At 61.6% G+C, this 55,221-nt stretch carries 56 protein-coding genes and 6 pseudogenes (1 of these 62 only partly in view); 27 read left to right on the top strand and 35 right to left on the bottom strand.

The annotated features are described in order from the left end of the window. Nucleotides 1-41 precede the first annotated feature (41 nt). Nucleotides 42-1,016, top strand: a complete 975-nt coding sequence (locus AC1D3B_RS26050; RefSeq protein ID WP_478193554.1) for a Bug family tripartite tricarboxylate transporter substrate binding protein — start codon at nucleotides 42-44, stop codon at nucleotides 1,014-1,016. 182 nt (nucleotides 1,017-1,198) lie between these two features. Here the strand turns inward: AC1D3B_RS26050 and AC1D3B_RS26045 are convergent, their stop codons facing one another. From AC1D3B_RS26045 to AC1D3B_RS26030, 4 genes are all read right to left on the bottom strand, one after another. Further along, on the bottom strand, nucleotides 1,199-1,510 hold the full coding sequence (locus AC1D3B_RS26045; protein WP_478193553.1) for a type II toxin-antitoxin system RelE/ParE family toxin: 312 nt from the start codon (nucleotides 1,508-1,510) through the stop codon (nucleotides 1,199-1,201). After that, complete coding sequence (locus AC1D3B_RS26040) at nucleotides 1,507-1,806, bottom strand: YlcI/YnfO family protein (RefSeq protein ID WP_478193552.1); 300 nt, start codon at nucleotides 1,804-1,806, stop codon at nucleotides 1,507-1,509. The genes AC1D3B_RS26045 and AC1D3B_RS26040 overlap by 4 nt, the downstream gene beginning before the upstream one ends. A gap of 599 nt (nucleotides 1,807-2,405) precedes the next feature. Continuing rightward, a complete protein-coding gene (locus AC1D3B_RS26035) occupies nucleotides 2,406-3,275 on the bottom strand; it encodes a fumarylacetoacetate hydrolase family protein (RefSeq protein WP_478193551.1) in 870 nt (289 codons plus the stop codon). A 47-nt stretch (nucleotides 3,276-3,322) separates the two neighbouring features. Then, nucleotides 3,323-4,054 carry a GntR family transcriptional regulator gene (locus AC1D3B_RS26030; RefSeq protein WP_478193550.1) on the bottom strand — a complete coding sequence of 244 codons (732 nt, stop codon included), beginning with the start codon at nucleotides 4,052-4,054 and terminating at the stop codon, nucleotides 3,323-3,325. Nucleotides 4,055-4,275: 221 nt separating this feature from the next. On the opposite strand from AC1D3B_RS26030, the gene AC1D3B_RS26025 reads away from it, so the two are divergent. The 7 genes from AC1D3B_RS26025 to AC1D3B_RS25995 are packed head-to-tail and all read left to right on the top strand — an operon-like array spanning nucleotide 4,276 to nucleotide 10,380. Further along, a complete protein-coding gene (locus AC1D3B_RS26025; RefSeq protein ID WP_478193549.1) occupies nucleotides 4,276-5,085 on the top strand; it encodes a substrate-binding periplasmic protein in 810 nt (269 codons plus the stop codon). 10 nt (nucleotides 5,086-5,095) lie between these two features. Then, on the top strand, nucleotides 5,096-5,896 hold the full coding sequence (locus tag AC1D3B_RS26020; protein WP_478193548.1) for an alpha/beta fold hydrolase: 801 nt from the start codon (nucleotides 5,096-5,098) through the stop codon (nucleotides 5,894-5,896). 22 nt (nucleotides 5,897-5,918) lie between these two features. Next, nucleotides 5,919-6,779 (top strand): N-formylglutamate amidohydrolase, encoded by an 861-nt coding sequence (locus AC1D3B_RS26015; protein WP_478193547.1) that lies wholly within the window; start codon nucleotides 5,919-5,921, stop codon nucleotides 6,777-6,779. Between the two features lie 12 nt (nucleotides 6,780-6,791). Continuing rightward, complete coding sequence (locus AC1D3B_RS26010; RefSeq protein ID WP_478193546.1) at nucleotides 6,792-7,451, top strand: amino acid ABC transporter permease; 660 nt, start codon at nucleotides 6,792-6,794, stop codon at nucleotides 7,449-7,451. A gap of 12 nt (nucleotides 7,452-7,463) precedes the next feature. Next, complete coding sequence (locus tag AC1D3B_RS26005; protein WP_478193576.1) at nucleotides 7,464-8,222, top strand: amino acid ABC transporter ATP-binding protein; 759 nt, start codon at nucleotides 7,464-7,466, stop codon at nucleotides 8,220-8,222. Nucleotides 8,223-8,244: 22 nt separating this feature from the next. Further along, the gene (locus AC1D3B_RS26000; RefSeq protein WP_478193545.1) at nucleotides 8,245-9,564 is read left to right on the top strand and encodes a metal-dependent hydrolase family protein; all 1,320 of its coding nucleotides are present in this window, start codon (nucleotides 8,245-8,247) and stop codon (nucleotides 9,562-9,564) included. Between the two features lie 3 nt (nucleotides 9,565-9,567). Further along, nucleotides 9,568-10,380 (top strand): alpha/beta fold hydrolase, encoded by an 813-nt coding sequence (locus tag AC1D3B_RS25995; RefSeq protein WP_478193544.1) that lies wholly within the window; start codon nucleotides 9,568-9,570, stop codon nucleotides 10,378-10,380. 86 nt (nucleotides 10,381-10,466) lie between these two features. Here AC1D3B_RS25995 and AC1D3B_RS25990 read toward each other — a convergent pair. The 6 genes and pseudogenes from AC1D3B_RS25990 to tnpA all read right to left on the bottom strand — a co-directional run bounded on the left by AC1D3B_RS25990 (nucleotide 10,467) and on the right by tnpA (nucleotide 14,038). Beyond that, a pseudogene (locus tag AC1D3B_RS25990) lies at nucleotides 10,467-11,186 on the bottom strand (IS6 family transposase). 31 nt (nucleotides 11,187-11,217) lie between these two features. After that, complete coding sequence (locus tag AC1D3B_RS25985) at nucleotides 11,218-11,352, bottom strand: hypothetical protein (RefSeq protein ID WP_478193543.1); 135 nt, start codon at nucleotides 11,350-11,352, stop codon at nucleotides 11,218-11,220. A 154-nt stretch (nucleotides 11,353-11,506) separates the two neighbouring features. Next, on the bottom strand, nucleotides 11,507-11,686 hold the full coding sequence (locus AC1D3B_RS25980) for a hypothetical protein (protein ID WP_478193542.1): 180 nt from the start codon (nucleotides 11,684-11,686) through the stop codon (nucleotides 11,507-11,509). A 327-nt stretch (nucleotides 11,687-12,013) separates the two neighbouring features. Beyond that, entirely contained in the window at nucleotides 12,014-13,216 is a 1,203-nt protein-coding gene (tnpC, locus tag AC1D3B_RS25975) for an IS66 family transposase (RefSeq protein ID WP_478193541.1), read from the bottom strand. A gap of 85 nt (nucleotides 13,217-13,301) precedes the next feature. After that, nucleotides 13,302-13,640: an IS66 family insertion sequence element accessory protein TnpB gene (tnpB, locus tag AC1D3B_RS25970; protein WP_478193540.1), complete on the bottom strand. Its 339-nt coding sequence runs from the start codon at nucleotides 13,638-13,640 to the stop codon at nucleotides 13,302-13,304. After that, entirely contained in the window at nucleotides 13,637-14,038 is a 402-nt protein-coding gene (gene tnpA / locus AC1D3B_RS25965) for an IS66-like element accessory protein TnpA (protein WP_478193539.1), read from the bottom strand. Before tnpA ends, tnpB (AC1D3B_RS25970) begins: the two co-directional genes overlap by 4 nt. 222 nt (nucleotides 14,039-14,260) lie before the next feature. On the opposite strand from tnpA, the pseudogene AC1D3B_RS25960 reads away from it, so the two are divergent. Then, nucleotides 14,261-14,401: pseudogene (locus AC1D3B_RS25960) on the top strand (DDE-type integrase/transposase/recombinase); the annotation flags it as partial. A 329-nt stretch (nucleotides 14,402-14,730) separates the two neighbouring features. Here the strand turns inward: AC1D3B_RS25960 and AC1D3B_RS25955 are convergent. Together AC1D3B_RS25955 and AC1D3B_RS25950 are read right to left on the bottom strand one after the other, a co-directional pair. Continuing rightward, a complete protein-coding gene (locus AC1D3B_RS25955) occupies nucleotides 14,731-15,720 on the bottom strand; it encodes a Bug family tripartite tricarboxylate transporter substrate binding protein (protein WP_478193538.1) in 990 nt (329 codons plus the stop codon). A 10-nt stretch (nucleotides 15,721-15,730) separates the two neighbouring features. Further along, entirely contained in the window at nucleotides 15,731-16,681 is a 951-nt protein-coding gene (locus tag AC1D3B_RS25950) for an N-formylglutamate amidohydrolase (protein WP_478193537.1), read from the bottom strand. A 413-nt stretch (nucleotides 16,682-17,094) separates the two neighbouring features. On the opposite strand from AC1D3B_RS25950, the gene AC1D3B_RS25945 reads away from it, so the two are divergent. Beyond that, a complete protein-coding gene (locus AC1D3B_RS25945) occupies nucleotides 17,095-17,826 on the top strand; it encodes a GntR family transcriptional regulator (protein WP_478193536.1) in 732 nt (243 codons plus the stop codon). Between the two features lie 182 nt (nucleotides 17,827-18,008). Here AC1D3B_RS25945 and AC1D3B_RS25940 read toward each other — a convergent pair whose 3' ends face one another. From AC1D3B_RS25940 to AC1D3B_RS25920, 5 genes and pseudogenes are all read right to left on the bottom strand, one after another. Beyond that, the gene (locus tag AC1D3B_RS25940; protein WP_478193575.1) at nucleotides 18,009-18,155 is read right to left on the bottom strand and encodes a transposase domain-containing protein; all 147 of its coding nucleotides are present in this window, start codon (nucleotides 18,153-18,155) and stop codon (nucleotides 18,009-18,011) included. 75 nt (nucleotides 18,156-18,230) lie between these two features. Then, nucleotides 18,231-18,787 (bottom strand): annotated as a pseudogene (locus AC1D3B_RS25935) (IS66 family transposase); the annotation flags it as partial. A gap of 308 nt (nucleotides 18,788-19,095) precedes the next feature. Further along, nucleotides 19,096-19,428 (bottom strand): IS66 family insertion sequence element accessory protein TnpB, encoded by a 333-nt coding sequence (tnpB, locus tag AC1D3B_RS25930; protein ID WP_286565184.1) that lies wholly within the window; start codon nucleotides 19,426-19,428, stop codon nucleotides 19,096-19,098. Continuing rightward, nucleotides 19,425-19,631 carry a hypothetical protein gene (locus AC1D3B_RS25925; RefSeq protein WP_478193577.1) on the bottom strand — a complete coding sequence of 69 codons (207 nt, stop codon included), beginning with the start codon at nucleotides 19,629-19,631 and terminating at the stop codon, nucleotides 19,425-19,427. The genes tnpB (AC1D3B_RS25930) and AC1D3B_RS25925 overlap by 4 nt, the downstream gene beginning before the upstream one ends. After that, nucleotides 19,532-19,822 (bottom strand): transposase, encoded by a 291-nt coding sequence (locus AC1D3B_RS25920; RefSeq protein ID WP_478193535.1) that lies wholly within the window; start codon nucleotides 19,820-19,822, stop codon nucleotides 19,532-19,534. The genes AC1D3B_RS25925 and AC1D3B_RS25920 overlap by 100 nt, the downstream gene beginning before the upstream one ends. Nucleotides 19,823-19,995: 173 nt before the next feature. Here AC1D3B_RS25920 and AC1D3B_RS25915 point away from each other — a divergent pair. Next, a pseudogene (locus tag AC1D3B_RS25915) lies at nucleotides 19,996-20,202 on the top strand (transposase); the annotation flags it as partial. A gap of 284 nt (nucleotides 20,203-20,486) precedes the next feature. Here the strand turns inward: AC1D3B_RS25915 and AC1D3B_RS25910 are convergent. Next, nucleotides 20,487-21,506, bottom strand: coding sequence for an IS110 family RNA-guided transposase (locus AC1D3B_RS25910; RefSeq protein WP_478193534.1), 1,020 nt, complete (start codon nucleotides 21,504-21,506; stop codon nucleotides 20,487-20,489). 77 nt (nucleotides 21,507-21,583) lie between these two features. Between AC1D3B_RS25910 and AC1D3B_RS25905 the strand changes: the two are divergent. Next, nucleotides 21,584-22,363, top strand: a pseudogene (locus tag AC1D3B_RS25905) (IS5 family transposase); the annotation flags it as partial. Between the two features lie 151 nt (nucleotides 22,364-22,514). On the opposite strand, the pseudogene AC1D3B_RS25900 reads toward AC1D3B_RS25905, so the two are convergent. Together AC1D3B_RS25900 and AC1D3B_RS25895 are read right to left on the bottom strand one after the other, a co-directional pair. Beyond that, a pseudogene (locus tag AC1D3B_RS25900) lies at nucleotides 22,515-23,036 on the bottom strand (IS5 family transposase); the annotation flags it as partial. A 232-nt stretch (nucleotides 23,037-23,268) separates the two neighbouring features. Then, nucleotides 23,269-24,210 (bottom strand): LysR family transcriptional regulator, encoded by a 942-nt coding sequence (locus AC1D3B_RS25895; RefSeq protein ID WP_478193574.1) that lies wholly within the window; start codon nucleotides 24,208-24,210, stop codon nucleotides 23,269-23,271. A gap of 109 nt (nucleotides 24,211-24,319) precedes the next feature. Between AC1D3B_RS25895 and AC1D3B_RS25890 the strand changes: the two genes are divergently transcribed. After that, nucleotides 24,320-25,831 (top strand): CoA-acylating methylmalonate-semialdehyde dehydrogenase, encoded by a 1,512-nt coding sequence (locus AC1D3B_RS25890; protein WP_478193533.1) that lies wholly within the window; start codon nucleotides 24,320-24,322, stop codon nucleotides 25,829-25,831. 404 nt (nucleotides 25,832-26,235) lie between these two features. On the opposite strand, the gene AC1D3B_RS25885 is transcribed toward AC1D3B_RS25890, so the two are convergent. After that, a complete protein-coding gene (locus tag AC1D3B_RS25885; protein ID WP_478193532.1) occupies nucleotides 26,236-27,024 on the bottom strand; it encodes a GntR family transcriptional regulator in 789 nt (262 codons plus the stop codon). 152 nt (nucleotides 27,025-27,176) lie between these two features. Between AC1D3B_RS25885 and AC1D3B_RS25880 the strand changes: the two genes are divergently transcribed. The 6 genes from AC1D3B_RS25880 to AC1D3B_RS25855 are packed head-to-tail and all read left to right on the top strand — an operon-like array spanning nucleotide 27,177 to nucleotide 31,573. Further along, the gene (locus AC1D3B_RS25880; RefSeq protein ID WP_478193573.1) at nucleotides 27,177-27,494 is read left to right on the top strand and encodes a heme-binding protein; all 318 of its coding nucleotides are present in this window, start codon (nucleotides 27,177-27,179) and stop codon (nucleotides 27,492-27,494) included. Beyond that, nucleotides 27,487-28,251, top strand: a complete 765-nt coding sequence (locus AC1D3B_RS25875) for an SDR family oxidoreductase (RefSeq protein ID WP_478193531.1) — start codon at nucleotides 27,487-27,489, stop codon at nucleotides 28,249-28,251. The genes AC1D3B_RS25880 and AC1D3B_RS25875 overlap by 8 nt, the downstream gene beginning before the upstream one ends. 43 nt (nucleotides 28,252-28,294) lie before the next feature. Next, nucleotides 28,295-29,281, top strand: coding sequence for a Bug family tripartite tricarboxylate transporter substrate binding protein (locus AC1D3B_RS25870; protein WP_478193530.1), 987 nt, complete (start codon nucleotides 28,295-28,297; stop codon nucleotides 29,279-29,281). Between the two features lie 11 nt (nucleotides 29,282-29,292). Continuing rightward, nucleotides 29,293-29,610: an NIPSNAP family protein gene (locus AC1D3B_RS25865; RefSeq protein WP_478193529.1), complete on the top strand. Its 318-nt coding sequence runs from the start codon at nucleotides 29,293-29,295 to the stop codon at nucleotides 29,608-29,610. 41 nt (nucleotides 29,611-29,651) lie between these two features. After that, on the top strand, nucleotides 29,652-30,593 hold the full coding sequence (locus AC1D3B_RS25860) for a thiamine pyrophosphate-dependent dehydrogenase E1 component subunit alpha (RefSeq protein ID WP_478193528.1): 942 nt from the start codon (nucleotides 29,652-29,654) through the stop codon (nucleotides 30,591-30,593). After that, nucleotides 30,590-31,573, top strand: coding sequence for an alpha-ketoacid dehydrogenase subunit beta (locus tag AC1D3B_RS25855; protein WP_478193527.1), 984 nt, complete (start codon nucleotides 30,590-30,592; stop codon nucleotides 31,571-31,573). Before AC1D3B_RS25860 ends, AC1D3B_RS25855 begins: the two co-directional genes overlap by 4 nt. 307 nt (nucleotides 31,574-31,880) lie before the next feature. On the opposite strand, the gene AC1D3B_RS25850 is transcribed toward AC1D3B_RS25855, so the two are convergent. From AC1D3B_RS25850 to AC1D3B_RS25840, 3 genes are all read right to left on the bottom strand, one after another. After that, a complete protein-coding gene (locus AC1D3B_RS25850) occupies nucleotides 31,881-33,221 on the bottom strand; it encodes a metal-dependent hydrolase family protein (protein WP_478193526.1) in 1,341 nt (446 codons plus the stop codon). 90 nt (nucleotides 33,222-33,311) lie between these two features. Next, nucleotides 33,312-34,094, bottom strand: a complete 783-nt coding sequence (locus AC1D3B_RS25845; RefSeq protein ID WP_478193572.1) for an alpha/beta fold hydrolase — start codon at nucleotides 34,092-34,094, stop codon at nucleotides 33,312-33,314. 7 nt (nucleotides 34,095-34,101) lie between these two features. Next, a complete protein-coding gene (locus AC1D3B_RS25840; protein WP_478193525.1) occupies nucleotides 34,102-34,971 on the bottom strand; it encodes a fumarylacetoacetate hydrolase family protein in 870 nt (289 codons plus the stop codon). A 229-nt stretch (nucleotides 34,972-35,200) separates the two neighbouring features. Here AC1D3B_RS25840 and AC1D3B_RS25835 point away from each other — a divergent pair, with 229 nt between their 5' ends. Next, nucleotides 35,201-36,055, top strand: a complete 855-nt coding sequence (locus AC1D3B_RS25835; protein ID WP_478193524.1) for a helix-turn-helix domain-containing protein — start codon at nucleotides 35,201-35,203, stop codon at nucleotides 36,053-36,055. A gap of 12 nt (nucleotides 36,056-36,067) precedes the next feature. On the opposite strand, the gene AC1D3B_RS25830 is transcribed toward AC1D3B_RS25835, so the two are convergent. The 10 genes from AC1D3B_RS25830 to AC1D3B_RS25785 all read right to left on the bottom strand — a co-directional run bounded on the left by AC1D3B_RS25830 (nucleotide 36,068) and on the right by AC1D3B_RS25785 (nucleotide 46,573). Continuing rightward, entirely contained in the window at nucleotides 36,068-36,757 is a 690-nt protein-coding gene (locus AC1D3B_RS25830; RefSeq protein WP_478193571.1) for a GntR family transcriptional regulator, read from the bottom strand. A 14-nt stretch (nucleotides 36,758-36,771) separates the two neighbouring features. Further along, nucleotides 36,772-37,311, bottom strand: a complete 540-nt coding sequence (locus tag AC1D3B_RS25825) for a carboxymuconolactone decarboxylase family protein (protein ID WP_478193523.1) — start codon at nucleotides 37,309-37,311, stop codon at nucleotides 36,772-36,774. Nucleotides 37,312-37,325: 14 nt separating this feature from the next. Beyond that, nucleotides 37,326-38,360: a Bug family tripartite tricarboxylate transporter substrate binding protein gene (locus AC1D3B_RS25820; protein WP_478193522.1), complete on the bottom strand. Its 1,035-nt coding sequence runs from the start codon at nucleotides 38,358-38,360 to the stop codon at nucleotides 37,326-37,328. A 9-nt stretch (nucleotides 38,361-38,369) separates the two neighbouring features. Further along, nucleotides 38,370-39,293: a 3,5-dioxohexanoate:acetyl-CoA acetone transferase gene (gene kce / locus AC1D3B_RS25815; protein ID WP_478193521.1), complete on the bottom strand. Its 924-nt coding sequence runs from the start codon at nucleotides 39,291-39,293 to the stop codon at nucleotides 38,370-38,372. Between the two features lie 142 nt (nucleotides 39,294-39,435). Further along, a complete protein-coding gene (locus AC1D3B_RS25810; RefSeq protein ID WP_478193570.1) occupies nucleotides 39,436-40,464 on the bottom strand; it encodes an aldo/keto reductase in 1,029 nt (342 codons plus the stop codon). A 270-nt stretch (nucleotides 40,465-40,734) separates the two neighbouring features. Further along, entirely contained in the window at nucleotides 40,735-40,989 is a 255-nt protein-coding gene (locus AC1D3B_RS25805) for a hypothetical protein (protein WP_478193520.1), read from the bottom strand. Between the two features lie 376 nt (nucleotides 40,990-41,365). Continuing rightward, nucleotides 41,366-42,340: a Bug family tripartite tricarboxylate transporter substrate binding protein gene (locus AC1D3B_RS25800; RefSeq protein WP_478193519.1), complete on the bottom strand. Its 975-nt coding sequence runs from the start codon at nucleotides 42,338-42,340 to the stop codon at nucleotides 41,366-41,368. Nucleotides 42,341-42,349: 9 nt separating this feature from the next. After that, nucleotides 42,350-43,708, bottom strand: a complete 1,359-nt coding sequence (locus AC1D3B_RS25795) for an amidohydrolase family protein (RefSeq protein ID WP_478193518.1) — start codon at nucleotides 43,706-43,708, stop codon at nucleotides 42,350-42,352. A 606-nt stretch (nucleotides 43,709-44,314) separates the two neighbouring features. Continuing rightward, nucleotides 44,315-45,007, bottom strand: coding sequence for a GntR family transcriptional regulator (locus tag AC1D3B_RS25790; RefSeq protein ID WP_478193517.1), 693 nt, complete (start codon nucleotides 45,005-45,007; stop codon nucleotides 44,315-44,317). 90 nt (nucleotides 45,008-45,097) lie between these two features. Further along, nucleotides 45,098-46,573: an aldehyde dehydrogenase gene (locus AC1D3B_RS25785; protein ID WP_478193516.1), complete on the bottom strand. Its 1,476-nt coding sequence runs from the start codon at nucleotides 46,571-46,573 to the stop codon at nucleotides 45,098-45,100. A gap of 116 nt (nucleotides 46,574-46,689) precedes the next feature. Between AC1D3B_RS25785 and AC1D3B_RS25780 the strand changes: the two genes are divergently transcribed. The 5 genes from AC1D3B_RS25780 (at nucleotide 46,690) to AC1D3B_RS25760 (ending at nucleotide 52,719) form a co-directional block, all read left to right on the top strand. Then, nucleotides 46,690-48,369 carry a thiamine pyrophosphate-binding protein gene (locus tag AC1D3B_RS25780; RefSeq protein ID WP_478193515.1) on the top strand — a complete coding sequence of 560 codons (1,680 nt, stop codon included), beginning with the start codon at nucleotides 46,690-46,692 and terminating at the stop codon, nucleotides 48,367-48,369. A 36-nt stretch (nucleotides 48,370-48,405) separates the two neighbouring features. Next, entirely contained in the window at nucleotides 48,406-49,029 is a 624-nt protein-coding gene (locus tag AC1D3B_RS25775; RefSeq protein WP_478193514.1) for a glutathione S-transferase N-terminal domain-containing protein, read from the top strand. Then, on the top strand, nucleotides 48,938-50,161 hold the full coding sequence (locus tag AC1D3B_RS25770; protein ID WP_478193513.1) for a TRAP transporter substrate-binding protein: 1,224 nt from the start codon (nucleotides 48,938-48,940) through the stop codon (nucleotides 50,159-50,161). The genes AC1D3B_RS25775 and AC1D3B_RS25770 overlap by 92 nt, the downstream gene beginning before the upstream one ends. Before the next feature lie 3 nt (nucleotides 50,162-50,164). Further along, nucleotides 50,165-52,051 carry a TRAP transporter large permease gene (locus tag AC1D3B_RS25765; protein ID WP_478193512.1) on the top strand — a complete coding sequence of 629 codons (1,887 nt, stop codon included), beginning with the start codon at nucleotides 50,165-50,167 and terminating at the stop codon, nucleotides 52,049-52,051. A gap of 491 nt (nucleotides 52,052-52,542) precedes the next feature. After that, nucleotides 52,543-52,719: a metallophosphoesterase gene (locus AC1D3B_RS25760; RefSeq protein ID WP_478193511.1), complete on the top strand. Its 177-nt coding sequence runs from the start codon at nucleotides 52,543-52,545 to the stop codon at nucleotides 52,717-52,719. Between the two features lie 86 nt (nucleotides 52,720-52,805). Here the strand turns inward: AC1D3B_RS25760 and AC1D3B_RS25755 are convergent, their stop codons facing one another. Further along, nucleotides 52,806-53,879 carry a Bug family tripartite tricarboxylate transporter substrate binding protein gene (locus AC1D3B_RS25755; RefSeq protein ID WP_478193510.1) on the bottom strand — a complete coding sequence of 358 codons (1,074 nt, stop codon included), beginning with the start codon at nucleotides 53,877-53,879 and terminating at the stop codon, nucleotides 52,806-52,808. A gap of 100 nt (nucleotides 53,880-53,979) precedes the next feature. Here AC1D3B_RS25755 and AC1D3B_RS25750 point away from each other — a divergent pair, with 100 nt between their 5' ends. Then, on the top strand, nucleotides 53,980-54,573 hold the full coding sequence (locus tag AC1D3B_RS25750) for a fumarylacetoacetate hydrolase family protein (RefSeq protein WP_478193509.1): 594 nt from the start codon (nucleotides 53,980-53,982) through the stop codon (nucleotides 54,571-54,573). Between the two features lie 111 nt (nucleotides 54,574-54,684). Beyond that, nucleotides 54,685-55,221, top strand: the 5' portion of a protein-coding gene (locus AC1D3B_RS25745) for a polysaccharide deacetylase family protein (protein WP_478193508.1). The gene runs 333 nt beyond the window's last position; the window shows 537 of its 870 coding nt (coding positions 1-537); it begins with the start codon at nucleotides 54,685-54,687; its stop codon lies off the right edge, out of view.

Below are 55,221 nucleotides of genomic sequence, written 5' to 3'. Positions count from 1 at the left end.
GACGACCCAACACCGATTCCCAAACAGCACAAGGAGACAACATGAACCACTACAACCGGCGCGATTGCCTGCGCCTTGGCGTCGCCAGCGCTTTGCTACCCACCCTCGCATGGGCGCAGGGTCACTACCCCGACCGGCCCATCAAGATGATTGTGCCGTTCGCGGTCGGCGGGGCGGTGGACATCCTCGCACGCGTGCTTGCGAGCGGGCTGTCGACGGAACTTAAGCAACCGGTGGTGGTCGAAAACCGCACGGGGGCGACCGGCCATATCGGCGGAGAGGCGGCGGCCCGCGCTACGCCCGACGGATATACGGTTCTGCTCACCGCCAGCAGTGCGCAGGCGGTCAGCTTGCACCTGCTGAAGCTCGGCTACAAGCCACTGGAAGACCTGACCCCGGTCGCGCTGCTCGCGACGCTGCCTAACGTGGTCGTGGTGCACAAGGATGTTCCTGCCCGCACATTGGCGGAGTTCATCGCCTATGCAAAAGCGAATCCCGGGAAGGTGTCGTACGGCTCGTACGGGCCCGGCAGCAACCTGCATCTGGCGGGAGAGATGCTGGCCAACAAGGCAGGCCTCGACCTTGTGCACGTGCCCTACAACTCATCCCAACTGATCACGGACTTGCTGGCGGGACGCATCCAACTCTTGATCGGCAACATCACCGAAGTCGAGCAGCACATCAAGAGCGGGTCCGTGCGCGCACTGGCGATCACCAGTCCCAAGCGGTCCCCCGACTTTCCGGAGTTGCCAGCAGTGGCGGAAGTCGTTCCCGGCTATGGCGTCGTGTCCTGGGGAATGCTTCTGGTGCCGGCTCGCACGCCGCCGGAGATCGTGACGCAGCTCAATGCGGCGTGCCTCAAGGTGCTGGAGAAACTCGAAGTTCGTGAAGCTTTCGCCAAGGTTCGATTCACGCCGACGAAGTATGACGTGGCCCAATCACGGGAGTTCATGCTCAGCGAGGCTGTGCGTTGGGAGAAGGTCATTCAGGAGGCCAAGGTGCCGATGTTGAATTGACCTCGTTCGCCCCGTCCTCGGCAGGCCGGCGGCGACATTTTGCGCGGGGCTGCCGTCGGCCAACTTGCGATAACCCGCCCTGATCGTCGGTGACCTCTTGCCGGCTGAGTTGTTAGAACTCGGCACGTCTGCTCGCCCAAGATCTTTCGTCCCATCTCATTCGCGGTGATCTCGAGCACGCATCAGTGGTAGTCGTCCTCGCGTTGGTGTCGAATGGCTGCAATGGTGACATGCCCCTCGTCCAGGATACGAAACAGCGCCACGTACCCCGACGCCCCAAATGGAATGACCAATTCCCGTTCGAATCGGTCAGTGTCCGCAATTCGGCACGTGAACGGGTTGGTCTCAAGAACTCGAAACTCCCGACGGATCGCGGCGATGGCCCGAGTGGGGAGATCGAAGTCTCCGTGCGCTAGTGCTGTCTCCACAAGGAAGTCCTCCAGACGCATAAGGTCCTCGAGCGCCTCGTGCGTCAAGGTGACGCTGTAGTTCACGGACGAGCGGCCTTCGCCCCTTTGTCCCGAGCAAGCGCCGACATGCGTGCATCGAGGCGAGCCTGCATCGCGTCCAGCGCCTCCTGCGCGGAATAGTATTTCCCACTCGCGCTGGCGCGCTCCAAGGAGGCCCGACCGCGCGCTAGAAATTCCTGCTGCGACCGGCGCCATTGCGCGGCCTGAATCGCAGCGGTCTCGACAAATTGCGAGAGCGTCTCGCCCTGCCGCAACACGCTCTCGATCTCTTGACGGACTGCGGGTTCTACCCGGACAGGTGGCAACTGGGCTGTCTTCATTGGAGCGATCGTAGCGCATTTGCTATGCACAAGCAACTTGATCCGGCCTTTCAGTCGAGGTTTGCGGAGCCCCACGCCTACCAAGAGGAGCGTCCTCGGGCGTCTACAGCCTTGCTCGTCCGTCCAACCCGTCTCGTTGCCTGCGATCCTGTGCTTACCCCATTGAACATAATTGTGAATCGAGTCCGGACGACAACGACTCCGTAGCCCAGTAGTCAGAGGCGTTTGGATGCGCTTCATAGGCCGCCTCGCGCGGGGTGCCGCAAGGGCCCGCTCGATCTTCCGGCCGCGACGCGCAAACTGCCCATCCCGTCGGAGATGGGCTCGAACAATGAAGTCGCGGATTTGTCGCTCCTGCCGTTGCCATTTGCGGATCGGCGGGTGGTGTAGCGTTGCCCGCAGTATTTCCGAACACAGCTTGAACTCCGCACAATTCCAAGTGGTCTAGCGACTTACCCCGATAAGTCGCTAGCGCAGTCTCGCCCTGGCTAGCGTCGATTGTCGGCCTCAACGGCCTGCGCAAACGGCAAGCATTAGAGCGGGGAATGGCGCGACGAGCCTGCCTCATCCGCCCTAACTTGCGTTGTCTTCACCGCTTGCTAGCGGAAGCGGTTCTCTATGGAGCCGAGTCCATCGACCTCGATACGCACACGGTCGCCGGATTGCAGAAAACGCGGAGGGGACAACCCCATGCCCACGCCAGAAGGCGTGCCTGTAGCAATCAGGTCTCCAGGGTACAAGGTGATGCCTCTAGAGCAGGTTTCGATCAACGTCGGGATGTCGAAAATGAGATCGCTCGTACGGCCGTCCTGGCGAAGCTCCCCGTTGACCCAGCAGCGAACACGCGTGTTCTGCCCATCCAGTTCGTCAGCCGTGACGATCCACGGCCCCATGGGACAGAAGGTATCGAAGGACTTGCCGAGGTCCCACTGCTGGTGGCGCATCTGCACGTCCCGCGCCGTGACGTCATTGACGACCGTATAGCCGTAGACATGCGACATCGCCTCATGGCGCGAAATGTTACTACCGCCGTTTCCGATCACCACGCAGAGCTCCGCCTCGTAGTCGATCTGCTGCGACACCTCGCCAGGAAGCCGCACATCGTCGGAGGGCCCGACCACGCACTCCGGCACCTTCGAAAAAACAATAGGCCAGGACTCGGGGTCGGCTGCGTTGTCCTTGAACACGGTGGTCCTGAGTTCTTTTGCATGGGCATGGTAGTTGCGTCCGACGCAGAAGATGTTGCGGCGAGGCAGAGGAATGGGAGCCTCCAGCCGAACCGACGACAGCGGGATGGACTCCCCTGTGGCCCGGGGCATATCGCCCCCCCCATGGATCGGGTCGATGAGGGCAAGCGCGCCCCTTCGAGCCTGGTCGGAGGAGAGGATGAAAGGGATGATGGCCGTGCCATCGGGGGAAACAGTGCCGACAAACCTGTCTCGGCCCTTAGAAAAGGTAGCAACTCGCATTTTTTTATGGGATGTCCGTCAGTTGACGTGGGGATTGCAGCCTCCGCTCAGGAGGCTGCGTCGGGTTCCTCTTGCAGAGACGCAAGATGAGTCTTCAGCCGTTCGAGCATCGGCGCGCTTGCCAGATCTATATGGCGGCGCAGCACCACGCATCCCAGCTCCGCGTCCTGCTGGACCACCGCGTCGACCAGCGCGCCATGACCGCGAAAAATCTCGAGTTCGTTTGAGCTGCGCGCACGCGTGAGATTTCGATAACGGGCAGCGTGATCCCAGATCGTCTGCTCGAAGTCCTTGAGCATGTGCAGGCGTGCAGGACCGCACAGCGCCTCATGGAACTGCCGGTGGGCCATTTCCCATTGCGCGGTATACAGGCCCTGCATAGGCTTGTTCTGCGCCACCTTGATCAACTGGTCGTAGGCTTCTCGCACACGCTGGGACCAGCCCGCGTCCGCATCCTCGAAAGCTCGCCGCAACAGTGCCGTCTCGATCTCGATACGGGTGGCGGACACCTCGCGGAAATGCTCTGCCGACACGGACGCCACCGTGAATCCCCGTCGGTCCTCCATGGACACCAGCATCGAAGCGGACAGGCGGTAAAGCGCTTCGCGAATCGGCGTCATGCCCGCCGAGTAGCGATTCGTCAGCATCTCCAGCCGCAACCGATACCCCGGCGGAAGAACCCCGAAAACGATGTCATCCCGAAGCCGTTCGTATACCCGGGTGGCCAGGGTCTGGTTACTGGTACCAGCCACCGGCAAGAACGTGTCGATGATGCTCATGAGTGGATTGTGCGTCACTTTTTTTCGAAAATCAACTGATCAATTTCCACATCCAGGAGGACGCTTACAGTGATCATCCGACAAAATCATTTGGATATTTCAATTTTTTTCGAAAACTGTGCGATTCTTCGGGTCGTTGAAAGCCTCTAGCCACTGCCGGCGCCTCACGCCAGAGCCGCGGAAGTTCAACGCCCCCGCACTTCTTTCGAAAGGTTCGATCCATGAAGATTTCTAAGTCCGCTGTCGCGTTGTTTGGCTGTCTGGCACTGTCGGTGGCTGCCTTCACTGCCCATGCACAGCAGCCCCCCAAGAACTCCCCGACCATCAACGAAGTGCTCAAACGAGGGACGCTTCGCCTCGGGTGGACAGTGAACTATCCCACCTCGTACCGAGATCCTCAGACCAACACGGTCGGTGGCTACGCGGTCGATCTGGTCCAAGAGATGGCCAAGGAACTTGGCGTCAAGTTCGAAGCCATCGAAGACTCGGCGGCAACCCTCCCGGCAGGCTTGCAGGCGAAGAAGTTCGATATCTCCATCCCTCTCGCGATCACCCCCCCGCGCCTGCAGGTAGTGAGCTTCTCCAAACCGTTCCTGAAGTCGCCCGTGAACTTGGCGGTGTTGTCCAAGAACGCCCAGAAATGGGCGAATTGGCAAGCCATGGACCAGTCCGACCTCAAGGTGTCCACGACGCTGGGATCGAACATCGACCTGTACGTAACGAATGTGTTCAAGAAGGCCGAAATCCAGCGCGTACGCAACCAGACGGACAGCCTCGCGGCACTGTTGGGCGGCCGAGTGGACGCGTGGGCCAACAGCAGCGAGGCACTACGGCGCGCCGTCGAGGAACGCTCCGACGTCGTGATCCTGCCCAACTCCGAGTTCGCGGCGGCGGAACTGGCGATCCCCCTCGTCAAGGACGACACCGCATTCGTTGCCTGGGTCGACCAGTTCCTCGCTCGGAAGAAAGCCGACGGCTCGCTCAAAGTGCTGATGGCGAAATACCAGGTCCCCAACGAGCTCATCAACTGAAAGGCACTCCGTGTTCGAGATTGAAGAAAAGGAAGTTCTGGGCAACGTGGTCCGCATGTCGAGGCCCGGTCAGCGGCCCGTATTGCTGTTGCATGGGTTGGGAGGAAGTGCACGCTCGTTCGAAGCGGTCGAGCCGCACTTGCATCTGGCCGGCTTCAGCACCATCGCGCTGAATATGCCGGGTTACGGCGAAAGCGCGGCTTTCGCGTCCGAGTTTCCGACGCCCCAGCAGCTGGCGGACAACGTGGATGCGGTACTGCATGCGCTCGCACTCGACGCGGTCCATGTGGTGGGGCATTCATTGGGGGGTGTATTGGCAGCGGCTTTGGTCCACCACCATCCCCAGCGTGTAAAGGCACTGGTATTGAGCTCCAGCCCCCGGGGCTTCGACGTCGCGGATCCACAAGCCTGGAAACCATCGTTCACCCAACGGGTGCGCGACCTGGAGGCCGATGGCCCTGCCGCATATGCAGAAAAGCGCGCCGCGGGCCTATGTGCCGTCGACGCCCCTGTAGCGGCGGTTGGAAACGTGAAGGAACAGATGGCAAGGCTCACCCCCTCCGGTCTCCGCACGGCCTCGTCGCTCTACGCGCGTGCCAATCTAGTGTCCCTGCTGTCGGGCCGGTCCATCCCGGTTTCCTACGTAGCCGCCGACAGGGACCGGATCGTGCCCCTCGCGGAGGGCCAGGCCATTGCCGCCGACCTCGATGTAGCGCTGAGCGTGATCGCGGGTGTGGGACATGCCGGATACACCGAAGACCCGCTCGCGTATGCCCACTTCTGCACCGCCCCTTTCCGCCACCTGAACTGAAGAAACACAGCCCATTCGAACCATGACCATCGAAAAAGAAATCTACCTTCGCCGCGACCCCATCGTCCCCCCGGTTCCCGTTCTCGTGGACGTTTCCCGCAGCGGTCGGCTCTATCCCATCGACTTCCGTTCTCCGGTCCCCTTCACGGCCTTGCACGACAACGTGTCGATGTACGTGGAGGAGATCTGGGATGCTGCCCCGACCTACGGAGCCACCTTTCTCCAAGCGCTTTTCCCCAACACGTACGTCGATGCGAACCGCAACGAACTCGATGTCGACCCCGAACTTATCGAGGGAACGCCACCGGTTCCCTTCGAACCCACCGTCTCCAAGCGCGGCCTCGGCCTGTTGAAGTCGAAGTCGCGCTACGGCGAACCCATGCACGAGCGTAAGCTCACCGTTGATGAGCTCATGTCGCGCCTCGACAGGTTCCATCGCCCTTACCACAAAGAACTGAAATCCGCGCTCGACCGCTTCACGCAGTCGTATGGATTTGCCTACCAGCTCAGCTGCCATTGCATGTCGGCGATAGGCGCCCCCACCCATCCAGACCACGGCAAGGAGCGAATGGACTTCTGCCTCGGAAACCTGGACGGGACCTCAAGCTCCACGGAGTTCCTCGAGTTCGTCGAGTCGGTCATCAAGGAAGCGGGATACACCTGCTCCATGAACTTTCCCTATAAGGGCGGAGAGTTGAACCGCCGCTATGGCGATCCCAGTGGCCGCGCAGAGAGCATCATGATCGAGATCAACAAGCGCCGTTTCATGGATGTCAAGACCTTCCAGAAGAACGAGGGCTTCGATGAAATCAAGCGTGTGGCGGAGAAGATCCTGGCGGCAGTTTCCATGCGTGCCCGTCAGAAGCTCGCGGCTTCGCACTGAGCCTGCCGCCGCATGGACTTCAAGCTGTCTGTCATCACCGACAACTGGCCGTTCCTCGCGCACGGCCTGTACCTGACCATCGCGATCACACTGGGTTCGCTCGTGATCGGCATGGTGCTGGGGCTGTTGATCGGCATCATGCGCCTGTCGAAGAACTCCGCCCTGCGGTGGATCGCGATGGCCTACATCAGCGTGTTCCGCAATACGCCCGGCCTGGTGCAGCTGGTCTGGTTCTACTACTGCCTGCCAATCCTCACCGGTATCAATCTCACAGCCCTCTGGGCCTGCATTATTGCCCTCTCCGCTGGGGCCGGCGCGTACATCGCGGAGATCGTGCGGGCAGGCATTCAGGGAGTGGACAAGGGGCAGGTGGAAGCGGCCAAGACCATCGGCCTGACCTATGTCCAGAGCTTGCGCATGGTCATCCTGCCGCAGGCGATCCGGACCATGCTTCCTCCGCTGGTGAACGAGATCGTAACGCTACTGAAGTTCTCCTCGCTGGTTTCCGTGCTTGGCGTGCAGGACATGACGTACCAGGCGCAGGTACTCTCTACCACGACATTCCGGCCCATCGAGCTGTACACCTTCCTCGGCGTGCAGTATTTCGTGATCTGCGTCCTCATCTCTCGCGCCGCGCAGCGGATCGAGATTCGTATGTCCAAGGGAGTTTGAATGGCAGAACCCATGGTTTCGGTGAAAGGCCTTTGCAAGCGCTTCGGAGACCTCACGGTGCTCAATGGCATCGACCTGACCGTCGAGGCAGGAGAGGTCGTGGTACTGATCGGCGCCAGCGGATCAGGCAAGACAACACTGCTGCGCTGCGTGAATCTGCTGGAAACACCCGACGAAGGGATGATCACGGTCGACTCGCAGCCTCTGGGCACCGTGTCGAGCGGCAAGTTCCATCCATTGCCCGAGAACCAGATGCGGGCCCGCCGATGCGAGATCGGCATGGTGTTCCAGCGCTTCAATCTCTTCCCGCACATGACGGCACTGGAAAACGTGATGCTGGGTCCAGTGGCGACCGAACGCCTCACGAGGGACACGGCGCGCCGGACTGCGGAGCAGTACCTCGCGCAGGTGGGCCTCGCGACCAAGATGCAGTCCTACCCTGCACACCTGTCCGGAGGGCAACAGCAGCGTGTGGCCATCGCACGGTCGCTCGCGATGCGCCCCAAGCTGATCCTCTTTGACGAGCCCACGTCGGCCCTGGATCCGGAGCTGGTGGGCGAGGTGCTGGAGGTCATGAAGACCCTCGCCAGGGAGGGCATGACGATGCTCGTTGTAACGCATGAGATGGATTTCGCCCGCGAGGTTGCAAGCCGGGTGTGTTTCCTTCACCAAGGCGAGATCCTCGAACAAGGTTCGCCTGAGCAAATCTTCGGAAGTCCCCGGAACGAGCGAACGAAGTCTTTCCTCAGCCGCGTCCTGCGGCACGTCTAACATTTCCTGAAAGTCACTGAGCATGGAGAAGAACGAAGAAGCCTTGGTGGTCGTGCGCAACGCCACGGTTATTGATGGAACGGGTAACGCGCCGTTCAAGGCGGCCGAGGTGCGTGTGCGCGGCAACCGCATAGAGCAGGTGCTCGTGCAGTCCCAGGGCGCCACGGCTGGAATCGGCACCGCCACCGAGATTGACGGTACTGGTAGTTTCTTGCTGCCGGGGCTGATCGATGGTCACTGCCATATCTCTCTCCACCAGGGGGCCGTTCCGGGGGTGTCCCACCGCACCGGCGCCGAGTTCGGTGCCTTGTGGGCGGCCCACGCCGCGAGCCGCGTGCTGCGTTCCGGCTGGACAGGCATCTCGGTCCCCGGAGGAAAGTGGTTCATCGACGTCGCCGTGCGCGACGCCGTCACAACGGGCTTCATCGAGGGTCCCAGGATCTTTGCCGCGGGACGAGCCATCACTACGTCGGGCGGCATCTTCAACACGCGGTCCGACCTGGAGCAGGAACCACCGGACTCCGCCGGCGTGGTGTGCAACACGGCGGAGGAAGCGACGGCCCAGGTCCGGCGTCAGGCCGCACGCGGGGTCGACATGATTAAAGTGGCTGACTCTTTCTGGGGCGATATCCAGACCCTGGATCCGTCGATCCTGGAGGGCATCGTGCAGGAAGCCCATCGGAGGGACGTGCGCGTCTGCATCCATGCCCGGGGCGCTGCGTCGACGCGGGCCGCTGCAAAGGCAGGTGTCGACTGGATTTTCCACGCGGACCTGGCCACGGAGGACGACCTGCGCGCCATGGTGGAACATGGTGTGCCGCTCATGCCCGTGCTGACCGCCCCGTGGGTCGGCATCGAGTACGCCAGGGAATGTGGCGTGTCCCCGGCCGACCGTGAGCGGCTGCAGCGCCAGCTAGACCTGAGCGTGGAGATGATCCGCAAGGCAATCGGCATGGGCATCAAGCTCATGGTTGGCAGTGACTCCGGCAACGCATCTGCCTTCGAACATGGCCGCTGGCATGCGAAAGAACTGGAGCTTCTGGTGGATCTCGTCGGCATCTCGGCACTGCAGGCCATCCGTGCCGCTACCTGCGACAACGCGCAGGTGATCGGGCTCGATGGCAAGGTCGGCACGGTGGAGGCCGGCATGCTGGCCGACCTTGTGCTCTGGAAGAAGAATCCCCTCACGGACATCCGTGTGTTGCAGGACAGCGGCAACATCAATTCGATCATCAAGGATGGCCGCCTCATGGACCTGGCCGCCCCGACCTACCCCATTCTTCCGCAGGCAGGTGCTTTCACGCGCCACGGTGCCCCGCAGAGTGTGCGCATCGGAGTCTGAGACATGAAAGGCTTCCGCAACTTCGACCTGCCTTTCGAAGGCACGACCATCCGGTGCTGGGAAGCGGGCAGCGGCCCGGCCATCGTCCTGCTGCATGGATCGGGAGCAGGTGCCTACACAATCACCAACTTCGGACGGGCGTTGCCCCTGCTCGCCCGCTCCTTCCGGGTCATTGCGGCGGACCTCGTAGGTTTCGGCTTGTCCGGCTTCAGAACGGACGGCCCCCTGTTTGACATGTCGATGTGGGCAAGGCAGGCGGAGTTCCTGCTAGCGTACGCGGGCCCCGGTGCCACGCTGGTGGGACATTCCCTGTCGGGCTCCATCGTGCTGGATGTGGCGTCCCGCAACCCCGGCGTGAAGGCCGTCGTCACCACCGGAACCACTGGCACTGTGATGGATGTGCCTCCAGGCGCCCTCGGCTGGACCTGGCCGAACAGCGTGGAGGAGATGCGACGGCAGGCGCTCAGGCAATCCTTCGATGCCTCGCTGGTCACGGACGAATGGCTGGAGGCGCGAGCGGCCATCTGGAGCCGTCCCGGTTACGGCGATTACTTCAAGCGCATGTTCGATGGCACCCGCAAGCATTTCCTCGATCTCGCGGTGGTCCCCTCCGAGCGTCTGCAGCAGATCCGCGTACCAGTGCTGCTGATGCACGGATTGCAGGACGCTTCATTCCAACCCGAGGAAACCTCGGTTGCCCTGGCCCGGTCGATTCCCGATGCGGAAGTCTTGGTGCTGCCACGGTGCGCGCACGGGGTGGCATTTGATCGCACAGATCGATTCGTCCATGAGGTTGAAAGGATTGCAAGTGGCTGAGAACATCGCTCTGGCAGGTCGCGTCCCATTCCGGGTTCTGGTGCAAACCGAACGTCAAGCAACGCCCGCGCGCAACTTCCTGCGATTTACAGAGCTGCCAACACTGCATTCCAGATCGCAGGCGCACTGCGGTCTTTGAGACGCCGCTCGCTGAGATCGAACTGGCCCTTGTGAATCTTGCGCAGCAGCTCAATTCCCGCGATCGTGATGGCCGCAGTCTTGAACCGCTTGAAGCCGAGCATCGGACCGACACGGAGCTTCACGCCTCGGTGGTCCTGCTCGATCTGATTGTTCAAATACTTGGAGGACCGGCGCTTCAGGCCCTCGGGCAGCTGCCCGTCCGCCTTCATCTCGCGCACCGCTCGGTGCGATGCGGCGTAGCCATCCAACGTGATGGATTGCGGCACGCCCTGACTTTTGACCGCCTTGCCGAAGAAGGCCTTCGCCGCAGCGACGTCGCGCTTGGCGCTGAGTCTGAAATCGACCGTTTTGCCTGCCCGATCTACCGCGCAATACAAGTAACGTCACTGGCCGCGAATCTTCACGTAGTTCTCGTCGACGCGCCACGACCGGCCGACCTGTCCGGCGAATCGACTCCATCGTTTGACAAATTCGGGCACGAAGCGCTGCACCCACCGCATGATCGTTGTGTGGGCGATCGAGAGACCTCGCTCGGACATCATCTCCACCAGGTCGCGTAGGCTGAGTTTGAACCGCAGGTACCAGCGAACACACAGCACGATGATCTCTCGCTCGAAATGCCGGCCCTTGAACAGTTCGTCCATGCTTTGAACCTTCTTCGCCATCGACCTGCCCATGGTGCACAAAGCGGGTAGCCTACACTGCGGCACGGTTTGCACCAGAACCGAAAATGGCATAGGCAAGGCCGATGAACAGCAACGATGCTGCGAGCAGTTTTCCCCGCGCTGGATCTGCAAACGCTCCCAGGCGCTTTGCGAATTCTGGTGTCATGGTCTCCGGTCCGTGCGTTGTCGAATGTCCATTGTTGGCGTTAGCCGGCGGGTGCTTTATGGCGAGGCGGGCTCGCTGTCATCGGCGAGCTTGTTGGCTCAAAGGGGTTTGGGCAGCCCCTTGGGGGGAAGCCTCGCGTCTTACCCGCGGCGCCTTAGCGCACGGTGCGGTGGAGGGTGAGCTTTGTGGTGCTCTGCCCTGTGAACGCGAGCAGTCGTCCATCGACAGCGACCATGTTCGGCACCTCGATTTCGTTGAGCTTGGAGCGGCTCGGCTCCAGGTTCCAGTTCACGAGATCGGTCGTCGACATCGACTGCGCGATCCGCCCGTCCATGACTTGCCCGTTGCCCGCGATGATCGTGAGCGTCCAGTCACCCCATCTTGACCGGCCGCACGCGGGTCACTTGGACTGCAACTGCGCTCCGACGTAGGCAACGCACTCCACAAGGTTGAGGGCAGCCTGCAGCAAGAACTTCTCGGCGTCAGTCCGCACGCGCAGCAGGTCGTGCTCGCCGAGGTAGCGTACACAAATGCCAGCAGGTAGCGCTCGGGGTGGTCAACGCAGAACTTTGTGATCATCCGCTCGACGAGGTCTGGCGGCACGCCCTCGGTGAACTGCATCGTCGCCGTCAGCCGCTGCAAGCAGGTTTCCTGGACGTCTTCAGAGATCGTCGACACGGCGTGCCCGCAGTGCTTCGTGCGCGGCGCAGGCTGCGCCCAAGCGGTCCGGATACAGCCGCGGATCGACCACGGTCTCGTAGGCGCTGTAGCGGTCGCTCAGCAACGTGCCCGACCATCGCTTGCCGTGTCGATTCTGGCCTCCCAAGAATGCCAACGGGTACTGGGCCCCGCGTCCCGGGCAGAACTCGTAGATCACACCAGGCACCTTGTCGTGCCAGCTTCTGGCGTAGGCCCAGACGTAGGCTCGTCGCGTCTTGCCCGCGCCCGGGTCCAGCAGGGCCACTGGGGTCTCATCGGCGTGCAGCACCGCGCAGCTGAGGATGAAGCGCCTGTGCGCCTCGTGCAGCGGCTCCAGCGCCGCACCGGCCTGGCCGGTGATGGACGCCAGCGTCGAGCGCGGTGTGTGCACGCCGCTGCGGGCGTTGATGGTCGCTTGCCGGTAGTACGGCATGTGGTCCACGAAGCGGCTGATCAGCGTGTGCGCGACGAAGCCGCTGGCAGCGATACCGCCTTCGATGACCTCTGCCACGCTGGGCGCCTGGCGCAGCACCTGGCAGCAGCGGCAGGCCCACTTGCCATAGATGTGGCGGTGCACGAAGAACTCGGCCGGCACGATGTCCAAGCGCTCGCTGACCTCTTGGCCGATGCGTGTCATCGGGCGCCCGCAGCCGGGCTCCAGGCAGTCGGTGCGCTCGGGCTCGTGGTGGTGTTCGACACGGCGCAAGTGATCGGGGAACGGGTTGCGGCGCGGCCGGCGCGGGGGCGCCTTGGTCGTTGTGTCCGAGGCGGCTGCGCCGGCTGCGGCCGCGGCGGCTTCACGCCGAAGCCGCTCGAGCTGCTCGCGCAGGCCCGCCTCGTCCTCGGCCAGCGTCTCCTCGAACAGGCGGCGCTGCTCGGCGTTCATGGCCTCGGACTTGGCGCCGAACTTCCAGCGCTTGAGCCTGGCCAGCTCGAAGGTGATCTTCTCGATCTTGGCCTCGCGCAGTGCGATCTCGCGGTCCTTGCGCTGCAGCAGCGCGTCGCGCTCGGCAAGCGCCTGGTCGCGTTGCGCAAGGACACGGCCATGCTCGGCCAGCTGCTGTTCCTGGTCTTGCAGCCGCCGGAGCAGCTGAGCAACCAGCGCGGCTGTCTCGGCGGACAGTCCCGAAGGATTCGCTGCAGGAAGATCACGCGCACCAAGCATGCGTTGAACGATGCCAGTGCACGGCAATGCCAACCTCGGCACATCCACTGACAACGCATGGGCAGATGGCGTTGACGCCGGCTCCTCAGGCTCGCGTGATGACGCTCAGCTCGGCAAGCCGCTGCCACGGCAGGCCCAAGACCAAGGCGTCGAACTGCGCAGGTGTGAGTGACAGCAAGGGGGTCGCATTGGTCGTGCCCGGCCAGACGAAGCGCCCCGCGTTGAGCCGGCGCGCCGCACACCACACGCCGAAGCCGTCGTGCACCAGCAGCTTGACACGCGTGCCGCGGGCGTTCGCGAACAAGTAGCCATGGTGCGCCTGCGCTGCGCCGAAGACTTGCACAACGCGCGCCAACAGGCGCTCGGCGCCGGCGCGCATGTCGATAGGGTCTGCGGCCAGCCACATCGCGTCGATGCGGATCATCGAAGCAGCTCGCGCATCCAGACCGCGCACTCGCTGGCGGCACTCGCCGGCCAAGTCACGGTAACCGCTATCGGCCCACGTCGCAGCTCGATGCGAACGTCCGGAACATGAGCCGGCTGCACCGGTGGCGGCAAGCTGACCGGGACGAACACTGTCTTGGCTTCGTGCGCCTTCGGGGCCTCGGCGGTGGTCGCGCTGACGACGGCGGTTCCCGAGTTCATCTCAGCGTCTCGAACCCAGCGGCGCAGCAGATTCGCGTTGACGCCTTGGGCCATCGCCACCGCCGCCATCGACATGCCCGGCTGCATGCAACTGGCCACGGCGTTTGCCTTGAATTCATCGCTGTGAATGCGACGTCGCCGTCGTGTATCGGCTTGTTGATCGGGGATAGTGCTCACGTGTCCACCAAGAGTTGTTGATGGGGACTAGGTTCCTATGCTCCGAGCAGGCTTTCAAGATGGTTGGACTGGACGCTCACAGTAGATCGCACATCGACACTACTGGGGCAGCCTTGGTGCAAGGGGTGCTTGCACAAACGCGCGGGTCGTAGCCAACTCGGACCCGCGCTCTCGCGAGGCCCGGTCGGCTCCCACTCGCGCGGCAATCGGATAACGAAGTGCTTTTTTCGCAATCTTGTGGAGCAGGACCACCGAAGCATCAAGCGGCGAATCCGACCGATGACGGGATTCAAGTCCTCTAACCGTGCTGCCCGGCAGATCGCCGGTATCGAGACGATGCACATGGTCAAGAAGGGCAGCTACGCTGCCCGGGTGGCCTGGCATTTTCAGATGCCGACCACCTCTACAGCCTCGCCGTCCGTTGACCTGAAATTGCCGGACTTCGTCCGGTCGGACCGGCTTAACGCGACAAAGCCCAATCTACTCCTTCGGCGCGCGTTGTGGCTCCGATTTCCGATTCCACCGTCCAAAGCGAGCGGGGCGTCGGCGAGGATACGACTGTGTCAATTTGACGAAAAAATTCAATTACCCCCACCTGCCGATGTTGCGGCCATGGACCGTCAACGTGACAACGCCCCCCTCCAATTGTTCCGAGTGGACTCGTTGTGACTCGATTGATAGATAGGTTTTGGTCAGTCGGCCTGGAGGCCGGCAACCTTGGCCAGATTGCGAAACTGATCGATCCCAGCGGCATACTCTTTGTTCACGTCCGTCAGGGAGGTGCGAGGTGGCGCCGCGTTGACGCCGGCATGGTCCAGCAACGATTTTTGCAACTCGGGATTGGACAGCACCGTCGCCATCGCTCGATTCAGATTGGCGACGACCGGTTCGGGCGTTCCCTTCCTCACAAACACGCCTGTCCAGATGGCGGAATGGAAGCCTTTGAGGGCGCTACCTTCATCGACTGACGGAACTTGCGGGAGCAACGGTTGACGGCTTGGTGACAGTGCTGCCACAAACTTGAACCCTCCCTGTTCCGCCATGGTGATTTGCTGCGCTGTGTAGATGTTGATGAATACATCGATACGCCCGCCGATGAGATCGCGCATCACGTCGGCACCTCCCTTGTATGGAACGTGTGTCATCGGCGCCTTCATTCTTCGAGCGAGATCCTCTCCTAGGACGTGATTGAGAGTGCCGACGCCGACGCTCGCGTAGGTCAGCGGCGTTCCGTTCCTTGCGGCCTCGCGCGCCAGCACTGCGAGTTCGTCGGCGTTTCGTGCGGGCAGATCCTTGCGGGCCATGATCACGTACGGTGACGTCCCGACCATATGGATCGCCTGGAAATCCTCGGCGCTGAACTTGATGTCGCGATTGACGATTCCGGCCAGGATCAATTGACTCGGAGATGCCAGGAACGCAGTCTGGCCATCCGGTGGCGCGGCGAGCACCTTGCGCGCTGCTATTGCTCCGCCCGCGCCCGCAGCGTTGTCTACGATCACGGGTTGCTTCAGCACCTCGCTCAAGGACCTGGCAATCTCCCGTCCGACGACGTCGGCGTGTCCTCCAGCGGAGAACGGGATCACAAATGAAATTGGCTTCGACGGCATTTGCGCGTGAGCTGCCGTCGCCATCAGAACGCTGGCAAATAGACTCAGTGCGCTACGAAAAGGTGAATGCATGGTTCCCCCCTCATGCCGCAATTTGCCGACAGGCGCGATCGGCAAACCTGTGAAGAATGTGTGTGGCATCGCGTTGGACGCGATCGAAACCTTCGGTCTTTCGGAAGGTCTTCGTGTCCATGAACAACTTCTTGTTGATCTCGATGAAGATGCTTTCGACTCCGCCTGCAGGATCTCCATGGCGGAGGTTGATCTCGCCACCCACGTAAGGAAAGTTCACTGAGCAAGAGTAGCCAAGATCCACGATCAGCGCACGTGTGAATTCGAGAGCTTCCGGCGAGCAGGTCTTGCCGTCCACGTTGCCGATGCAGAAGTCGGCTCGCTGTTGACCCGCGTCGGGATGAGTCGGAGCGCCGACCGCCGACATGCAATGGCAACTGAGGTGGTACGCGAAGCCGAACGCGGATTTCTGTCGAGAAACGACCTGCGAGAGTTCGGCGTGATAGGGGCGATAGTAACCATCCAGGCGCTCCTCGACCTCTGCCACCGTCAACTTGCGTTCGTGCACGGGCTCGCCGTAGCGCGACTTCGACTTCAAGAGGCCCAGGCCTCGTTCGGAGACTGTGGGCTGGAGGGGAACCGGCCACACTCCCTCGATGAGGTCGGCGTCAATATCGAGTTCGTTGCGATTGGCATCGATCCAGAAGCTTGGAAACGACGCGTAGAGCAAGGTCCCCCCGACCTTGGGTGTGCTACCCCAAATTTGATCCACGTACATAGAGACGTTGTCGTGCAGCGTCGTGAATGGAACCATGGAACGAAACTCCTCCGGGTACTCGCGCCCGCTGCGCGAGACGTCGACCACCAGAGGCAGAGGCGTTGAGGTTGGGTCGAAGCGTTGGAAGATGCCGCGTTCGATGTGAATCGTCATATGAATAGCCCTTTCAATGGAAGAAAAGTCGCCACAAGCGGATGAGGCGCGGATGGGCGGCGAACGAAGCAGAGGCAGTTCGGCCTCCACGCTCGATGCCCGGAACTGGGGTTGGCATGCGGCGTCTCGGACCTGGACTGGCCCTTGGTGTCGCACGCTGGTTGACAGCCGGCAGTGACCGATTCCCTCGGAAATGCTGGAAATGCCCTTCAGGGGGCGGCGAGAGGCGATAGCTGGCCGCCATGCGCCGCGCCAGGTGTCTCGGGGCGCAAGCCTCACCAGCGGAAGTGAGTGCTGTTCGATCTAGGGTGTCTTGCAAGGCCGTCACGATAATTTGGATTCTTCCATAAATTATCGAAAATATAAACAAGATTCGAAAGTACGAGACTTGTTACAATCGACTGAGGGCATCGATATGGTGCGGGCAGAATCATGGGGTCGGAGCTGTCAGCAGCGGGCCGGATCCAAGTTCGCGACCGAGAGAACCGGAAAATTTCGAAAATATGACTACCGACCCACAGTCCACGACTGGCGGCTACGGGGGTGAGGCTGGGGCAGCCGAGCACACGGACGACAAAGCCACCCTCGCGGCCCGCGTGTATGAGCAAATCCGCGATGACATCGTCCTGGGCGTCCTGCCACCAGGCCGCAAGCTGACACTGGACGCATTGAAGGATCGGTACGGATTGGGTATGACCCCGCTTCGTGAGGCCCTCTATCGGCTGTCGGCGTCAATGCTGGTCACGGTGGAGGACAGGCGTGGCTTCCGGGTTGCCGCGGCGTCTCCGGAGCATTTGGCGGAGGTCATCGAGATGCGCGGAGAGGTCGAGACACTGCTCCTTAGGAACGCCTTCAAGTATGCTGATTTGAGCTGGGAGACGCGAATCGTTTCAGCCTTCCATCGCTTGCAGCGCACCGCCGAATACAAGCCCAACTACGGGCCGTACACTTCGGAATGGGAGGCCGCCCATCGTGGGTTTCACTTGGCCTTGCTTTCTGCCGCTCGCTTGCCGATGCTCCAGGACTTTCATCAGACTCTCTGGGATCACTCGGCCCGCTATCGCAATCTCGCCCAGGCGGTCGATGTCAGCACAGCAGTGTTTGAAGGCCACCAACAACTCATGGATGCCGTGGTTGCACGCGATGAGGAGCTTGCCTGTGTGCTCCTTAGACGCCACGTTTCGCTTGCGACGGCCAACATCATGACCCGACTCTTCCCGCAGGTCCAAAAGTAGAACTTGTCAGTTAGGTTGGCGCGTGTCTGCGTATCCACTTGTCGTCGCCTTCGATCCTTTTTCTCCTGAAGTGGACGCGCTCACCCCCTCACCCCAGCGTCGATGCGCTGATATCCATGCGGTACCGAAAGACAGATCTACGTAAGCGTACGGCGAACCCGTCTTGACGACGGACACGGGAGTCAGTGCGTGGCGAGTCCTGTGTGCCAGCGGTGAGGCAGCAAGTCGTCGATCCGGCTTGCCGGGTGGGTCGGCAGCCGCTCGAGGACATCCTTCAGGTACGCATAGGGATCGTGCCCGTTGATGCGTGCCGAGTGAACCAAGCTCATGATGGCCGCAGCGCGCTTGCCCGCTCGCAGGCTGCCGGCGAACAACCAGTTGCCCCTTCCAAGAGCAATCGGGCGGATCTGGTTCTCCACCCAGTTGTTCGAGATCGGCACGTCACCGTCCTCGATGTACCGCGTCAATGCGGGCCAGCGCTTGAGGCTGTAGTCAATGGCTTTGATCGTGGCGGAACCTGCTGCCTCTGCAGGAGAAGCCACTTGTAGAGCAACGCGGCCACCCGACGCGACTTGCGCTTGCGAATTCGTCGTCGCTCGTCCGGGGGAAGTTGGTCGTGCTTCGTCTCGATCTTGAACAGCAACTGGAAGTACAGCAGCGCCTTCTCGCCGACCTTGCTGCCATGGTTGGCCCACAGCTCGTGGAACTTGCGGCGTGCGTGCGCCATGCAATTTGCAGCCGTCACGCCCTTCTCGATGGTCGCGTTGTAGCCCGAGTAGCCGTCGGTGACGAGCGTGCCCTTCCAAGGGGTGTCGCCGTCCTGGCCGAGGAACTTGCGCACGTTCTCGCCGCTGCGCGTCTCGGCGAAGTTGAACACCACCGCCTTCGTCGAGTTGAAGCTGGTCGTGCAGTAGCTCCAGATGTAGGCCTTGTAGGTCTTCTTGTTGCCCGGCTTGAGCATGGCCACCGGCGTCTCGTCGGCGTGCAGCACGTGGTGGCGAACTTCAGCCGCTTGAGCACCGCCATCTCGTGCGTGAGCTTGTCGATCAGGGTTTGCTTGAACGCAGTCTCGCGTCGCGCTCTCTCGAGTTCAACGGCCTTGTCGCGCAGTTGCTCGTCCTTGGCCGACAGCTCGCTCATCAGCGCCAGTAATGCTTGGCGCATCTGCTCCGGATCCAACGAGTCCAATGGCTGGGAGGCGATCACGGGGGGTGATCGTGCCAGATGAAGTGCGCCAGTGGCATCGGAACATTCATCGATTGCGCATCCCTACAGAACGCGGATGATTCCAGCCTCGCCGATGCGTTGCCATGGCAATCCCAGAACGAGTGCGTTGAGCTGCGGTCTGCTGAGCGACAGCGTCCCCGTCATGTCGTGTGGCCAGACGAACTTGCCGGCGTTCAGTCGCCTCGCGGCCAACCAAACGCCAATACCATCGTGCACGAGGACCTTCATGCGATTGGCGCGACGGTTGGCAAAGAGGTAAGCGTGATGTGGCCGGGCTTCACCGAAGACCTTCACCACACGGCCCAATGCCGCTTCGGTGCCGGCGCGCATGTCCATCGGTTCGACCGCTAACCAGACGGCGTCAATACGGATCACCGCAGCAACTCGCGAAGCCAGGTCCCGCACTCGGCAGCAAGTGCTGCCGGCCAGGTCACCACGACAGTCGTCGAGCCGCGCCGGACTTCCATGCGGATGTCGCTCACTGCGGCGACTGGTGCGGGCAGTTGCACGGGCACGAACGACGACGAAGACTTGAGCTCTGCGCTGCGCAAGGGCTTGGGTGTGTTGCCTTCCGCCATGCTGGCCGTGGGCACCTCCGCGACACGTACCAGCGACGCAGCAGGTTTGCATTGATGCCCAGAGACATCGCTACAGATGCCATTGAGACGCCGGGCTGCGCGGCTGAGGCGACTGCATTGGCCTTGAACTCGTCGCTGTGCAGTCGGCGGCGCCGCCGATCGCCGGATGCTTGAGGAGAGATAGTGTGCACGTGTCCACCAAGAGTTAGTGGATACGAGCATCCTTTGCTCCTACTGCGAATTCAAGATGGGTTCGCCGGACGCTTACAGATCTACTAGGGAGACGCTGATTTATTCAGCGTCGCGTCCTCGCAGCGGGCGAGCGATGCGTTGTTGATCGAACGCCCAGGAGGTCATGACGACGATGAGCCAACGCAGCTTTGCCAGCGCCGAGTACGCGATGAAGAAGAAGCGCACGCGGCGCGAGAAATTCCTCGCCGAGATGGAGCGCATCGTGCCCTGGGCACGGCTGATCGCCGTGATCGAACCGCTGTACCCCAAGAGCGGGCGCGTGGGTCGACAACCGATCGGCGTGCCCAAGATGCTGCGCATGTACTGTCTTCATGTATGGACCCGACGCCTTTTGCAAGCTCTCGTTGATGATGAGAAACGGTCTGCACACATGTATTCGGCTTGCTTGATGGGCGACCGATACACGCCCGCAGCCTTGATGAGATCCGCGCACCCCGGCCTTATCAGCAGTACGGCTTGAGATATTCAGCCGACAGACAGTACAGGCTCCCGGGACGCTGGTTCAACCAATTTCGTCATCGCGCTCGAGAAGCATCGCAAACCAGTGCTGGGCTTTTTTCCTCCCTCCGTTCTTCATGTTATGAATTGCGCAAGACTGTTGGTTCAGCCAGCGACTCCGAATGGCGCGTCGCTGCTCAGCAATGCTTGCACCACCCGCGCATTCTTGTTTGCCAAGGCCACCACCGCGCGGTTGTACCCACGTCTGACGATCAGTTCCTGAAGCCAACGGCTACGCGCGTCGTTCTTGCCGGCAACATAGATCAGCACAGCGCGCGCTCCTTGGATCAGTAGCGTGCGCAGGTAGGTGTTGCCACGCTTGCTGATACCTCTGAGGCACGACTTCCCGCCCGACGAATACTGCTTGGGCACAAGACCGAGCCAAGCCGCAAGGTGCCGGCCATTCTTAAACTCCTTGGCCTCCCCGACGGCTGCAACCAGTGCGGTCGCCGTGATCGGTCCGATACCGGCCACGGCAGCGATCTTCTTGCACAGAGTCGATTGCTTCATAAACGACTTGATGTGGGCCTCCGCGCGGTCGATCCGACTTTCGAGCGCGTGGAATTCCTGGAAGAGCTCTATCATGAGCGCCTGACAGAAGGAAGTGAGTTCGCCTTCGCACTCCTTGAGGATGGCGGGCATGGCGTGCCTGAACGCGGCCGGGGACTTGGCGATCGTGATGCCGCGCTCGCCGAGCAAGCCTCTGACCTGGTTGATGAGTGCCGTGCGTTGATGGATCAGCAATTCGCGAACGCGATGCACCGCCTGTATGTCCTGTTGCTCGACCGACTTCACCGTGACGAAGCGCATCGCCGGCCGGGAAGCCGCCTCAACAATCGCCTCTGCATCGTTGCGATCGTTCTTGTTCGTCTTGACGAACGGCTTGACGTACTGCGGACTGATGAGGCGCACCTCCACACCCAATTCCAGTTGGAAGCGTCGAGCCCAGTGGTGAGCCGAACTGCATGCTTCCATGACCACGACACGGGGTCGAAGCTCTCGCACAGCACTAACAAGAGCAGGCCGTCCAACCTTCGCGCGATGTACGGCGTGGCCGTGTCGATCGGCGCCGTGCAACTGGAACACACGTTTGGCCAAGTCGATGCCGAGCATATCGATTTCCATGACGGACCTCCAGGCTATGAGGGTAGTTATGAGACGCTCAGTCTCCCCGAAGGGTGGCGTCGGGTCCATCCCATTAGCAATGGTACGGCCTGGCCGACGAGGCGCTCGAAGACGCTCTGTACGACAGTCAGGCGCTGCGCGACTTCGTAGGCATCGATCTGTCGCGCGAATCCGTGCCTGACGCGACGACATTGCTGAAGTTCCGGCGCCTGCTGCAAGACAACGATCTCACTCGCGCGCTGTTCGAGGAAATCAACGCGCACCTCGCTGAGCAGGGGCTACTGATGCGCGCGGGTACGATTGTGGACGCGACCATCATCGCTGCGCCCAGCTCGACGAAGAATCAGGACAAGGCGCGCGACCCCGAGATGCACCAGACCAAGAAGGGAAACGCCTGGCACTTTGGCATGAAGAGCCATATCGGCGTGGACGCCGAGTCGGGGCTGGTGCACTCGGTGATCGGCACGGCCGCCAATGTGGCCGACGTCACGCAAGCCGGTGCCCTTCTGCATGGGGACGAAGCACATGCCTTCGGCGATGCAGGCTACCGCGGCGTGGACAAGCGCGAGGAAGCGCAGGGGCCGCACTGGTATGTGGCGCAGCCGGGCAAGCGACGAAAGCTGGACCTCACGCGCCCGTGGGCGCGGCTGCTGGAGCAGGCCGAGCAGTTGAAGGCCAGTGTGCGTGCGAAGGTCGAGCATCCATTCCACGTCGTGAAGAACTTGTTCCGGCACAAGAAGGTGCGCTACAAGGGCCTGGCAAAGAACGAGGCGCAGCTTTTCAGTCTGTTCGGGCTGGCCAACCTGGTCATCGCAAAGAGGCGATTGCTGGCACTGGATACCCGAGGTGCGTCTTGAGAGCGCAAAACAACCTCGAAAGAGGCTCCAGACATCGCGACAAATGCCCTTGTGCTGTCATAGAGCGCGTCGAAGTCGTCGCCGCGATGCGGGTCGACCTCAACGTGCACGATGCGGCTCATAGATCAGCGTGTCCTTAACGAGTAGACTCCTTCTTGGCCTGATGCATCTCCGGGTCGCGCTCGCCTTCGGCGTTCTTGGTCGAACTGGGCGCGGCGATCAGCGTGGCGTCCACCGCAGTGCCGGTGCGCAGCAACAGGCCCTTGGCCTGAAGGATGTCGTTGATCAACCGCAGCATGTCGACGGCCAGGTCGTGAGCCTCCAGCAGATGGCGAAACCGCAGGATGGTGGTCTCGTCGGGCAAGCGGCTGACGCCGTCGCCCAGCCCGGCGAACTCTCGGTACAGCGGCACGTCGTGCAGCGCCTCTTCCATCGCCGGGTCGCTCAGTCCGAACCACTGCTGCAAGTAGTGAATGCGCAGCATCGTCTCGATCGCAAATGGCGGGCGGCCAGTCTTGGCCCGAGGGCTGTGCGGCTCGACGATCTGCACCAGCGCGCTCCACGGAACCACCCGATCCATCTCATCGAGGAACTCGCGCTTGCGCGTCTTCTTCGTCGACAGGTTCAGGCCGAGGCCCAGCTGATTCGGGGGAGTCACGCGTTTCGCAATCATGAGCAGATCATGCAAGGCTCGGGCCTGTTTTGCAGACTATCCCAAGCGTCGGCACCGCTGCACAGCGGGGCTCATTTCGATATGTCTCACCAAAAACCCCTCGGCCGCCTTCTGAATCGGAACCTCATGCCGATGTTGCAGCCACTGACGGCCAACGTGACAACGCCGACATACAGCCGCAGGCTGCATGAAAGAGGCGACAACTACCTTGAGGCGCGCCAATACTCGCACGCTAACTTTTCCCCCCGACCCCCCCGCGCAGAGCTTCGCGAAGATAGCGCACCAACAAGCCGACCGCCTTCGGAGTATGAGGAGAATAGGGCCGCATGGCGAAAAGCTTGTCGGCGAAAGTCCCTGTGGGTCGCCAACGCGTCAGGACTTTCAAAAGTCGACCACTTTCAATTCCGGATTGGGCAGTGAAGTCTGGAATCAACGCAATTCCGAGCCCGGCCTCCGCTGCATGGCGCAACGCTTCACTGTTGTTTGCAGCCATGGGTCCAGCAATCGGAACTGTGATCCGCGTGCCTTCCTTTGCCACCCGCGGCTCAAACGACCAAACGATCTCGCCTTGGCCCCGGGGATAGTGCAGACATCGGTGTTTGCCGAGATCTTGAGGCGCTTGGGGCGTACCGTACTTGTCGACGTAATCTTTGCTGGCGACGAGGACGGCCCGCGTTTCACACAAGAGCCACGCTACCTGGGTATCAGGCGCTTCGGCGGCATGCCGGATCGCCAGATCGAATCCCTCTGTCGCCAAGGACGCGAGGCGATCTGACATCTCAATCTCAAGGCGAATCGATGGATGCGAGTCGAGAAAAGTCGTCAGTAACGGAACGATCTTTTGACGACCAAGCGCCACGGGCATCGTTACCCGAACCAAGCCTCGCGCTTCGCCTGTAGCGTCTTTCGCGCCCAAGAAGCTCTGTGAGATCTGCTCATAGGGCGCGCGAGTCTCGTCTACCAGTCGCTGCCCCGCCGCGGTGAGGCGGACACTGCGCGTAGTGCGATGGACCAAAACAGTACCGACGGCTCGTTCAAGTTCCGCGATGCGTTGGCTCATCGCTCCTTTGCTGACGCCTAGCCGATTGGCGGCGGCCGTAAAGGTCCTCTGCTCCGCCAGCACAATCAGCCAGTGCAGGTGTGACCACAGCGATTCGATCTTCTGGGCGTCCATCCCCGCATTGTTCACCAGAATGAACAATCGGTTCGCCGGACGCCTATTGGTCTTGCAGGAGCTGCTTTCTAGACTTGTCTCCATCACTACCCACACCCAGGAGCAGACTGTGCACCCCAATCCTATCGATCATTTCATCGACGGCCGGAGGGTCGCAAACACCTCCGGCCGCACGCAGGACGTCACCAACCCGGCAACGGGCGCGGTAACCGGGGTTGCCGGGTTGGCAAGTCAGGCTGAGGTGGGCGCCGCCGTTGCAGCGGCCCAGGCCGCCTTCCCGGCCTGGGCCGACACGCCACCGATTCGTCGCGCGCGCGTCATGTTCAAGTTCCTTGCATTGCTCAACGAGCGCAAGGATGAGCTTGCGAGGCAGATCACCGCCGAGCACGGCAAGGTCTTCACCGACGCCCAAGGCGAGGTCAGCCGTGGTATCGACATTGTAGAGTTCGCATGCGGCATCCCGCAGCTGCTCAAGGGCGACTTCACCGACCAGGTCTCCACCGGCATCGACAACTGGACCTTGCGCCAGCCGCTCGGCGTGGTGGCCGGCATCACGCCCTTCAACTTCCCGGTGATGGTGCCGATGTGGATGTTCCCGGTGGCGATCGCCGCCGGCAACACCTTCGTACTCAAGCCCAGTCCGACCGACCCCAGCCCCTCGCTGCGCATGGCCGAACTGCTCAAGGAGGCCGGGCTGCCCGACGGCGTCTTCAATGTCGTGCAGGGCGACAAGGAGGCGGTCGACGCGCTGCTGGAGCACCCGGATGTGAAGGCCATCAGCTTCGTCGGCTCGACCCCGATCGCCAACTACATCTACGAGACGGGCGCCCGCCACGGCAAGCGCGTGCAGGCCCTGGGCGGCGCCAAGAACCACATGGTCGTGATGCCCGACGCCGACATCGAGCAGACGGTCGACGCCCTGATCGGCTCGGGCTACGGCTCGGCCGGCGAGCGCTGCATGGCGATCTCGGTGGCGGTGCTGGTGGGCGACGTGGCCGACCGCGTGCTGCCGCTGCTGACCGAGCGGGCGAAGACGCTCAAGGTGCTCAACGGCACCAACCTGGCCGCCGAGATGGGCCCGATCGTGACGCGCGCGGCGCACGAGCGCATCACGGGCTACATCGCCCAGGGCGAGAAGGAAGGCGCCAAGCTGGTGGTGGACGGCCGCGGCTTCGACGCCAGCGCCGCCGGCGAAGGCTGCGGCGAGGGCTTCTGGATGGGCGGCACGCTGTTCGACCACGTCACGCCCGAGATGCGGATCTACAAGGAAGAGATCTTCGGCCCCGTGCTGTCCTGCGTGCGGGTGCATGACCTCAAGGAAGCGGTGGACCTGATCAACGCCCATGAGTTCGGCAACGGCGTCTCCTGCTTCACGCGCGACGGCAACGTGGCGCGCGAGTTCAGGCGGCGCATTCAGGTCGGCATGGTGGGCATCAACGTGCCGATCCCGGTGCCAATGGCCTGGCACGGCTTCGGCGGCTGGAAGAAGAGCCTGTTCGGCGACATGCACGCCTACGGCGAGGAAGGCGTGCGCTTCTACACCAAGCAGAAGTCGATCATGCAGCGCTGGCCGGAGAGCATCGGCAAGGGGGCGGAATTTGTAATCCCTACCGCGAAATGAGGTGAGACAGGGGAGCGCCCGCGACCTACAAGCAGCACAATTCTGCCGCGGGACCCGTACTCAGGCCGCTTCGCAAGTGCGCCCGTATCGCCAGCTTCGGCCGCCGGGTCGAAAGTTCCAATTCTTCGAACGCCGCAGCCATCAACGGACTTTCCACCGGCTACGTCTCTACCCACCCGAGTGAAATATGCGGCGGATAAGGCCAAATCCTCGCCCCGAGATCGCCCGACATCTGGAGCGAAGCGTCTGGCCTGCAAGGACTCGCGTTCTTTGAAACTTGCGTGGACCAAGGGTTTACGCGGCTGAACAGCCTGAGGCTGCACTCATATGATTGATCAAACATCAATCATATGCGAGCCCAAATCATCTCTTGCATACAACCGACGCGCTTCCACGCGGCCGCGTCAGATGGCTTGGCTTTTCTGCCTGCGTTGCCGTGCTGGCGCCGCATTAGGCGCTTCAGGCAAGGACTCACCGGGACCGCCGAACTGCAAGGCACGGATGGTGTCGGCTGCCACAGTGATGTCCGCGACGATCGCCGCACGCAGCGACTCCTTCTGACCCCTGGTCAGCGCAGAAATGATCTGCGCATGATTTCTTCCAGAATCCTCGAAGCCTGCCGGGCTGAAGCATGCACGGATGAGCGGTCCAACGCGCACCCAGAGTTTTTCGATGATGGACAGTACAAAGGCACTCGCGCCCAGTCGATACATGGCGAAGTGGAATTCGAAGTTGCCATTCAAGTAGGCATCGGCGTCCCCTGCAAGCGCGGCGGCCCTCATCTCCGCGTCCAACGTCTTGAGACGAGCCACGAGCTCGCGGCTCACGTGCTCCGTCGCGTGCGAGGCTGCGACGCCTTCGATGTGGCAACGCAAATCTGTAAGTTCATCGAACTCGCGCCGAGAAAGCATGGGAACGATGACGGTGCGATTGGGCCTCAGCTCCAATGCACCCTCCGCGATCAGCCGATTCATGGCCTCGCGCGCCGGCATCACGCTCGCGCTGTGCATGGCAGAAATCGCCTTCACGGTGACCGACTGCCCGGGTTGGAAGTGCCCGTTCATCAGTGCATTGCGCACCGACTGGGTGACCTGCTCTCGCATCGTCGTGCTCTCCACCGGCTTCAATGTGGGAAGCGGGCGCAGGCGGGCTTGATCAATATTTGTTGTGGTTTGACGCATGGCAAAAAGCAAGATAGCACGCTTTGCTGGATCAGGAAGGTAGACGAATGCTCTCCCAGCTGATTCTTTCGATAAATGACGCGAAGCAGATCACCGGAGCCTGCCGAGCCAAGGCAAAGGCGCAGAACGTCATTGCGATCGTTGATGGCGGGGCCACCTAATGTATCTGGAGCGCATGGACAACACGAAAAAGGCGTCAAGCCTCATTGCGTTCGAAAGGGCCAAGACCGCCCCACCGTTCAAGCGCCCCTCAGCAAGCAATCGAAGACTTCGTCGCCGCGGGACGCACGGCAATTCTGATTCCATCCGGCGCGATCCCAATCGAAGGCGGGCTCCCATTGGCCTACGACGGCCAGTTCCTCGGAGCCATACGAATCTCCCATGTTCAGTCCTTCGAGGACGGAATCATTGCCGCCGCGGGGATCGCATTCTTCGAAACCTCCAGTCCTCCCCATCCACCCACCGAGGAAACCCATGACTGAAACGACCCAGGACAAACCCATTGCCATCGTCACTGGCGGAAGCCGAGGTATCGGCCGCGCCGTCTCAGTCGCCCTGGCGCGCCAAGGCTGGAACGTTGCATTCAGCTATGTGGCGAACGCTGCGGCAGCCGAGGAAACCACCTCGATGATCAACAACGCTGGGGGCCGCGCGCTAGCCGTCAAAGCAGACATGACGTCACCCGACGACATTGCACAACTGTTCAAGGCAACGCTCGACGCCTTCGGTCGGCTCGACGCACTCGTGAACAACGCCGGCATCGTGGGTGGTCAACACTCGATCCTCGACGCGGATCCCGCGCATCTGCGAAGCGTCTTCGAAGCCAACGTGATTGGCAGTTTCATGTGCGTAGCCAAAGCCGCGCGGACGATGTCCACGCAGAAAGGCGGCCAAGGTGGATCGATCGTCAATATGTCGTCCGCCGCGTCGCGCCATGGCGGCATGCCACTCGAGGCGCACTATGCGGCATCGAAAGGCGCGATCGACAGTTTCACACTCGCCTTGGCGAAGGAACTGCCGCCGCACGGCATACGCGTCAACGCCGTCCGTCCCGGCTTGATCAACACCGAGATTCACGAAGTCCATGGTGGACAGGAACTCATCGCCCGCGTCGCACCCACGGTCCCAATCGGTCGCGCCGGTACCGCGGACGAGGTCGCCGAAGTGGTGGCCTTCCTGTGCGGACCGCTGTCGAGCTATGTGCATGGCGCACTGCTGGATGTGTCCGGCGGCCGCTAGAACTGCTGCTGCTTCCCAGATCGAAATCGACAGGAGACAAACCATGAAACGCAGAAGCCTCATTGCCGGCGCAGCCGGCCTCACCGCATCGCTCGCGCTGCCTTCGGTATGGGGTCAGGGCGGTGCATACCCCAACAAGCCGATCAAGGTGATCGTCCCGTATGCCGCCGGGATCTCCCCCGACGTGGTGGCGCGCATCCTCGGAGACAAACTGAGCCAGGCGCTGGGGCAGCCAGTGATCGTCGACAACCGCGCGGGTGCAGGCGGCATGATCGGCGCGGAGGCAGCGGCTGCCCTGCCTGCTGACGGCTACAACCTCTTCTTCACGGTCAAGGGAGTGATGGCGATCGCGCCGCATCTCTATCCCAACGCGAAGTACCACCCGCTGACAGACTTCAAGTCGATCACCCAAGTACTGATCGTCCCGCACATCCTCACCGCTACTCCCAATGCGCCCTTCAACACGATGGCGGAGATGGTCGACTATGCGAAGCGCACCCCGGGGAAGATCGACTACGCATCGGCAGGGGTCGGTTCGCAGCCACACGTGGCCCTTGAAGCCTGGGCTCGCCGACTCGGCATCCAGCTGACGCACATTCCCTACAAAACGAATCCGTCGCCCGACGTCATGAGCGGCGTGGTCAGTCTCTACCTCGAAGCGGCCACAACCGCTATCCCGTCGATTCAAGGCAACCGGATCAAAGCCTTGGCGGTCTCGGGTGCCGAACGGGTCCCGAGTCTGCCCAACGTACCGACGGTGACGGAGTACAACGCCACGCTCGATCCCAGCGGTGTGATCGGAAACTCGTGGCATGGTCTGTTCACTCCCACCGGCACGCCTGATGAGATCGTCAATCGGCTCAACGTCGAACTGGTCAAGATCGTCAAATCTGAAGAGGTCCAGGCGCGCTTGCGCACGCTGGGCCTGACGCCTACCGGCACCGCGCCGGCCGCCTTGGCCTCTGGAATGGCGTCCGACTATGCCTATTGGGGCAAGCTCATCAACGAGCTCGGCATCAAGGTCGAGTAAGGGGCGCGCACGTGATCGTCGAACACCGCACCTACACCATCAAGGCCCTGCGAATGGGCGACTTCCTCGAGTTGTACGAGCGCGCAGCGCTTCCCCTGCAACGGAAGTACCTCGGCCACCTCGTAGGGTTCTTTGTCTCTGAGATCGGCCCCCTGAATGAGGTGGTTCACCTCTGGGCATTCGACAGCCTGGCGGAGCGCGAAAGGCGCCGCAAGGCCATGGAGGACGACGCGGCCTGGTCGCTTTATCGCAATGAACTGCGGGCATTGAACATCATCGTCGAGCAGGACTCGAAGATCCTCAAATCCGTTTCCTTTTCGCCGGTATGAGTCCAAGCTGTCAAGACGCCTCGCCAGTGGAGGTGCTTTCCATGGTGCGCACCATGCACCTCATTCGGGAATTCGAAGAGGCGGCGGGTTCGGCACTCAAGGCTGACGATGTGCGCGGTTCGGTGCATCAATATACGGGCGAAGAAGCGATCGCCACCGGGGTCTGCTTTGGGCTCTCGCGGCAGGACTTTGTTTCGAGTTACCACAGGGGACACGGCCACGCCATCGCCAAAGGAGTGTCTCCTGCGAAGATGATGCGCGAGCTCTTCGGGCGGCAGGGCGGCACCTCCAACGGCAAAGGCGGTTCGATGCATATCGCCGATTTTTCGATGGGAATGCTCGGCGCCAACGGCGTCGTGCCCGACGGCGTCACGATTGCTGTCGGTGCGGCCCATGCGATCAAGATGCAGGGCAAGCCCGAGATCGTCGTCGCCTTCTTTGGCGACGGGGCGATGAACCGGGGCCCGCTGTTTGAGGCCTTCAACTGGGCCAAGCTCTTCGAGCTTCCAGTGCTCTTCGTGTGCGAGGACAACGGCTACTCTGTGACGCTCCGCACCAAGGATGTGACCGGCGGCCCTCCTGCGGTGGATCGGGTTCCGTCCTTCGGCATTCCGGTATCCAGCGTCGACGGAAACGACGTGGTGGCGGTGGAGCGTAACGCCCGAGAACTTATCGACATGGTCAGGTCCGGCGCCGGGCCACACTTCCTTCACGCCACAACGCATCGTTGGCATGGCCATCTTGCGCATGACCGTCAGCTCTATCGGGATCCTGTGGACATCGAAGGCGTGAGGCAATTCGATTGCATCCTCCATGCCGAGCGGTGGCTTGCTGCTCGTGAGGTTCCGCGCGCGCAGCTCGACGCCTTGAGAGACGAATGTCACTCCAAGATTTCGGATGCCGTCGTTGAAGCCGCACGGGCGCCTTTTCCCGAGGCCTCGAGCGCCTTCACGGATGTGCAGGACATCGGGAGCCCGGCATGACCCGATTGACCTACGCGCAAGCCGGGTGTCTTGCACTTCGACAGGAAATGGAACGTGACCCGAAGGTCTGGGCGCTTGGTGAGGACCTGGGCCCAGACGGCGGGGTCGCTGGCCAGTATCTCGGATTGCAGAAGCTCTTCGGGCCCGAGCGCATCGTCGATACCCCGATCTCCGAATCCATGATCATGTCGGCAGCCATCGGTTCCGCACTGCTCGGCATGCGTCCGATCGCGGAACTTCGATACGCCGACTTCGCGTTCTGTGCGGCCGACGAAATCATCAACCAGGCGGCCAAGGTGCGTTACATGCTGGGCGGCCAGATACGCGTCCCCATGGTCATCCGGCAGCCGATCGGCATGCGATGGGGCATGGCCGCACAACACTCGCAGAGCAACGAGAACCTGTGGGTCGGGACGCCCGGCCTCGTGGTCGTGGCTTCGGCAACACCTGCCGACAACCATGGATTGCTCAAGGCTGCCATACGCGCCGATGACCCGGTGGTCTTCATGGAACACAAGGAGCTGTGGCTGGAGACGGACGACGTGGACGAGAGCGCGGGTCCGATCGAACTCGGCAAGGCTGCAGTACGGCGCAAGGGAGCGGATATCACCTTGGTGAGTTGGTCCAGCACGGCGAACTCCTGCGTGCTGGCCGCGGGGCTCCTGGCCGAGCGAGGCATCGACGCCGAGGTGATCGATCTGCGCACCCTGTGGCCTTGGGACCGCGATACCGTCTTCTTGTCCGTCGAGAAGACCGGGCGCGTTCTGGTCGCCCACGAGTCCCCGCGCACGGGCGGGTTCGGCGGCGAGGTGCTGGCCGAGATCGCGGAGGTCTTCTTCGGCAAGCTCAAGGCGGCACCGACGCGTCTCGGCGCACCACGAATTCCGGTGCCCTATTCAAAGCCGCTCGAAGATCTTTGCCGCGTCGGTCCTGTGGAGATTGCTTCAGCGGTTGCAAAGCTCTGCCGCGCCACTGCATAGCGCCGCCGACATGTCGCAACCGTGTGCCCGTCTCGACTACGGCCGGCGATGGCCTACCTCGCAGGCCGGCTCACGCTCGACCGCCGCCTGGCGCGCGATCCGGGTGCAATCGATCAGCGGGGAGCACAGGGATCTGGCAGCCGGATGATCTCTTCACAAGAGGCGATCGGTATCCACAAGACGCTCGATGCACCTGCTCGGCCCCACCCACGGACGGCAGCAAAAAAGGGCTTCAGGCCGGCATCCTGAAGCCCCTCTTCGAGCAGTCGATACGCCGCACCGTCCGAAGCGTGGAGGCGCGCTTCGCTTAGTGCATTTCGGCGAGCGCTTCGCGAACGCCGGTTTCCTGCAGCGGTGAATCGGCCCCATCCAAGTGCAGCGCCGCTTCCGCGGGTACTGGTGTGGCGCAGTCCTTGTGAATCACCCCGTCCTTCATTACGAGTTGCACCTTGGCAGGGTCCGTGAGAAGGGCCAGGTTCTGCAACGGGTCACCATCGACGAGAACGATGTCCGCCAGGAACCCCGCCTTGAGCTGGCCGAGTTCGTCGGGACGCAGCATGATCTGGCCCCCGAGCTTGGTTGCTGCCAAAAGAGCTTCCTTCGGCGTCATGCCGATGTAGTCCACGAAGTACTGCAGGTCGTTCGCATTGGTGCCGTGAGGCATCCATGCGAAGCCATAGTCGCCCCCCGGAAGGATTCGGATGCCACGCTTGTGCATTTCGCGAAGCGAAGCGGAAGCGACCTCAAGCTCGCGCTTGTAGCCCATCTGCGTTGCGACGGCCTCGGTGATGCCGTACTCGGCGGCGTTGTACGTGGTGCGGATCAGCCAGCCGATACCGGGTGCGACGAAGTGCTTATCCTTCGCGGCTTCGAGCATATCCAAGGCTTCGCTGTCCGCGAAGCTTGCGTGGTAGACCATCTCGATGCCATGGCGCACGCACTGCTTGACCGACTCGCTCGACCGCGCATGCGCAGCCATCCGCTTGCCGTACCGCTTGGCCTCCTGTGCCAGCATCGCCACCTCGTCTTCCGAGAACGGCGACATCTCGGCCGGCAGGCCAGCGATGTACTCGCCCGACAGGTTGATCTTCAGGTGATCCACGCCGTACTTGATGAAGGTGCGGGCCGACTTGCGAATCTCTTCCGGACCGCTGCAGACGCTGCCGAAGCTCAACTCCTCGAACTTCATGTGCGGCAGGGTGTTGTCGCCCAGCGCGCCGATGGTCGTGATCTCCTGACTGCCGGCCAAGTAGCGCGGCCCCGGGAATTCGCCCGCATCGATCGCGTTGCGCAGCACGACATCGAGCCGCGGCTTGGCAGCGGCCGCGCCGATCGCTGAGGTCCAGCCCATGTCGAGGTATCGTTTCGCCACCCGTACGCACCAGAGCATGTGTTCTTCGGGCGGCATGAACTGGATGGCAGCCAGCGAAGGCTGATCGTTCCACGAAAAGTGGGTATGGGCCTCGGTCATGCCGGGCATGAGGAAGCGGCCTCTGCCCTCGATCACGCGCGCGTCATCGGTGCTCACGCGCTTGGGCGCACGGGTCACCTCGACGATGCGGTTGCCTTCGACGAGAACGTCGCCGGTGTAGGTGTCCTCGCCCGTGCCGTCGAAGATGCGGACGTTTGTAAATGCGATGCGGGTCATTTCTGTCTCCTTGAAGTCACCGTGGGGTGACAGGTTACGGTTGCAAAGATTCGCGGTGAAGGAATGGCGAAGGCTTCAAACCTTTGCCGACTAACGAATGCCCTGGTGGAAGCGCTGCAGGTGTTCCACGCATTGCTTTGGCCGCTCGAAGGGGGTCCAGTGCCCACATCCCTCGAGCACGAACTGTTCGCTTCCCTCGATCCGTCCGGCCATCAAGGCAACATTGGCAGCCGGTGCCACGCCGTCCTGGTCGCCAGTCACGAGCAGCGTCGGCACGCTGATGTGTTCGATTGCGGCGGACTGTGCCGCCGCCAGCGCCTCGCAGCTCTGGGCGTATCCCTCAGGGGGCTGGCGCATGACAATCTCGCGGATCAGGGCAAGCACCGCAGGTTGCTCAGCCTTCGTTTCCTTGGCGGTTGCTGCCTGGACGATCTGGTTCGCAATTTCCTGCATGGCGGGAACACCGGTACGCGCCAACTGCGCGCGGGCGAGCGTGCCCGCCCGAGCTGCATCCGGCGGAGCAACCAACGGCCCGAACAGGGCAAGCGAATGCACACGGCCAGGATGGTCGACCGCAAGGTGCTGCGCGATGACCGTGCCCAGCGAATGAGCCATGACGTGGACCGCCTTGAGCTCCAGCGCATCGAGCAGTCCTACCAGCGCCTCAACGTAACCAGCGATCGACAGCGCGTTGTGCGGCAGCTGCGACCGTGCGCTTCCCGGAAGGTCGGGACGAATCGTCTTGAACCCTGCCGTCGCCGCGAGAAGCGGCGTCCACACATTGGAGGAGCCGCCAAGGCCGTGGATGCACAACAGTGCGTCCCCTTCCCCATCGACTTCGACTGCCATCCCGTTCAGATATTGCGTGCTCATCGGGGCCTCAAACGAACTTGTTCTCGATCGCGCCGAGCTGGTCAATTTCGACCCGGACGACGTCGCCTGCCTTCAGGTAGCGCGGAGGCGACATGCCCATGCCGACGCCTGCAGGCGTTCCCGTGGCGATCACGTCACCCGGGTAGAGGGAAATGCCGCGCGAGATGGTCTCGATCAATGTCGGGATGTCGAAGATCATGTTCTCGGTGGGGCCATCCTGGCGCAGTTCGCCGTTCACCCAGCACCGCACCCGAGTCTTGGTGCCGTCGAACTCATCCGCCGTCACGATCCACGGGCCCATAGGACAGAAGGTGTCGAAGGACTTTCCCATGTCCCACTGGCCGTGGCGCATCTGGACATCGCGAGCCGTGACGTCGTTGACCACCGTGTAGCCGAAGACGTGGTCCATGGCAGCCGCGCGGGTGATGTTCTTGCCACCCTTGCCGATGACAACAGCCAGTTCGGCTTCGTAGTCGATCTGGGTCGAGACCTCGCTGGGCACCAGCACGTCGTCGTGCGGGCCGACCACGCACTCGGGTACCTTGGTGAAGACGATCGGCCATTCGTCGGTCTTCGCAGCGTTGTCCTTGAAGACGGAAGCCGACAGTTCCTTGGCGTGGGCATGGTAGTTCCGGCCCACGCACCAGAGGTTGCGACGCGGCTTTGGCAGCGGCGCGTCGAGCTCGACATCCGCAACCTTGACGGTCGCGCTGCCTTTCGGTGGGATCTGTCCACCTGCTGCAAGCGCTTCAATCAGGGAAAGCGCTCCCCGGTCGGCCTGGTCGGCTGGAACGTCCAGGGCGGTGATGGTCTGTCCGTCGGCGGACACCAGGCCAACCTGGCGACGGCCTTCGATGAGATATGTTGCGATGCGCATGGGGCTGCTCCTGTCGGTTTGGTGGTTTCTCGGCTACCGCGCCCCGACTTTTGAGTGATCGCGGCGCATGGGGAGACTTTAGGAATTTGGTCGAATTCGCGCTTATCAGGCGATCCAGCGGCGTATCGAAGAGTCTTCCCAAGTACTAAGGACTTACCCGAGTTCCACCTTCCAAAGGCGCTTCGCAGGGGAACAATGGGCGCCTGTCTGGACAAAATTCGGGGTTCACATGCAGGAGGCTTACGCACTCCACGAGGGTGCGTTCGGCACCGCGATCGTTCTGGAAGCGCGGGCCAACTTGGTGTCGCACGCACATTCGGAAACACAGCTTGCGCTTTGGCTCGGCGGCGCGCGCGCGCGTGCTCATGTCGGTTCTGACGTCGTTGCTTACAGCGAGAACATGGCGCTTGGCGTCAACGCGTTCCAAGCGCATGACATGGTGCGGTTGGATGACACCAGTTCCTGCCTGTTTATCGTTTTCATGCTCAAGAAGGCATGGCTGGATGACTTGGGTGAATCGAAGGCGCGCAGCTTCCAGTTCCCTTCGCCGCATGTACCCATCAGCGCCGCGATGCGCCGGTCGTGCTGGCGCGTGCTGGACCTGATCATTTCTGCCGGTTCCTCGCGGCAAGCCATCGACGACGAGGTTGAACGGCTTCTGGAAGCTGCAATCGCGGCGTCCACGACCGGCGATGCGACGAGCCCGCCGGATATGGTGGGCGGCATGTTGGACCACCGTCTGCGCAGCGCCATCTCGCACATGCGCGCCAACGTTTCGGAAAAAACCACCATCGACGAAATCGCGGCGAAGGTCGGCCTTTCCAGGGCGCGACTGTTTGCCCTGTTCAGGGATCAACTGCGCACGACGCCTCAGGTTTTTTGGAGCGGAGTGCGGGTCGAAGAAGCGATGCGGCGCGTGAGCGAAGGCAGCGAACTGACGAACGTCGCGCTGGACCTCGGGTTTTCCGCGCCGGGAAATTTCTCGCGCTTTTTCAAGGAGCACACCGGCGTTTCGCCATCAATCTTCAAGCGCGCCACGCGTGCCCCCTCCCCCGTCACAGTCACGGGGATCCCACGCGATTGATGGAACGTTCTGTCATGCTGCTCCGGCGCGCGTGACAACGCCGGGCAGATCCACCTCAAAGTTGCGAGCGCGAATCATCCGCGCGGCGGCTTCGATGTCATCTTGGACGGCTGCACGCAACGCTCTGGCGTCTCCCACCTTGATCGCACTGACGATTCGACCGTGTTGATCGCTCGAGTCAGAGAATCCCTGCTCGTTGAAGGTCTGTCCTATCAACGGGCCGACTCGCATCCACAGCTTCTCCACGATGGAAAGCACGAAGGGGCTTGCGCCGGCACGGTACATCCCGAAATGGAACTCGAAATTGCTGTTGAGGTAGGCGTCTCTGTCACCTGAGACCGCGGCTGAGCGCATGCCAGCCTCATGGTGCTCGAGCCGGAGGAGTTGCACTGAATCTAGAGCAGCCAGCGCATGATGCGCTGCCAATCCCTCGATGTGGCAACGCAGCTCCGTCACCTCGTCAAATTCGGCTCGCGTAATCACAGGCACGATGACCGATCGGTTCGACCGAAGCTCGAGCGCGCCTTCCGCGATCAGTTGCGTCATCGCTTCGCGCGCGGGCATCACGCTCGAGCCCACCATCGCAGAGATCGCCTTGACGGTCACGACCTGACCAGGCTGCATGTGGCCATTCATGAGAGCTCGACGCACCGTTTGGACGACTTGATCGCGCAGCGTGACGCTTTCGACGGGCCTCAGCACTGGGAAGGATGTAGTCACGACTCCTCAATCGACAGCGCCGACACCACGATCATTCGTGAAACCATGTTGTAGGCAGCGATGACCGCGGTCAGTTCAACAAGCATCTGCGTGTTCGGCAAAGCGCTGCTCGCCGCCTGCAGGGTAGCCGGTGCGACAGCGACGAGCAGCGTCATTTCGTACGCCAGCTGAAGGACGGCGCGCTCGGCAGCGTTGAACACTGGGCCATTGGCAGCGGCTGCTGGCACGTCGCTCAATGCTTCGAGCTCCTGCTGTGTTCCGCCCGCGGCCAGGAATACAGGCGCATGGTGCAAGAATTCGTAGTCTGCCTTGTTCAACATGGCAACTGCACAAATCGCAAGTTCGCGCAGCTTGTCTGGCAACGACAGGCGCTGTCGCACCGCGCCAAGAAAAGTGTTCCACCCCGAGGCGAGTTCCGGACTGTTCAGCAACAGGCGATCGAGATTTGAGAGCGTGCCGCCCCGACGCAAGCGAATGGCCTCGATCAGTTCCTTGGGTTCCGAGAGTTCAGCGGACACTAGTGCGATGGTTGGCATGCGGCTTCTCCTCCTCAATCCGCGGTCGCGCCGGATCTCTGCACGACAGCACCCCACTTGGAGAGCTCACCCTGATTGAATGTGGTCATCTCGTGCGCCGACATGGCCCGCGTCTCGATTCCTTGTCCTGCGAACTTCTCCGCCACCTCCGGTGTTTTCACCGCTGAAGCCGCCGCCGCGCGCAGTCTGGCCAGCACGGCTGGCGGCGTCGCTGCTGGCGCATACACCATGAACCAGGAAACCAGATCGAAATCGGGGTAGCCCTGCTGCGCGATGGGAACCACGCCCGGCGCCGCCGAGCTCTTGGTTGCGCTGGAAAGTCCCAATGCACGCAAGCGTCCGGCCTTGACGTGCGGCATCACGGCCGCAGGGTGATAGAACATGAACTGTGCCTGACCGCCCATCACGTCCGTCAGCGCCTGGCCGCCTTCCTTGTATGGCACATGCACCATCTGGCCACCGAGCTTGGTTTTCAGCAGTTCCGAAGCCAGATGGCCCGTCGTCCCGGTGCCAGCCGAAGCGAAGCTGATGCCCGGAGGCTTGGCAGCCGCCGCCTTCAGGTCGTCCAGATTTTTGAATGGTGACGTCGCAGACACGATAAGGAGGTTCGGCGTGTACCCGACGAAGCCTACCGGCGCGAAGTCCTTCATCACATCGTATGAAAGATTCTTGTACAAGGAAGGATTGATGCCGTGTGTGCTGGCCGTGCCCATCACCAGCGTGTAGCCATCCGCAGGCGCTTTGGCGACCGCGGCGGAACCGATCACACCACCACCGCCTGCTCGATTCTCGACCACGATCGTTTGCGTCAGCAGTTTGCTCATCGCTTCTGCGGTGCTGCGTGCGACGATGTCGGTCGTTGTGCCTGCGCCGAAAGGAACGACCATCTTGATCGGGCGCGTCGGAAATTCCTGAGCGACGGCAGCTGCACCGTACACACCAACAAGAAGGGCGAGGGCGACACCAAGGAAGGCGCGGGGCAACTTCACTCTGACCGCTGCTGCAGGTGAGCAGATTTGCTCGTGGGAGGAGGTCCTGGGGAAATGCATGGAGTTCGCTCAGAACTTGACGTTCTCAGCGCCTTTCAACTGCAAGATCTCCCGCGCCTCGGAGGGGCTCGCCACCTCGAGGCCAAGTCCTTCGATGATCTCGCGGACCTGACGAACCTGCGCGGCATTGCTCTCGGCAAGTTTCCCGCGGCCAAGCCACAGGCTGTCTTCGAGGCCGACACGAACATTGCCCCCCATGCTCGCCGACATGGCCGCAATGCGAAGTTGATGCTTGCCCGCACCAAGCACGGACCAACGGTAGTCTTTGCCGAACAGGCGATCGGCTGTTCGCTTCATGTGAGACACGTCCTCCGGATGTGTCCCGATTCCGCCCAAAATTCCGAACACCGTCTGGACGAAGAACGGCGCCTTGACCAAACCGCGCTCGGCGAAGTGCGCGAGGTTGTAGAGGTGACTGACGTCGTAGCATTCGAATTCGAAGCGCGTGTTGTTGGCGGCGCATTTCGCCAGCGCATATTCGATGTCCTTGAAGGTATTGCGGAAGATCAGGTCACGGCTGCCCTCCAGCGCTTCCCGTTCCCATGCATGCTTGAATTCAGTGAACCGCTCGAGCATTGGGAAGAGCGCGAAGTTCATCGATCCCATGTTGAGGGAGGCAACCTCCGGCGCGAAGCGCATCGAAGGCTGGATGCGTTCTTCGATCGTCATGTAGGGCGACCCACCGCTTGTCAGATTCAGCACCGCGTCGGTCCTGGCCTTGATCTGCGGAAGAAACTTGCCGAAGGCCTCCGGACTTTGGTCCGGCTTTCCGGTCACTGGATCGCGGGCATGCAGGTGAATGATTGCTGCGCCGGCCTCTGCCGCCCCGACCGAGGCCTCGATGATTTCGTCCGGTGTAACCGGCAGATAGGGCGACATCGACGGCGTGTGGATCGCGCCTGTGACCGCGCAGGTGATGATGACCTTGCTCATATCGCTCCATTGATGTTTGATCAATCATCAATGTAGTGCGATTCCCAGCTGGCCATATGCGCGTTTACCCTCGAACCCAAGAAGTCGAGCGTTACAAGTCTGAAACGCTTACCTGCCTTGAAGAAATATCAAGGGCTAGGGGTCAGACGGCAGGCGGGTTTCGATCGGCGAAGGTGACGCGCTGGTGCCAGTACGGATAGATCTGCTCACGGTTGCTCACAGCATCGAGCCGCGCGATCTGTTCCTCTGACAACCGGAAATCTGCCGCACCGAGATTGGCTCGCAGTTGGGCCTCGTTGCGCGCACCGATGACCAACGTCGATACGGTCGGCCTTTGCAAGAGCCAGTTGAGGGCCACCTCGGACACGGTGCGATCCACTTCTCCGGCAATGGCGCGTAGAACATCGACGACGTCGTAGAACTGGGCCACCGGCAATCCGGAGCCGAACCCGCCTTGCGCGGCAGTCCGACTGCCTTCCGGGGCAGGACTGTCTCGTGCGATCTTGCCGCTCAGGCGGCCGCCGGAGAGGGGACTCCACACGACCGCGCCCACGCCTTGATCCACGCCCAGTGGCATCAACTCCCACTCGTACTCGCGTGCGAGCAGCGAGTAGTAGGCCTGGTGCGCGACGTAGCGCGGCAGCCCTTCGCTGTTGGCAATGCCAAGGGCCTTCATCAAGTGCCAGCCCGAGTAGTTGGAACAGCCCACGTAGCGCACCTTGCCGGCGCGCACGAGATCATCGAGGGCTCGCAGGGTCTCCTCGATCGGCGTAAGCGCGTCGAACGCATGCATCTGCCAGAGGTCGATGCGATCGGTTCCCAACCGTCGAAGGCTGGCCTCGCAGGCGGCAACCAGATGCTTGCGACTAGAACCCACGTCGTCCGGGCCAGGGCCCGTGCGCATCGCGGCCTTGGTCGAAATGAGCAGATCATCCCGGCGTCCGGCGATAGCCTTGCCCAGAATCGCTTCTGCCTGGCCATCGGAGTAGACGTCCGCACTATCGAACAGGTTCACACCCGCTTCGATAGCAACGTCCACCAGGCGCGTCGCCTCTGCAACGTCGGTTTCGCCCCAAGCCTTAAAAAAGGCGTTGCTGCCGCCAAAAGTTGCCGTCCCGAGGCTCAGCACCGAAACCTTCAAGTCCGACGAACCCACCATCCGATATTCCATCGTGTCCTCCTGAGTTATGCGCCTCAACGGCGCGCAGCCATGTCTACAGCCTTGCAGTGCCAATAAGAAACGTCCCACGGCGGCTTCCGCCTGCCGTGCATCCAAGAGCTGTCCATCACCTTGCCGCCCACGTCCAACAGCGACCCTGCTTCGCCGGGTAGGCGCGCATACCCGGCGGAACCGCGTTCATGATCAAAGCCGATGCAGGTGCCAGCAGTTCCCCGGACGACAGGATCGGCCGCAGGCGGATTGCGACTGCAAGCTCGCCTGTCATCTCGTGTGCACGCCGAGGCGCGGAGCTGAAGAATTGCTTCGGCCGGATCCGCTTTCGCTCACAAGATGCACTTTGCCGCCGAGGAGGGCTGTACCCGCGGCAGCCCTTGCGGTCGGTATGGGCTCCCTCTTCTCCCAGCGGTCGACCGCGGGGTCGTATCGCCATACCGAGTCGGTCGCCTCCCAGTTGTTGACGTAGCCGCCAAAGACGTAAATCTTGCTTGCCACGCCCACGGCGCTTGTATGGTGCACTGCATAAGGGAATGGGCCGCCTTGCTCCAGGCGTCCTTGACGAGGTAATAGCCCAAGAGCTCAGTGGCACCGTTGTAGTCGCCGATGATGTATGCCTTGCCGTCGATCTCGGCAACTGCCACTTCCGAACGCTCCGCGGATTCGATGTGCCCTGTGTGGCCATGGCAACCTTCGAGGAGGTGCTGGCTGCCACCTCCGGACTGGTCGAAGCGGCCGCAGGCGAAGGCTAACAAGGCAAGGCCCGGCCGGCCACGAGGGCAACGCCTCGGACGGCCCAGATTGCATTCAGCATGTTGATTGGCGACGCATAGAGTGCCACCAACTTCCAGCAGCGAGGTGTCTTGTCGCCGCGCCACACCTTGAGCAAGGCAGCGAACTATTCCGGCTTGATATTGCTGGCCCTGGCGACACCCACGAAGGTGGCGGTCTGCTCCCGAAGAAGCTTGCCGAACTCCTCTGGCGTGCTCGAGATGACTTCAGCGCCCTGCTCCACCAGACGATCGCGCACCTCAGGCACTGCAAGTACCTTCGCCAAGTCGGCGTTGATCTTCAAGACCACGTTGCGAGGCGTGCTTGCCGGGGCCAGCAATCCCTGCCACGAGCCCGTCACGAAGTTCGCTACGCCAAGTTCAATCAGTGTTGGAATCTCGGGGACCGATGGCATCCGCTTCTGGCTGGCGACAGCAATCGGCTTGACCTTTCCGCCCTTGATGTGCGGACTGGCAATGAACAGACCGTTGAGCGTGATGTTGGCCTCCCCACCGATCACGGCGGTCATTGCCGCTCCGGCACCCTTGTAGGGGATTTGCAGCATATCGGTGCCGGTTGCAAGCTGAAACTGTGCACCCGCCAGACGAGCTGAATTGTTCGAGGCAGCGAAATTCAACTTACCCGGGTTCGCCTTCGAGAAGGCGACCACATCAGCCACGTTCTTAACTTCGAGCGAGTTCGTCACAACCAGCGCGTGAGGCGAGAACTGGATCAGCGTGACCGGCGCAAAATCCTTCAAGGGGTCGAAGCTGAGTTTCGAGTAGAACACGGGAGCCATGGTCAGCGTCCCAATGTCCAGCAGCATCAACGTGTAGCCGTCACCGGGCGACCTGGCCACATAGTCGGCGCCGACATTGCCGTCGGCTCCAGCCTTGTTCTCGACCAGGACAGGTTGTCCCCAGAGATCGCTCAGCTTTTGACCGAGCACACGGGCCAGGCTGTCAGAGGTACCGCCGGGCGCAAAGGGAACCACGATGCGAACGGGCTTCGTGGGAAACAAATCAGCAGCTTGAGAGGCCGTCGAAGCCGTCAGGAGGACAGCCGCCGCGCTGGCCAGAGCGCGCTTGATTGAGGTGTTCATGGTTGGAACTCAGTTGTGCTGCACTTGTACACCCCGATGCCACACGGAGTTGATTCGAAGCGTGTTCTTGATGTCTTGCAGGGGATCCGCATCAAGCACCACCAGGTCCGCTCTCTTTCCTGGCTGGATCGAGCCGCGATCTTCGAGTTTGAGTAGGCGTGCTGCGTTGGACGTGGCTATGGTCAATGATTGGAGCGGGGTCAAGCCTGCATCCACCATCAGCGCGAGCTCGCGGTGTTCGGCAATGCCTGGGACGCGAAGTCCGACGCCAGAGTCGGAGCCGAAGCCCACAGGAATCCCGGCCTTGTAAACCGCAACAAGGTTCGCCTGGCCCATCGCCAAGTCGCGCCGAGCGTTGGCGGCTCCAGGGGCTGCCTTCACCCGCGCCTGCCACGCTGGATCGGAGATCAGGGCCTTCAACTGAGGATGAATCCAGGGTGAAACCAACGGGTCCGTGGCAACCTCAGGCCGATCTGCGAAGATGAAGTTCGAGTCGTCCAACGCCAGAGTCGCGATGTACCAGGCATTGCGCTGCTTCATGAGCGCAATGAACTCCGCGTCAACAGATTTATCACGTACCCCGTGTGCAACGATGTCGCCCCCGACTCCGAGGATCGCCTTCGCGTCATCCATATCGTGAATGTGTGCTGCGACGCGCAGGTTGCGCTTGTGAGATTCGTCCACCACGGCCGCATAGATAGTAGGTGCCACCTTCGTCGGCAGGGATTTGCCGAAATCATCCAGCCAAACCTTCACCAAGTCCGTGCCTCGCGCATTCATCTCTGCGACCGCCGCTCGCGCCTCCTCTGGCGTCTTGGGACGAGAGATCTGGTTCGCCGCGATCGTGACAATGGCCGCCGGTGGAGCGCCTCCTTCGACGCCGATACCGCGGTCCGCACCGAAGATGTCGGAGCCTGCGAGCTTGCCTTGGATGAGGTCTGTTCGGATCTCGTAGAACAACGGTCCATTCATGCCCAAGGACGTGACCGTGGTCACTCCGAGCGACTCGAACTGCTTCAGCTGACTGACGATGAATTCACGGTTGTAGTTCTCAGGCTTTGATTGCGTGCCCTGGACGATGCCGAGATGTGCGTGATTTGTGATGAGGCCGGGGATGATGGTCTTGCCGGCGACGTCGATCACGCGCGCTCCGGACGGGATGCTGACATTGGCACCCGCGGCGAGCACTTTCCCGTCAGCAATCACGATGGTTGCATTCGGCACTGGCGGCGCCCCTGTGCCATCGATCATGGTCGCGCCCTTCAGCGCGATCACCGGCCCCTTGGAACCAGGGCTGGCGCATCCCATCATCATGACAGCTGTCAGCAATCCCAGCACGAGCGGGTTTCGTAGATTGATTTGCTTCACTTTGGGTCTCCTATAGCGTTTCCGAATCCTGTCGTACTATATTAGAGTAGTACAGTACTCCGAGATTGCTCGTTTTCCCTACGACTGAGATTTCGAAGGGGAGGACGCACCCGAACACTCATTTCCCACCGGGGTCATGCACACCGAGCGCCCGTGAGTAGTGGTTCTGTCGATCCCAAGTGGGAGCCATGCTGGCGCCACTGAATCCAGTGAGGCGCGGGCCAAAGTGAAATAGCGGTTCAACACCGCCGGCATGGCGGAGGGAGGGAGAGCGTCAAGGTCAGGAAGGCGTTGGCGTCAAGGACTCTTGGCTCTTTCCTGTCAGCGCTCCGCAGGGTAGCTGCGGAAGGTTTGGTTGCGCACCGAACCGTTTCGCCTTGATGAAGGACGTCTTAGCCCGCCTGTGACTTGTGAAGCAAACGGGACCAAACCCACGGATTGGGGCCTCCGCCATTGGACGCCCGAGGCGGCGCTCCGCCGATGCGCTCGAAGCATCATCGGCTGCTAGGCGATCAATCAAGCGCTGCGGGCGCTCTGGTATTCCGGTCTTGTGCTCGGGCAGACCGCGCAGGCTTCGCCTCAATGAAAGGGCAAGCCCAGTCAGTACTACTTCCCGGTCGACGCGTCGGAGTTCAACAGCTCCAAGGTCGCTTCTGCGCCGCGTTGAACGTGAGTCAATGCTGCCTTCGCTGCCTTCTTCGACTCTCCAGCAATGATGGCATCGATGAGGGCCCCAATTTCGTCAACGTTCTCGCGAAGACGATCGCCTTGCTTGAGCACCAAGGGGCGCAGATAGGCCAGCCTGGCATGGATAAGCTGCAGGAAGCCGACAAGCAGAGCATTGTTGGACATCGACAAGAGCAGCTCGTCGAGCTCGTTCTTCACCTTCAGCATCTGCTCAACGCTGCCGCGGTCGAAGCTCTTCTTCAAGTCAGCAGAGATCTGCTTGAGGCGAGCGGTGGTCTCCTTGGTGATGTTCTCTGCAGCGGCGCGAGCGACCAAGGATTCGAGCGATGCCCGGACTTCGTAGTGGCAACGCGCTTCCTCCGGAGTCACAGAGGCCACCACCGGGCCCTTGTTGGGGATATTCGCCACCACGCCCTCGGCTTCCAACTGGCGCAGAGCCTCGCGCACCACTGTTCGGCTGACGCCGGTCCAGCTGACGAGTTCATGCTCCTTCAGGCGCACCCCTGGCGCAAACTTCCCGGAGATGATGGCGTTACGAATGTTGTCGGCGACCAGCTTTCGCAGGGGAGCGGCCTCCGCAACTGCCACTTTCAGAGCGAGCGTATCTTCCACAGTTCTCTCATACTATATGACAATCATATAGTGTAATGTGATGATGCGACTTCTGCCGCCGCACCATCACTTCTACGCACGCGGCAGCCGTTAGCGCAGCACGAAGGGATAGGGTTCGTCTCCGGTGCTCACCCACACAGCCTTGGTCTGCGTGTACTCTCGAATGGCTTCTTGCCCATTCTCGCGCCCAACCCCGCTGCGCTTGAAGCCGCCGAACGGAGAGAGAAAACTCACTGCACGGTAGGTGTTGACCCACACCATGCCGGCTTTCAGGTTGTCGCTCATGTACTTCATGCGCCGCATGCTTTGCGTCCAGACGCCGGCAGCCAATCCATAGTCAGTGTCGTTGCCGATCGCCAGGGCTTCGTCTTCCTCGTCGAAGGGGATGATCGATGCGATGGGCCCGAAGACCTCCTCGCGTGCAATGCGCATGTTGTTGTTGACGCCCGTGAAGATGGTCGGCTCGACGAACAGACCCTTTTCGGTGCCCGCCCTGTCGGCGCGGGTGCCACCGAACGCGAGCGTTGCGCCGTCTGCCCTGCCCACATCGAAATAGCTCATGACCTTGTCGTATTGCGGCTTGTTCGCAACCGGTCCGAGTTGCGTGTCATGTAGTTGTGGATTGCCCATCTTCACGTTCTTGGCCATGGTCACGAGCCTCTCCACGAACTGGTCGTGGATCGAGCGCTGCACCAGTAGGCGAGAACCTGCGATGCAGGCCTGGCCGGCCGCGGCAAAGATCCCTGCAACAGCGCCGTTGACGGCGTTGTCGATGTTGGCATCGTCGAAGACGATGTTCGGCGACTTGCCTCCAAGCTCAAGACTGACCCGCTTGATGCCGGCCGCCGCGCCCTGGTAGATCTTCTGCCCTGTCGCGTCGGACCCTGTGAACGCGACCTTCGCCACTTTGGGATGCACAACCAGCGGCATGCCGACTTCCCCGCCGTATCCGGTCACGACGTTGATGACGCCAGGAGGGAACCCTGCCTCGGCAAAAAGGGGCGCCATCTCGAGCAAGGATGCAGAGGTGTACTCCGACGGCTTCAGCACGACGGTGTTTCCGGCAGCCAGCGCGGGTGCAAGCTTCCATGCCACCAGCATCAGCGGGGAGTTCCACGGAATGATGCAGCTTACGACGCCCAGCGGCTCATGCTTTGTGTAAGTCAGCATGTTCGGCTTGTCGATAGGAATGACCGAGCCTTCGATCTTGTCAGCCAGGCCGCCGAAGTAGTAGTACCACTGCGACACGTAGTTGAGCTGGCCTTGCATCTCCGAGATGAGCTTGCCGTTGTCATACACCTCGGTCTCCGCCAGATGCTTCGCGTTCTTGGCGATCAGGTCGCCCAGTTTCCGAAGCAGCGCGCCACGCTGGGTGGCGTTGAGCTTCGGCCACTCGCCCGTGGTGAAAGCCTTGTGAGCGGCCTGCACGGCAGCGTCCGCGTCCTCCGAGTTGCCGCGAGGGATCGAGGCCCACGTCTCACCGGTGTAGGGGTCCATGGAGTCGAACCATTCGCCGCTTGCGGGTTTCATCCACGTGTTGTTGACCCACATCTCGTACTTCTTCATTCGGGTTTCTCCTGTGTTAATGAGACGTCCAATCTCCGTACTACTATATTACAGTACGACGGTCATATTGATAACGATGCTTCCTCGTTTTCCCCTATCAACCGAGAGACCTCTTCATGAATTCAACAAACGAACCGACCGTCGCCGCCGAGATCGCCAGGACTTTCAAGGCTGCAGGAATCGACCGGCTCTTCCTGCTAACGGGCGGCGACCAGCCGCTGTGGATCGCGCTACGAGATGCCGGAATCAAGATGATTGTTGGGCGAAGCGAAGCCAGCGCCGTGTACATGGCAGACGGGTACGCCCGCGCCACAGGTAAGGCAGCGGCGACATATGGACAGGCGGGACCAGGAGCAGCGAATGTGGCCGCTGCTCTGGCCGATGCCCACTGGGCCCAGTCCCCCGTCTTCGCATTGACAGGCGCGACTGCGACCGATGCCATGCATGCGGCTGAGTACCAGGACATCGACCAGTACACGATGTTCGGTCCGGTGACCAAGTGGAACGGCAAGGCCACTGAGCCGCAACAGGTTGCAAGGTTGGTGCGCCAGGGCCTGGAAAGCGCACAGGCCAAATCCGCTGGCCCTACGCACTTGGACGTTCCCAAGAACTATTTCGGCGCCAAGGTTGTCCCGACGCCCTCCAAGGGCCAGCTCGACGCTATCTCGTCCCCGCCAGGGCGCGTCCCCGCAGTCGAACAGATTGCGGACGCGCTTCGCAAGGCGAAGTCGCCGGTCATTTTGGTTGGAGAAGGCGTGCGATTCGCCAACGCAGGCGATGAAGTGAGCGCAATGGCCAAGGCCGCCGGTATTCCCATCGTGGTGACCATGGGAGGCAAGCCGTCGATACTGACGGCACACCCCAACTACTGTGGTGTCGTTGGACGGTACTCGGCCGTGACCGCCAACAAACTGCTTGCCGACGCCGACTGCGTACTCGCGCTCGGAACCCGTCTTGGCGGGCTCGCGACGAACGGCTACACCATCCCGCGCAGAGACGCGATTCTTATTCAGGTCGATCACGAAGACACGTCGTTCATCGGTCGCTACCAGCCAGACCTGGCGATCAATGCGGACATCCGCGCCGTCGCACCCGCACTGAGGGCGTTGTTCGAGGCATCCGGAACGGTTGAGAGCGAGGCGTGGTTCAAAGCATGCGCGGCTTCCACTGAAGGGTGGCGCAGCTATCTGTCCAACCAGATCGAGAAAGCCAGCAACGCAACGCATCTTTCCCCGCTTGTCGTGATCGATGAGATCGGCAAGTTTGCGAAAGAAATCACCCTCGTTGCCGATACTGGCTACATGGCAGCCTGGACGGGAGTCCTTTTTCCTGTCGAACGCCAGAACGCCTATTTCCGTGCTGTCGGCTCCCTCGGCTGGGCGCTTCCGGCATCGATCGGCGTCCAGATGGCACGCAAGGAAAAGGTCGTCTGCATCACGGGCGACGGTGGCGCCGGCTATCACCTTGCCGACATCGAGACTGCTGTCCGCTACAAGAGCCCACTCGTGATCATCATCATGGACAACCTCTCGTTGGCCTTCGAGTACCACGAGCAGAAGTACCGCTGGAACGGAAACGTCGTTGCCGAGGCCAACGACTTCACCGCAGTCGACTTCGCCCTCGCTGCAAAGGCCCTGGGTGCCAGTGGCATGACCGCTACCAACCGCGATACGTTGCGAAGCGCGGTGAGGACCGCATTGAACGCCGACGGTCCGACGGTCATCCATGCCCTGGTCGACAAGGAAGCATTCCCGCCGGTGACGAACTTCGACGCCGTCATGCAGCGGAGCATCTGATTGAGCCAGGATCCAAAAGACGGCCGATTGATCACCATGAAGGTAAAGATGAAGCTCTACTACGCCGCGCCATCGCCGTTCGCACGGAAGGTGCGTGTGCTGATCCGAGAACTCGGAATCGCCGACTCCGTCGAGGAGGTCACAGTCCACACAACACCGACAGCGCCCGATGCCGGGTTGACCTTGGTCAACCCGCTTTCGAAGATTCCGACGCTGATCACTGTGGACGGCGAGGCACTCTTCGACAGCCGTGTGATCCTCGACTACCTCACCGCGCTGGCGCCGGCGTCCGGCACGCCCTCATTCGATGCCGCTCCGCGATGGAAGTCGCTGCGCAGGCACGCGCTCGCTGACGGAATACTCGACGCCGGTCTCCTGCAGCGGTACGAACTCGTGTTGCGTCCGGCCGACCTTCGATGGCCGGCTTGGCTCGAAGCCCAACACGGCAAGATTCTGCAAGGTCTCAGAGCCCTCGCGTCCGATCCGCCCGTTGTGAGCGAGTCGATCGCGCTCGACGCAATCGCCGCAGCATGCGCGCTCGGATGGCTCGAGTACCGAATGCCAGACCTTGACTGGAAATCCGAACATCCATCTCTCTCGACCTTCTTCCTGGCCATGTCGAATCGGCGTTCGATGCTGGAAACGAAGCCTGACCCCTGAATCCAGGACGATCAACTTCGCCCGTGGTCGGCATGGCGTCGCGCCAAACACCGCATCTCGTCGGTTCTACTTCACATCCGCGTGTTCATATTTCAATCCAACAGAGACACACATGATCCATTCCACTTCACGCCGTTCGGTCATCAAGTTCGCCGGCATTGCAGGAGGTCTCTCCGCCATTGGAGTCGCACCATTCGCAAAAGCCGCGGACTTCACATACAAGCTCGGCACCCCTCTGCCCGCGACCCATCCGTTGAACCTGCGACTGAACGAGGCGTCCGATCGCATCGCGAAGGAATCCAACGGTAGGCTGGTCGTACAGGTCTTTCCCAGCAATCAGATGGGCAGCGATTCCGACTCGTTGTCGCAGTTGCGAAGCGGCGGTCTCGAGTTTGTCACTCTTTCAGGCGTCGTGCTTTCGACCTTGGTACCCCCGGCCGCCATCAACGGCGTAGGCTTTGCGTTCAAGGACTATGACGTCGTCTGGAGGGCGATGGACGGCGATTTGGGAAAGTACGTCCGCGATCAGATTGCGAAGACCAACATCATCGCGATGGACAAGATCTTCGACAATGGTTTTCGCCCGATCACATCCAACGTCAAGCCGATCCAGACGCCCGCAGACATGGTCGGCCTCAAGCTGAGGGTCCCGCCCGGACCGTTGTGGACCTCCATGTTCAAGATTCTTGGCGCCGCGCCAACGATGGTGAGCTTCTCGGAGCTCTATAGCGCGCTGCAGACCAAGGTAGTTGATGCTCAGGAGACCCCGCTCGGTTTGATTGAATCGAACAAGTTTTACGAGGTGCAGAAGTATTGCTCTCTGACGAATCACATGTGGGACGGACTGTGGCTTCTGGCAAACAAAAAGATGTTCGAGTCGCTGCCGCCTGATCTGCAGAAGATTGCGCGCAAGAACTTCGACATCGCGGCCGTCGACCAGCGGGCAGACCTCGCGCTGTTGAATGCGCGTGTGCAACGTGACTTGACCCAAAAGGGACTGGTTTTCAACCAGCCCAACGTGACCCTGTTCCAGGATGCCCTCGTCAAGGGCAACTTCTACGGCGAATGGAAGAGCAAGTTCGGACCGGAGGCCTGGGCGGTCCTCGAAAAGTACTCGGGCAAGCTGGGCTGATCCATGCAGGCTGAAATTCTCTCCCACAGCAGGCCTCGCCCAGCGAGGCAGTCGACAAACCGCTGGCTCCGTGGAGCGGATCGATGTGACCATTTCATCGGAGTCGCCGTTGAATGGACGGCAGCTTTGCTTGTCGCCGTCGAGATCGCTGTGCTGCTGGGCGGCGTGATATTCCGCTACGCGCTGTATCAGCCGCTGACATGGACCGACGAACTCGCCTCCCTGCTCTTCATGTGGCTTGCAATGCTGGGGTCCGTGACGGCGTTCCGGCGCGGCGAGCATATGCGCATGACCGCCATCGTGACACGCAGTTCGCCGCGGGTGCAACGCATGCTCGAATGCCTCGCACTCGTCGCTCCGGTCATCTTTTTGGCGGGACTGGCTTGGCCAGCGTTCGAGTACGCGATCGAGGAAGGGGCCATCACGACTCCGGCCATGGAAATCTCCAATGCCTGGCGGGCAATGGCACTTCCAGTCGGCATAGTGCTGATGCTTCAGGTCTGCATCGGCAAGGTGGCTCAGACAGAAAGCTGGATCATGAGCGCGCTGGTCGCCGGCAGCGTGCTCGTGGCGGCGGGGCTGCTGGCACTCGCAGGGCCGTTTCTTACCCACCTTGGAAACTTCAATCTCCTTGTGTACTTCGTTGCTCTCGTGGGCGCTGCCGTCCTCGCTGGCATCCCCATCGGCGTCGCGTTTGGGCTGGGTACCCTTGCCTACCTGACCCGCGGCACCACGGTACCTTTGTCGGTGGCCGTCGGCCGCATGGACGAAGGCATGTCGCACGTCGTGCTACTTGCTGTGCCACTGTTCATCTACCTGGGCGGTCTTCTCGGCATCACGGGCGTCGCGAAAGCAATGATCGGCTTCCTGGCCAACATGGTCGGACATCTCCGGGGAGGCCTTTCATATGTTCTGCTGCTTGCGATGTACTTGGTTTCGGGCATCTCGGGATCCAAGGCGGCCGACATGGCCGCAGTAGCACCGGCACTGTTCCCCGAGATGAAGGAGCGGGGCGCCAAACCGGGCGAACTGGTCGCGCTACTCGCGTCCGCAGGGGCGATGTCGGAGACCATCCCTCCGAGCCTGGTCCTGATCACCGTGGGATCGGTGACGGGCGTCTCCATCGCGGCGCTCTTCACTGGCGGTCTCGTGCCCGCCGTCGTGCTGATGGTTGCGCTGGGGTCAGTGGTTGCCTGGCGTTGCCGCCACGACAACCTGGCCCATGTCATTCGCGCCAACCGGAAAGTCGTCGTTCGATCTCTCCTGATTGCATTGCCGGGGCTCCTCCTGCCGTTTGTCATCCGCGCCGCGGTCGTGAACGGGATGGCAACCGCCACAGAAGTGTCGACGCTCGGCGTCGTGTACTGCATCCTGGTAGGTGTTTGCTTCTACAGGCAGTTCGACGTCAAGGAAGCAGTTCGTCTGCTCGCCGATGCAGCGAGCCTATCCGGTGCGATCTTGTTCATCATCGGGACGGCGACCGCGATGGCATGGTCGCTTACCCAATCGGGCTTCTCTCAGCAACTCGCCGCCGCGGTCAAGACGCTTCCGGGCGGTGCGGCGACCTTCATGGCGATCTCCATCGCCATCTTCATCGTGCTGGGAAGCGTTCTGGAAGGCATCCCCGCTATCGTCCTCTTTGGCCCCCTGCTTTTCCCCATTGCACGTGCAGTAGGAATCCATGAGGTGCACTATGCGATCGTCGTGGTGATCGCAATGGGCATCGGGCTTTTCGCGCCCCCATTCGGCGTTGGCTACTACGCGGCTTGCGCCATCGGACGCGTGAATCCAGACGAAGGCATGCGCCCCATCTGGGGCTACCTTGCGGTCTTGATCGCGGGACTCGCCGCAATCGCGATCCTTCCGTGGTTTTCGTTGGGGTTGCTGTGAGCTTGAATCAACACGTCGATGGGCGTCTGATCGGATGGCCTCGAAGCCGGTCATGGAGGGCAAGGCCATTCTCGTCAAAAAGGTTCGCAGGAATGGCGGTCAACCCGGTGGGAACCTACCACCAAGGCAATCAGATTCAGGACACGGCCCGGGTCGCGTTTGGCTGGCCGATTCATCTGTCTCAGGATGGGCAAAGACTCGGGAGGGGGGGCGCGAGCACCGTCCCGCCGTGACTTCTGGCTGCGACTCCGACAATCGAGTCCTCGGCTAGATCCATCTCGACCATGTTCTCCACGAACTCAACCAGCGTCGGGCGATCGAGCATGCCGGGGATCGGGTCATTCACAAAGCCGAACCCGGTGATCACCTCGCCATCGGCGAGCCAGGCCCCGCTCTACCCTAGGGCGATCGGGAGCGCCTCCCGTAAGCTGATAACCACATGAAGCTCCCTCGTCCTATCAGACCTGCACCTCGACAGCGGCACCTTCCGCGTGCCAGGGGTCGAGGTCGACGCCGTGATCCTGGCGGGCGACATCGCTGCGACCGCGGCCAAGGCGCTCCGCTGGGCGCAGCGGCCCGGCAACTTCGGCGCGGACATACCGATCATCTTCGTGCCCGGCAACCATGAGTTCTACGGCAGCGTGATGGACACGGGCTGGCGGAAATGAGCCAGGCAGCCGCCATCAACACCTACGCGCTTTCGAGACCGAAGCGGGCGCGGTCAGCGACGGCATGGGCCCGCGCCGGCACGATTTCAATCGAGCTTCGCGCCGGTCGCCTTCACGATCGGTCCCCACTTGGCCACCTCTGCGCGAACGAAAGCGTTGAAGCTCTCACCGACGAGGGGCTTCGGCGTCATTCCCATTGACTTGAATCGCTGCTGTACCTCCGGATCGGCCAGCACCTGCGATAGCGCGCTTTGAAGCTTGTCCAGCACCGGCTTCGGTGTCTTTGCCGGTGCGAACAGGCCGTTCCAGTTGGTCGACTCGAAATCGATGCCCGCTGCCTTAGCGATGCTCGGCGCAATGAACGGCTCCGTCATGTCAGACGGGCCGGACGAGCCCAACACGCTCGTCTTCCCCTCTCGCACCAGTTGACCGGCGGATGGCGGAGGGGGACACATGATCTGAACACGGTTGGAGAGCAGGTCGGGACCGATGGCTGCGGATTGCGTGTAAGGCACGTGGGTCAGCTCGACCCCCGCTTTTGCCGCCAGCAATGCGCAAGTGAGATGCGTACCACTTCCAACGCCGCCCGAGGCGTAGTTGATCGCCCGCGGATGCTTCTTTGCATATGCAATGAAGTCGTTGATCGTTCGAGCGCCCAGCTCGTTGTTGACGATGACCAGATACGGACTCTCACCGAGCAAGCCGACGCCGACGAAGTCACGTTGGGTGTCGTAGGGAAGGCTCTTGAAGAGGAAAGGATTTGCCGCCATGGCCAGATTCGTGACCAGCAACGTGTGTCCGTCGGGCACTGATTTCGCAACGAAGTCGGTTGCGATGGTGCCTCCACTGCCCGGCTTGTTCACGATGATGATCGGCGTGCCGAGCCGCTGCCCCAACTTGTCGGCGACCACTCGCGCAACAAGGTCGGTCGTCGTGCCCGGCGGCTGGATCGTAATCATCTGAATGGGTCGGCTGGGGAAGCCGCCTTGCGCACTGGCCTGCCAAGGCACGAGCGCAGGCACGGTGCACATCACCGCGGCCCGCAATATCGATTTCAGAGGCATCAAGGGGGTCTCCTGATTGTCCAAACTGAACTGGAGTCTAGCGTCAAAGTTATCTTTTGTCGATAAACTTGTTTGACAGCGATAAAACGCAGACATACCATGCATTACCCGACTGCATGGATACTTGAACGTGAGACTTCTTAAATTTGACAATGGGGCGGGCGCTCGCATAGGCGCTCGCGTGGAACGAGGTGTGGTGGATCTCACCGACCTTCTACCTCCAGCCCTTTCAACGTTCGAGGCGCTTGTCGCAGCGGGCGAAATCGGTCTGAGGGCTGTTCAGAGCGTCCTTGCGCAGCAAGTGGACGTTCTTCCCGTCGATCACTTGCGGTGGTTGGCACCAGTAGGCCCTGGCGCGAAGGTGATCGGGATTGGACTCAACTACAAGGACCATGCGGAGGAGATCGGTGCGCCGATTCCTGCGGAGCCGGTGGTCTTTCTCCGGGTCCTCACCTCCCTCACAGCGCATCGCTCGCCAATCGCAGCCACGGCCCTCTCCGATCAACTCGATTTTGAGGGCGAACTCGGCGTCCTCATCGGAAAGAAGGCCCGCAACGTCGACAAAGGGCAGGCGCTGGAACATGTGTTCGGCTACACCGTCATCAATGACGCCAGCGTGCGCGACTTTCAACTGCGCACACCGCAATGGACGCTTGGAAAGAACTTCGATCGGACGGGGGCCGTCGGGCCGGAAATCGTCACGGCAGATGAGCTGCCCGATGGAGCCCGGGGCTTCGCCATACAAACTCGATTGAATGGACAGGCTTGCGCAAGCCGCAGCTCTGGATGAAACCAGGCGATACCTGCCAGGTGGATATCGAGAACATTGGCACGTTGGTGAACCTCATCGAGGCATGTACCGACGGCGGACACGATTCTCAACTCTCTCAAGGAATACCCGATGAAGCACAAGACGTGGCCGAACGGCTCCAAGGTAGCCGTGCTGGTGAGCTACATGCTTGAAACATGGTCCCCCGGTCGCTGGCCCAGTTATTTCACCCGAACCTCGCCGCTGAAGGAAGGCTATACCGACATCGCCGGTATCAATTGGAGCCAGTATGGCGGACGCGAGGGCGCTTGGCGCATATTGCGCATTCTCGAAAAACACGGTGTGCCCGGCAGCATGGTGCTCAATGGCCGAAGTGCAGAGCTGTACCCCGACCTTGTTCGAGCTGCCGTGGACCGCGAGCACGTGATGGTTGCTCATGCCTACCATCAGGACGAATTGCTGCGCTATTTGCAACCCGACGCCGAGCGAGCAGTCATCCGCAAGACACTGGATGCGATCGAGAGCGCGGCCGGGCATCGGCCAATCGGCTGGGCCACTCCGATCTATGGGCACACCGAGAACACACTCGATATCCTGGTCCACGAAAAGATCGCCTGGACCCACGATGCACTGGACACCTCGACGCCCTACATGGCAAATACCCCATCC

The sequence above is a fragment of the Variovorax sp. P5_A3 genome (genome assembly GCF_056400665.1).
Note: the sequence above shows the minus strand (reverse complement) of the source record. Positions and strands in the feature narration are given on the sequence as shown.

What these genes read in the sequence shown, in the direction of transcription:
- AC1D3B_RS26050 (WP_478193554.1), top strand. Translation starts at nt 42, where the DNA reads ATGAACCACTACAACCGGCGCGATTGCCTGCGCCTTGGCGTCGCCAGC.
- AC1D3B_RS26040 (WP_478193552.1), bottom strand. Translation starts at nt 1,806, where the DNA reads ATGAAGACAGCCCAGTTGCCACCTGTCCGGGTAGAACCCGCAGTCCGT.
- AC1D3B_RS26035 (WP_478193551.1), bottom strand. Translation starts at nt 3,275, where the DNA reads ATGCGAGTTGCTACCTTTTCTAAGGGCCGAGACAGGTTTGTCGGCACT.
- AC1D3B_RS26030 (WP_478193550.1), bottom strand. Translation starts at nt 4,054, where the DNA reads ATGAGCATCATCGACACGTTCTTGCCGGTGGCTGGTACCAGTAACCAG.
- AC1D3B_RS26025 (WP_478193549.1), top strand. Translation starts at nt 4,276, where the DNA reads ATGAAGATTTCTAAGTCCGCTGTCGCGTTGTTTGGCTGTCTGGCACTG.
- AC1D3B_RS26015 (WP_478193547.1), top strand. Translation starts at nt 5,919, where the DNA reads ATGACCATCGAAAAAGAAATCTACCTTCGCCGCGACCCCATCGTCCCC.
- AC1D3B_RS26010 (WP_478193546.1), top strand. Translation starts at nt 6,792, where the DNA reads ATGGACTTCAAGCTGTCTGTCATCACCGACAACTGGCCGTTCCTCGCG.
- AC1D3B_RS26005 (WP_478193576.1), top strand. Translation starts at nt 7,464, where the DNA reads ATGGTTTCGGTGAAAGGCCTTTGCAAGCGCTTCGGAGACCTCACGGTG.
- AC1D3B_RS26000 (WP_478193545.1), top strand. Translation starts at nt 8,245, where the DNA reads ATGGAGAAGAACGAAGAAGCCTTGGTGGTCGTGCGCAACGCCACGGTT.
- AC1D3B_RS25995 (WP_478193544.1), top strand. Translation starts at nt 9,568, where the DNA reads ATGAAAGGCTTCCGCAACTTCGACCTGCCTTTCGAAGGCACGACCATC.
- AC1D3B_RS25985 (WP_478193543.1), bottom strand. Translation starts at nt 11,352, where the DNA reads ATGACACCAGAATTCGCAAAGCGCCTGGGAGCGTTTGCAGATCCAGCG.
- AC1D3B_RS25980 (WP_478193542.1), bottom strand. Translation starts at nt 11,686, where the DNA reads ATGGACGGGCGGATCGCGCAGTCGATGTCGACGACCGATCTCGTGAAC.
- tnpC (WP_478193541.1), bottom strand. Translation starts at nt 13,216, where the DNA reads ATGCTTGGTGCGCGTGATCTTCCTGCAGCGAATCCTTCGGGACTGTCC.
- tnpB (WP_478193540.1), bottom strand. Translation starts at nt 13,640, where the DNA reads ATGATCCGCATCGACGCGATGTGGCTGGCCGCAGACCCTATCGACATG.
- AC1D3B_RS25955 (WP_478193538.1), bottom strand. Translation starts at nt 15,720, where the DNA reads ATGCATTCACCTTTTCGTAGCGCACTGAGTCTATTTGCCAGCGTTCTG.
- AC1D3B_RS25945 (WP_478193536.1), top strand. Translation starts at nt 17,095, where the DNA reads ATGACTACCGACCCACAGTCCACGACTGGCGGCTACGGGGGTGAGGCT.
- AC1D3B_RS25940 (WP_478193575.1), bottom strand. Translation starts at nt 18,155, where the DNA reads ATGAGCTTGGTTCACTCGGCACGCATCAACGGGCACGATCCCTATGCG.
- AC1D3B_RS25925 (WP_478193577.1), bottom strand. Translation starts at nt 19,631, where the DNA reads ATGGCGGAAGGCAACACACCCAAGCCCTTGCGCAGCGCAGAGCTCAAG.
- AC1D3B_RS25910 (WP_478193534.1), bottom strand. Translation starts at nt 21,506, where the DNA reads ATGGAAATCGATATGCTCGGCATCGACTTGGCCAAACGTGTGTTCCAG.
- AC1D3B_RS25895 (WP_478193574.1), bottom strand. Translation starts at nt 24,210, where the DNA reads ATGGACGCCCAGAAGATCGAATCGCTGTGGTCACACCTGCACTGGCTG.
- AC1D3B_RS25875 (WP_478193531.1), top strand. Translation starts at nt 27,487, where the DNA reads ATGACTGAAACGACCCAGGACAAACCCATTGCCATCGTCACTGGCGGA.
- AC1D3B_RS25870 (WP_478193530.1), top strand. Translation starts at nt 28,295, where the DNA reads ATGAAACGCAGAAGCCTCATTGCCGGCGCAGCCGGCCTCACCGCATCG.
- AC1D3B_RS25860 (WP_478193528.1), top strand. Translation starts at nt 29,652, where the DNA reads ATGGTGCGCACCATGCACCTCATTCGGGAATTCGAAGAGGCGGCGGGT.
- AC1D3B_RS25855 (WP_478193527.1), top strand. Translation starts at nt 30,590, where the DNA reads ATGACCCGATTGACCTACGCGCAAGCCGGGTGTCTTGCACTTCGACAG.
- AC1D3B_RS25850 (WP_478193526.1), bottom strand. Translation starts at nt 33,221, where the DNA reads ATGACCCGCATCGCATTTACAAACGTCCGCATCTTCGACGGCACGGGC.
- AC1D3B_RS25845 (WP_478193572.1), bottom strand. Translation starts at nt 34,094, where the DNA reads ATGAGCACGCAATATCTGAACGGGATGGCAGTCGAAGTCGATGGGGAA.
- AC1D3B_RS25840 (WP_478193525.1), bottom strand. Translation starts at nt 34,971, where the DNA reads ATGCGCATCGCAACATATCTCATCGAAGGCCGTCGCCAGGTTGGCCTG.
- AC1D3B_RS25835 (WP_478193524.1), top strand. Translation starts at nt 35,201, where the DNA reads ATGCAGGAGGCTTACGCACTCCACGAGGGTGCGTTCGGCACCGCGATC.
- AC1D3B_RS25825 (WP_478193523.1), bottom strand. Translation starts at nt 37,311, where the DNA reads ATGCCAACCATCGCACTAGTGTCCGCTGAACTCTCGGAACCCAAGGAA.
- AC1D3B_RS25820 (WP_478193522.1), bottom strand. Translation starts at nt 38,360, where the DNA reads ATGCATTTCCCCAGGACCTCCTCCCACGAGCAAATCTGCTCACCTGCA.
- kce (WP_478193521.1), bottom strand. Translation starts at nt 39,293, where the DNA reads ATGAGCAAGGTCATCATCACCTGCGCGGTCACAGGCGCGATCCACACG.
- AC1D3B_RS25810 (WP_478193570.1), bottom strand. Translation starts at nt 40,464, where the DNA reads ATGGAATATCGGATGGTGGGTTCGTCGGACTTGAAGGTTTCGGTGCTG.
- AC1D3B_RS25800 (WP_478193519.1), bottom strand. Translation starts at nt 42,340, where the DNA reads ATGAACACCTCAATCAAGCGCGCTCTGGCCAGCGCGGCGGCTGTCCTC.
- AC1D3B_RS25785 (WP_478193516.1), bottom strand. Translation starts at nt 46,573, where the DNA reads ATGAAGAAGTACGAGATGTGGGTCAACAACACGTGGATGAAACCCGCA.
- AC1D3B_RS25780 (WP_478193515.1), top strand. Translation starts at nt 46,690, where the DNA reads ATGAATTCAACAAACGAACCGACCGTCGCCGCCGAGATCGCCAGGACT.
- AC1D3B_RS25775 (WP_478193514.1), top strand. Translation starts at nt 48,406, where the DNA reads ATGAAGGTAAAGATGAAGCTCTACTACGCCGCGCCATCGCCGTTCGCA.
- AC1D3B_RS25765 (WP_478193512.1), top strand. Translation starts at nt 50,165, where the DNA reads ATGCAGGCTGAAATTCTCTCCCACAGCAGGCCTCGCCCAGCGAGGCAG.
- AC1D3B_RS25755 (WP_478193510.1), bottom strand. Translation starts at nt 53,879, where the DNA reads ATGTCTGCGTTTTATCGCTGTCAAACAAGTTTATCGACAAAAGATAAC.